Source organism: Bacillus sp. ISL-78, from assembly GCF_018613455.1.
GTDB classification, from domain to species: Bacteria; Bacillota; Bacilli; order Bacillales; family DSM-1321; genus Peribacillus; species Peribacillus frigoritolerans.
This window is the reverse complement of record NZ_JAGGQC010000016.1, coordinates 1-57,001: the sequence shown is the minus strand read 5'-3', so window position 1 is coordinate 57,001 and position 57,001 is coordinate 1. Positions and strand designations below refer to the sequence as shown.

The 57,001-nt window shown below is 41.4% G+C and carries 58 protein-coding genes, 2 tRNA genes and 1 pseudogene; 58 read left to right on the top strand and 3 right to left on the bottom strand.

Translation table 11 applies throughout. The annotated features are described in order from the left end of the window. Nucleotides 1–193: 193 nt before the first annotated feature. The 11 genes from J7I96_RS16850 (at nucleotide 194) to rsmI (ending at nucleotide 7,953) form a co-directional block, all read left to right on the top strand. On the top strand, nucleotides 194–412 hold the full coding sequence (locus J7I96_RS16850; protein ID WP_081088802.1) for a sigma factor G inhibitor Gin: 219 nt from the start codon (nucleotides 194–196) through the stop codon (nucleotides 410–412). A gap of 239 nt (nucleotides 413–651) precedes the next feature. After that, complete coding sequence (locus J7I96_RS16845) at nucleotides 652–2,106, top strand: aminotransferase class I/II-fold pyridoxal phosphate-dependent enzyme (protein WP_214774389.1); 1,455 nt, start codon at nucleotides 652–654, stop codon at nucleotides 2,104–2,106. Nucleotides 2,107–2,145: 39 nt separating this feature from the next. After that, complete coding sequence (gene tmk, locus J7I96_RS16840; RefSeq protein ID WP_214774387.1) at nucleotides 2,146–2,787, top strand: dTMP kinase; 642 nt, start codon at nucleotides 2,146–2,148, stop codon at nucleotides 2,785–2,787. A gap of 85 nt (nucleotides 2,788–2,872) precedes the next feature. Beyond that, entirely contained in the window at nucleotides 2,873–3,202 is a 330-nt protein-coding gene (locus J7I96_RS16835) for a cyclic-di-AMP receptor (RefSeq protein WP_034316369.1), read from the top strand. Nucleotides 3,203–3,226: 24 nt separating this feature from the next. Continuing rightward, nucleotides 3,227–3,667 carry a YaaR family protein gene (locus J7I96_RS16830; protein ID WP_214774385.1) on the top strand — a complete coding sequence of 147 codons (441 nt, stop codon included), beginning with the start codon at nucleotides 3,227–3,229 and terminating at the stop codon, nucleotides 3,665–3,667. 8 nt (nucleotides 3,668–3,675) lie between these two features. After that, nucleotides 3,676–4,680 carry a DNA polymerase III subunit delta' gene (holB, locus tag J7I96_RS16825; RefSeq protein WP_396020114.1) on the top strand — a complete coding sequence of 335 codons (1,005 nt, stop codon included), beginning with the start codon at nucleotides 3,676–3,678 and terminating at the stop codon, nucleotides 4,678–4,680. Between the two features lies 1 nt (nucleotide 4,681). Continuing rightward, nucleotides 4,682–5,512, top strand: coding sequence for a PSP1 domain-containing protein (locus J7I96_RS16820; RefSeq protein WP_034316366.1), 831 nt, complete (start codon nucleotides 4,682–4,684; stop codon nucleotides 5,510–5,512). 14 nt (nucleotides 5,513–5,526) lie between these two features. After that, a complete protein-coding gene (gene yabA / locus J7I96_RS16815; protein ID WP_214774383.1) occupies nucleotides 5,527–5,901 on the top strand; it encodes a DNA replication initiation control protein YabA in 375 nt (124 codons plus the stop codon). Between the two features lie 178 nt (nucleotides 5,902–6,079). Next, nucleotides 6,080–6,823: a tRNA1(Val) (adenine(37)-N6)-methyltransferase gene (locus J7I96_RS16810; RefSeq protein WP_034316362.1), complete on the top strand. Its 744-nt coding sequence runs from the start codon at nucleotides 6,080–6,082 to the stop codon at nucleotides 6,821–6,823. Then, nucleotides 6,810–7,070, top strand: coding sequence for a GIY-YIG nuclease family protein (locus J7I96_RS16805; RefSeq protein WP_214774379.1), 261 nt, complete (start codon nucleotides 6,810–6,812; stop codon nucleotides 7,068–7,070). Before J7I96_RS16810 ends, J7I96_RS16805 begins: the two co-directional genes overlap by 14 nt. 1 nt (nucleotide 7,071) lies before the next feature. Next, on the top strand, nucleotides 7,072–7,953 hold the full coding sequence (gene rsmI / locus J7I96_RS16800) for a 16S rRNA (cytidine(1402)-2'-O)-methyltransferase (protein ID WP_214774376.1): 882 nt from the start codon (nucleotides 7,072–7,074) through the stop codon (nucleotides 7,951–7,953). A 47-nt stretch (nucleotides 7,954–8,000) separates the two neighbouring features. Here rsmI and J7I96_RS16795 read toward each other — a convergent pair whose 3' ends face one another. After that, nucleotides 8,001–8,285, bottom strand: coding sequence for a transition state genes transcriptional regulator AbrB (locus J7I96_RS16795; protein ID WP_048689982.1), 285 nt, complete (start codon nucleotides 8,283–8,285; stop codon nucleotides 8,001–8,003). Nucleotides 8,286–8,903: 618 nt separating this feature from the next. Here J7I96_RS16795 and metG point away from each other — a divergent pair. From metG to J7I96_RS16640, 31 genes and pseudogenes are all read left to right on the top strand, one after another. Further along, nucleotides 8,904–10,865 (top strand): methionine--tRNA ligase, encoded by a 1,962-nt coding sequence (gene metG / locus J7I96_RS16790; protein WP_214774374.1) that lies wholly within the window; start codon nucleotides 8,904–8,906, stop codon nucleotides 10,863–10,865. Nucleotides 10,866–11,074: 209 nt separating this feature from the next. Further along, nucleotides 11,075–11,842 carry a TatD family hydrolase gene (locus tag J7I96_RS16785; protein WP_214926284.1) on the top strand — a complete coding sequence of 256 codons (768 nt, stop codon included), beginning with the start codon at nucleotides 11,075–11,077 and terminating at the stop codon, nucleotides 11,840–11,842. A 278-nt stretch (nucleotides 11,843–12,120) separates the two neighbouring features. Continuing rightward, nucleotides 12,121–13,275, top strand: a complete 1,155-nt coding sequence (locus J7I96_RS16780) for a G5 and 3D domain-containing protein (protein ID WP_251029187.1) — start codon at nucleotides 12,121–12,123, stop codon at nucleotides 13,273–13,275. A 253-nt stretch (nucleotides 13,276–13,528) separates the two neighbouring features. Further along, nucleotides 13,529–14,092, top strand: a complete 564-nt coding sequence (rnmV, locus tag J7I96_RS16775) for a ribonuclease M5 (protein ID WP_214774368.1) — start codon at nucleotides 13,529–13,531, stop codon at nucleotides 14,090–14,092. After that, complete coding sequence (rsmA, locus tag J7I96_RS16770) at nucleotides 14,085–14,963, top strand: 16S rRNA (adenine(1518)-N(6)/adenine(1519)-N(6))-dimethyltransferase RsmA (RefSeq protein WP_214926288.1); 879 nt, start codon at nucleotides 14,085–14,087, stop codon at nucleotides 14,961–14,963. Before rnmV ends, rsmA begins: the two co-directional genes overlap by 8 nt. Before the next feature lie 200 nt (nucleotides 14,964–15,163). Further along, nucleotides 15,164–16,042, top strand: coding sequence for a sporulation peptidase YabG (gene yabG, locus J7I96_RS16765; protein ID WP_214774366.1), 879 nt, complete (start codon nucleotides 15,164–15,166; stop codon nucleotides 16,040–16,042). 315 nt (nucleotides 16,043–16,357) lie between these two features. Next, a complete protein-coding gene (gene veg / locus J7I96_RS16760) occupies nucleotides 16,358–16,609 on the top strand; it encodes a biofilm formation stimulator Veg (RefSeq protein ID WP_034316343.1) in 252 nt (83 codons plus the stop codon). Nucleotides 16,610–16,760: 151 nt separating this feature from the next. Next, nucleotides 16,761–16,937 (top strand): small, acid-soluble spore protein, alpha/beta type, encoded by a 177-nt coding sequence (locus J7I96_RS16755; RefSeq protein WP_034316340.1) that lies wholly within the window; start codon nucleotides 16,761–16,763, stop codon nucleotides 16,935–16,937. Nucleotides 16,938–17,260: 323 nt separating this feature from the next. Next, the gene (gene ispE / locus J7I96_RS16750; protein WP_034316338.1) at nucleotides 17,261–18,130 is read left to right on the top strand and encodes a 4-(cytidine 5'-diphospho)-2-C-methyl-D-erythritol kinase; all 870 of its coding nucleotides are present in this window, start codon (nucleotides 17,261–17,263) and stop codon (nucleotides 18,128–18,130) included. 61 nt (nucleotides 18,131–18,191) lie between these two features. After that, the gene (gene purR / locus J7I96_RS16745; RefSeq protein WP_214774364.1) at nucleotides 18,192–19,016 is read left to right on the top strand and encodes a pur operon repressor; all 825 of its coding nucleotides are present in this window, start codon (nucleotides 18,192–18,194) and stop codon (nucleotides 19,014–19,016) included. A 13-nt stretch (nucleotides 19,017–19,029) separates the two neighbouring features. Next, on the top strand, nucleotides 19,030–19,404 hold the full coding sequence (locus J7I96_RS16740; protein ID WP_214774362.1) for a RidA family protein: 375 nt from the start codon (nucleotides 19,030–19,032) through the stop codon (nucleotides 19,402–19,404). A 190-nt stretch (nucleotides 19,405–19,594) separates the two neighbouring features. Further along, entirely contained in the window at nucleotides 19,595–19,891 is a 297-nt protein-coding gene (spoVG, locus tag J7I96_RS16735) for a septation regulator SpoVG (RefSeq protein WP_034316332.1), read from the top strand. A 228-nt stretch (nucleotides 19,892–20,119) separates the two neighbouring features. Then, the gene (locus J7I96_RS16730) at nucleotides 20,120–20,278 is read left to right on the top strand and encodes a hypothetical protein (protein WP_214926290.1); all 159 of its coding nucleotides are present in this window, start codon (nucleotides 20,120–20,122) and stop codon (nucleotides 20,276–20,278) included. Between the two features lie 168 nt (nucleotides 20,279–20,446). After that, nucleotides 20,447–21,820 (top strand): bifunctional UDP-N-acetylglucosamine diphosphorylase/glucosamine-1-phosphate N-acetyltransferase GlmU, encoded by a 1,374-nt coding sequence (glmU, locus tag J7I96_RS16725; RefSeq protein WP_214774358.1) that lies wholly within the window; start codon nucleotides 20,447–20,449, stop codon nucleotides 21,818–21,820. Between the two features lie 15 nt (nucleotides 21,821–21,835). Beyond that, nucleotides 21,836–22,789 carry a ribose-phosphate diphosphokinase gene (locus J7I96_RS16720; RefSeq protein WP_034316329.1) on the top strand — a complete coding sequence of 318 codons (954 nt, stop codon included), beginning with the start codon at nucleotides 21,836–21,838 and terminating at the stop codon, nucleotides 22,787–22,789. 311 nt (nucleotides 22,790–23,100) lie between these two features. After that, complete coding sequence (locus J7I96_RS16715) at nucleotides 23,101–24,081, top strand: sulfonate ABC transporter substrate-binding protein (RefSeq protein ID WP_214774356.1); 981 nt, start codon at nucleotides 23,101–23,103, stop codon at nucleotides 24,079–24,081. 12 nt (nucleotides 24,082–24,093) lie between these two features. Continuing rightward, complete coding sequence (ssuD, locus tag J7I96_RS16710) at nucleotides 24,094–25,260, top strand: FMNH2-dependent alkanesulfonate monooxygenase (RefSeq protein WP_214774354.1); 1,167 nt, start codon at nucleotides 24,094–24,096, stop codon at nucleotides 25,258–25,260. Continuing rightward, nucleotides 25,235–26,008: an aliphatic sulfonate ABC transporter permease SsuC gene (gene ssuC, locus J7I96_RS16705; protein WP_214774395.1), complete on the top strand. Its 774-nt coding sequence runs from the start codon at nucleotides 25,235–25,237 to the stop codon at nucleotides 26,006–26,008. The genes ssuD and ssuC overlap by 26 nt, the downstream gene beginning before the upstream one ends. A gap of 13 nt (nucleotides 26,009–26,021) precedes the next feature. Next, nucleotides 26,022–26,774 (top strand): ATP-binding cassette domain-containing protein, encoded by a 753-nt coding sequence (locus J7I96_RS16700; RefSeq protein WP_214774352.1) that lies wholly within the window; start codon nucleotides 26,022–26,024, stop codon nucleotides 26,772–26,774. 161 nt (nucleotides 26,775–26,935) lie between these two features. Continuing rightward, nucleotides 26,936–27,574: a 50S ribosomal protein L25/general stress protein Ctc gene (locus J7I96_RS16695; RefSeq protein ID WP_034316323.1), complete on the top strand. Its 639-nt coding sequence runs from the start codon at nucleotides 26,936–26,938 to the stop codon at nucleotides 27,572–27,574. 261 nt (nucleotides 27,575–27,835) lie between these two features. Further along, entirely contained in the window at nucleotides 27,836–28,396 is a 561-nt protein-coding gene (gene pth, locus J7I96_RS16690) for an aminoacyl-tRNA hydrolase (RefSeq protein WP_095394532.1), read from the top strand. Nucleotides 28,397–28,501: 105 nt separating this feature from the next. Then, complete coding sequence (fin, locus tag J7I96_RS16685) at nucleotides 28,502–28,732, top strand: anti-sigma-F factor Fin (RefSeq protein ID WP_034316319.1); 231 nt, start codon at nucleotides 28,502–28,504, stop codon at nucleotides 28,730–28,732. 155 nt (nucleotides 28,733–28,887) lie between these two features. Continuing rightward, on the top strand, nucleotides 28,888–32,424 hold the full coding sequence (gene mfd, locus J7I96_RS16680; protein WP_214774350.1) for a transcription-repair coupling factor: 3,537 nt from the start codon (nucleotides 28,888–28,890) through the stop codon (nucleotides 32,422–32,424). Nucleotides 32,425–32,611: 187 nt separating this feature from the next. Beyond that, on the top strand, nucleotides 32,612–33,148 hold the full coding sequence (gene spoVT / locus J7I96_RS16675; protein WP_034316314.1) for a stage V sporulation protein T: 537 nt from the start codon (nucleotides 32,612–32,614) through the stop codon (nucleotides 33,146–33,148). A 221-nt stretch (nucleotides 33,149–33,369) separates the two neighbouring features. After that, nucleotides 33,370–34,992 (top strand): putative polysaccharide biosynthesis protein, encoded by a 1,623-nt coding sequence (locus J7I96_RS16670; RefSeq protein ID WP_214926299.1) that lies wholly within the window; start codon nucleotides 33,370–33,372, stop codon nucleotides 34,990–34,992. Beyond that, nucleotides 34,985–36,458 (top strand): annotated as a pseudogene (yabN, locus tag J7I96_RS16665) (bifunctional methyltransferase/pyrophosphohydrolase YabN). Before J7I96_RS16670 ends, yabN begins: the two are co-directional and overlap by 8 nt. Before the next feature lie 23 nt (nucleotides 36,459–36,481). Beyond that, on the top strand, nucleotides 36,482–36,745 hold the full coding sequence (locus J7I96_RS16660; RefSeq protein WP_057915395.1) for an RNA-binding S4 domain-containing protein: 264 nt from the start codon (nucleotides 36,482–36,484) through the stop codon (nucleotides 36,743–36,745). A 76-nt stretch (nucleotides 36,746–36,821) separates the two neighbouring features. Continuing rightward, nucleotides 36,822–37,130 (top strand): sporulation protein YabP, encoded by a 309-nt coding sequence (gene yabP / locus J7I96_RS16655; protein WP_034316308.1) that lies wholly within the window; start codon nucleotides 36,822–36,824, stop codon nucleotides 37,128–37,130. Beyond that, nucleotides 37,127–37,759, top strand: coding sequence for a spore cortex biosynthesis protein YabQ (gene yabQ, locus J7I96_RS16650; RefSeq protein WP_214774346.1), 633 nt, complete (start codon nucleotides 37,127–37,129; stop codon nucleotides 37,757–37,759). Before yabP ends, yabQ begins: the two co-directional genes overlap by 4 nt. Before the next feature lie 13 nt (nucleotides 37,760–37,772). Next, the gene (locus J7I96_RS16645; protein WP_214774345.1) at nucleotides 37,773–38,159 is read left to right on the top strand and encodes an FtsB family cell division protein; all 387 of its coding nucleotides are present in this window, start codon (nucleotides 37,773–37,775) and stop codon (nucleotides 38,157–38,159) included. Nucleotides 38,160–38,240: 81 nt separating this feature from the next. Then, nucleotides 38,241–38,696, top strand: coding sequence for a S1 domain-containing RNA-binding protein (locus J7I96_RS16640; protein WP_034316303.1), 456 nt, complete (start codon nucleotides 38,241–38,243; stop codon nucleotides 38,694–38,696). 164 nt (nucleotides 38,697–38,860) lie between these two features. Here the strand turns inward: J7I96_RS16640 and J7I96_RS16635 are convergent. Both J7I96_RS16635 and J7I96_RS16630 read right to left on the bottom strand, forming a co-directional pair. Continuing rightward, a tRNA-Glu gene (locus J7I96_RS16635) sits at nucleotides 38,861–38,932 on the bottom strand. 20 nt (nucleotides 38,933–38,952) lie between these two features. Beyond that, nucleotides 38,953–39,026: transfer RNA gene (locus J7I96_RS16630), tRNA-Met, on the bottom strand. Nucleotides 39,027–39,353: 327 nt separating this feature from the next. Between J7I96_RS16630 and spoIIE the strand changes: the two genes are divergently transcribed. From spoIIE to lysS, 16 genes are all read left to right on the top strand, one after another. Further along, on the top strand, nucleotides 39,354–41,828 hold the full coding sequence (gene spoIIE, locus J7I96_RS16625; protein ID WP_034316302.1) for a stage II sporulation protein E: 2,475 nt from the start codon (nucleotides 39,354–39,356) through the stop codon (nucleotides 41,826–41,828). 191 nt (nucleotides 41,829–42,019) lie between these two features. Continuing rightward, entirely contained in the window at nucleotides 42,020–42,757 is a 738-nt protein-coding gene (locus tag J7I96_RS16620) for a VWA domain-containing protein (RefSeq protein ID WP_034316300.1), read from the top strand. After that, the gene (locus J7I96_RS16615) at nucleotides 42,726–43,721 is read left to right on the top strand and encodes a protein kinase domain-containing protein (RefSeq protein WP_214774393.1); all 996 of its coding nucleotides are present in this window, start codon (nucleotides 42,726–42,728) and stop codon (nucleotides 43,719–43,721) included. The genes J7I96_RS16620 and J7I96_RS16615 overlap by 32 nt, the downstream gene beginning before the upstream one ends. A 93-nt stretch (nucleotides 43,722–43,814) precedes the next feature. Further along, the gene (tilS, locus tag J7I96_RS16610; protein WP_214774344.1) at nucleotides 43,815–45,209 is read left to right on the top strand and encodes a tRNA lysidine(34) synthetase TilS; all 1,395 of its coding nucleotides are present in this window, start codon (nucleotides 43,815–43,817) and stop codon (nucleotides 45,207–45,209) included. Nucleotides 45,210–45,241: 32 nt separating this feature from the next. After that, a complete protein-coding gene (hpt, locus tag J7I96_RS16605; protein WP_214774391.1) occupies nucleotides 45,242–45,781 on the top strand; it encodes a hypoxanthine phosphoribosyltransferase in 540 nt (179 codons plus the stop codon). A gap of 117 nt (nucleotides 45,782–45,898) precedes the next feature. Further along, nucleotides 45,899–47,959 (top strand): ATP-dependent zinc metalloprotease FtsH, encoded by a 2,061-nt coding sequence (gene ftsH, locus J7I96_RS16600; protein WP_082854481.1) that lies wholly within the window; start codon nucleotides 45,899–45,901, stop codon nucleotides 47,957–47,959. Nucleotides 47,960–48,117: 158 nt separating this feature from the next. Beyond that, the gene (locus tag J7I96_RS16595) at nucleotides 48,118–48,897 is read left to right on the top strand and encodes a type III pantothenate kinase (RefSeq protein WP_214774343.1); all 780 of its coding nucleotides are present in this window, start codon (nucleotides 48,118–48,120) and stop codon (nucleotides 48,895–48,897) included. Nucleotides 48,898–48,923: 26 nt separating this feature from the next. After that, entirely contained in the window at nucleotides 48,924–49,805 is an 882-nt protein-coding gene (gene hslO, locus J7I96_RS16590) for an Hsp33 family molecular chaperone HslO (protein ID WP_214774341.1), read from the top strand. A gap of 18 nt (nucleotides 49,806–49,823) precedes the next feature. Continuing rightward, nucleotides 49,824–50,720 (top strand): peptidyl-prolyl cis-trans isomerase, encoded by an 897-nt coding sequence (locus J7I96_RS16585; RefSeq protein WP_214774340.1) that lies wholly within the window; start codon nucleotides 49,824–49,826, stop codon nucleotides 50,718–50,720. A gap of 130 nt (nucleotides 50,721–50,850) precedes the next feature. Then, nucleotides 50,851–51,777 carry a cysteine synthase A gene (gene cysK, locus J7I96_RS16580; RefSeq protein WP_034316291.1) on the top strand — a complete coding sequence of 309 codons (927 nt, stop codon included), beginning with the start codon at nucleotides 50,851–50,853 and terminating at the stop codon, nucleotides 51,775–51,777. 163 nt (nucleotides 51,778–51,940) lie between these two features. Beyond that, the gene (gene folP, locus J7I96_RS16575; protein ID WP_214774339.1) at nucleotides 51,941–52,777 is read left to right on the top strand and encodes a dihydropteroate synthase; all 837 of its coding nucleotides are present in this window, start codon (nucleotides 51,941–51,943) and stop codon (nucleotides 52,775–52,777) included. A 1-nt stretch (nucleotide 52,778) separates the two neighbouring features. Further along, nucleotides 52,779–53,138 (top strand): dihydroneopterin aldolase, encoded by a 360-nt coding sequence (gene folB, locus J7I96_RS16570; protein WP_034316287.1) that lies wholly within the window; start codon nucleotides 52,779–52,781, stop codon nucleotides 53,136–53,138. 2 nt (nucleotides 53,139–53,140) lie between these two features. Beyond that, entirely contained in the window at nucleotides 53,141–53,668 is a 528-nt protein-coding gene (gene folK / locus J7I96_RS16565; RefSeq protein WP_214774338.1) for a 2-amino-4-hydroxy-6-hydroxymethyldihydropteridine diphosphokinase, read from the top strand. After that, nucleotides 53,620–53,832 (top strand): helix-turn-helix domain-containing protein, encoded by a 213-nt coding sequence (locus J7I96_RS16560; RefSeq protein WP_095394493.1) that lies wholly within the window; start codon nucleotides 53,620–53,622, stop codon nucleotides 53,830–53,832. The genes folK and J7I96_RS16560 overlap by 49 nt, the downstream gene beginning before the upstream one ends. Nucleotides 53,833–53,856: 24 nt before the next feature. After that, complete coding sequence (dusB, locus tag J7I96_RS16555; RefSeq protein WP_214774337.1) at nucleotides 53,857–54,855, top strand: tRNA dihydrouridine synthase DusB; 999 nt, start codon at nucleotides 53,857–53,859, stop codon at nucleotides 54,853–54,855. Nucleotides 54,856–55,043: 188 nt separating this feature from the next. Beyond that, nucleotides 55,044–56,543: a lysine--tRNA ligase gene (gene lysS, locus J7I96_RS16550; protein WP_214774336.1), complete on the top strand. Its 1,500-nt coding sequence runs from the start codon at nucleotides 55,044–55,046 to the stop codon at nucleotides 56,541–56,543. The last annotated feature ends 458 nt before the right edge of the window (nucleotides 56,544–57,001 follow it).

Genomic DNA, 57,001 nt, shown 5'->3' with positions numbered 1-57,001 from the left:
CATCCGGCTGGTCTTTTTTTGCTTAATGCAAAGAAAAATCATTGGATATAAAGGGATTATCAATTATGGAAACTTTTATGAAGACATACACGTATTGAAATTCTTCATCATACATTGTTAAAAGCATCCCCGGGTTCTCTTAAACTATTTAAATCAATGTATGCGAACAATGGTTTTTGGGGAGAATGCAGGTATGGAGGTGGAGATGTTGGGGACAACAACAACCAAAACAACGGCAGGGGAAACGTGCGCGGTTTGTGAACAAGTTAAAGGAATGGGTATACATCTATATACGACTTTTATTTGTGAGGAATGCGAAAGGGATATGATCGGGACGGATACGAACGATCCCAAGTACCAATATTACTTAAAGAAATTAAGAAAAATCACTAATCCTGAAATATTATCATGAAAAAATAGTTTGTGGAAAGTTAAAGAATCAGAGATAAAAGAAATGTGTGTTTCTTTAGTCTCTGATTCTTTTTTTGGTACTTTAGAAGAATGCTTGGCAACATGCTCCTATGTTTCTGTAAGTTCCCTCCAAACAGACTGTTCAGAGATCCATAATTGCCTTTCTGTCGACGCAATATGAGATAAAATTGTACTTATTTGATAAAATGAAAAAATACTATGATATGAGGGAAGAGAAAAATGAATCAATCACAGACACCATTGTTCGATGCAATGAGTGCTTTTCATAAAAAAAGCTCCATATCCCTGCATGTCCCAGGGCATAAAAATGGATGGGTGTTTAATAAAAAGGGCCAAGCCTTATACAACCCCCTGCTTGGTATTGATGCCACGGAAATAAGCGGTTTAGATGACCTGCATGCTCCAGCGGGGGTCATTCTAAAGTCCGAGCAACTACTTGCTGATCTATATGGGGTAAAGCGAAGTTATTTTCTCGTTAATGGGTCAACAGTAGGCAACATTGCCATGATTCTTGCTGCCTGCCGGGAAGGTGATAAAGTCCTTGTCCAAAGAAACTGCCATAAATCAATTTTACATGGATTGATGTTAGCGAATGTACAACCGATTTTTTTGCAACCGGATTATTATGAGAAATGGGGCATTGCCGGCGGTGTGGGATCAAATTTAATTGAAGAAGCCTTGAGTTTACATCCAGATGCAAAAGCCATCATTGTTACCTATCCTAATTATTATGGAATTGGTGAAGACTTGACGGAAATGGTAAGACTCGCACATCAAAAAGGGATCCCTGTGCTGGTGGACGAGGCACATGGCGCTCATTTTAAGTTAGGAAGTCCGTTTCCAAAGTCGGCTATTTTGGCAGGGGCAGACGCCGTTGTCCATTCAGCGCATAAAACACTGCCGGCCATGACGATGGGGTCATTTCTTCATGTGAATTCATCCTTAGTTGATGTCGATCAAGTAGCATTCTATTTACAAATGCTTCAGTCGAGCAGTCCATCTTACCCAATTATGGGATCGCTTGACTTGGCCAGGGCCTTCTTAGCCGCTTTTACATCAGAAGATAAAAGTTACCTTATTGAAAAGATATTAGATTTCAGAGGCGAATTAGGTGCCCTGGAAACAGTAAGGGTGCTGGAGGCGCCACTAGGTACTGCGGCGGACCCGTTGAAAGTGGTCATTCAATCAACAAATGGTTTGAGCGGGTTTGAGTTACAGCAGCTATGTGAAGCTGAAGGCATTTTTACGGAGTTGGCTGATCCTGATAATTTATTGATGATTTTACCCTTATTAAAAAGGGGTACCGATTTTCCATTTCATGAAATCATACAAACTATAAAAAGTGCCACTCATAACAGAACTGGAAATAAGGAAGCAGATCTTCGGGTTCTCTGGCCTGATGGAAGGTCAATGACAGGGCTTGAAATGCCCTACTCCGTCATGAAGCATAGCAAAGCAAGACCTGTCGCATTACGGAAAGCAGTCGGAGAGGTATCCGCCGAGATGGTCATTCCTTATCCGCCGGGCATCCCTTTAATTATGTCCGGGGAAATGATTACTCCTGAACATATATCCAATTTGAGGAGACTGCTGGAAATGGGATCAAGGTTTCATGGTGGTTCCTCCCTTTCAAACGGAGAATTAATCGTTTATGAAAGCGGGCAGACTGGTTAAAATGATATACTACATACAAAGAACCTTGGAGGTACATCGATGAAACGTGGTATTTTTATAACAATGGAAGGGCCTGAGGGTGCCGGGAAAACAACCATTACCCAAATGCTTGGCAAGGCTCTGCAACAAGAAGGCTATCAAGTTCTATTAACCCGTGAGCCAGGGGGAGTTCCCATTTCGGAGCAAATTAGGGAAGTGATCCTTAATAAAGATAATACAGCCATGGACTCGAGGACAGAGGCTTTATTATACGCAGCAGCAAGACGTCAGCATTTAGTGGAAGTGGTCATGCCTGAGCTGGAACGAGGGGGAATTGTCCTCTGTGACCGGTTTATAGATAGCTCGTTAGCCTATCAGGGTCATGCAAGGGGTTTGGATATAGAAGAAGTTTACAATATCAATAAATTTGCAATTGGAGATATGATGCCAGATGCCACGCTTTTTTTTGATATCGATCCAGAAGAGGGATTGAAACGCATCCAGTCCAATGGGGAACGGGAAGTGAACCGGCTGGATCTTGAAGCCCTCGACTTTCATAAAAAAGTTTGTGAAGGTTATCAGTTCATTATAAATAGATGGAAAGAACGTTTCATTATCGTGGATGCAGGCCGGACAATAGAAGAAGTCTTTGAGGAAACGAAAGCCAGCTTATTGGATTTTTTAGCGAAAGCGGGAAACTGATTATATAGGTTTCCATATTATTCAACCAATACTATTTGATATAATGTAGTTAGTAAAAATTCAGAGTAACCGGAGGATGATGAGAATGAAAATGATCATTGCTGTCGTTCAAGACAAGGATAGTCATCGCCTGCTGAATCAATTAGTGGAAAATAATTTCGGAACGACCAAGTTAGCCAGCACTGGCGGGTTTTTAAAATCAGGTAATACGACTTTTATGATTGGAACAGAGGATGAACGTGTTGACCAAGCCATCCAGATCATCAAACAGAATTGTCAGTCACGATCCCAATTAGTTTCACCGGTTTCACCGATGGGCGGGAATGCCGAGTCATATGTACCTTACCCAGTGGAGATTCAAGTGGGCGGTGCAACCATTTTTGTTCTGCCGGTTGAAAACTTTTTACAATTTTAACGGTTAGTTTTAGGGAGGTTCATTATGAAAATCAACCATGATATCCCTATTAAGCTGGATAAATCGCGTCAGGATGCCAAACAATTTCAAACCAGAAATGGCAGATTTCAACAAATGGTCCAGACACAGGATCAAAAGATGCAAATCCAAACATTAAACCGTTTGATAGGCGATATCGAAGGGGCGGGTCAGCGTTTAGTAAGGTCACGTACTTTTAGGGAATTGGCAAAATATAAAGCATTGGTGAAACGATTTGTTAAAGAAGCGGTTGAATATGGACTGGAACTGAAGCAATCAACGAGCTGGAATGAATATGGACAGAGCCGGCCATTGAAAACCGTGGAAACGATAGATGCAAAATTAGTTGAGTTAAGCGAGGAAATTCTTAATAAAGAGAAAAGTTCGCTTGAAATATTGGAAATGATTGGCGAGATTAAAGGTCTTCTGATTAATTTATATACTTAAGTGAGTTGATGGTTTTGGATAAAACATGGCAGGACATGAGTGAAATTCAGCCGCAGGTAATGACGATGCTGCAAAATAGCATAACGAAGAACAGGGTGGCTCATGCGTATTTATTTGAAGGGGAAAAAGGGACAGGCAAGCAAGAGATAAGCTATGCCTTTTCCAAAAGCTTGCTATGTGAAGCCCCGACAGCAGGTTATGAGCCATGCGAACTTTGTCGGAATTGCAAACGGATTTCAAGTGGGAATCATCCAGATGTCCATTTGATAGAAAAAGACGGTCTCTCAATAAAGAAAGAGCAAATCAAGGGGCTTCAGGAAGAATTTTCGAAAAAGAGCGTAGAGGCAGATCGGAAGGTTTATATGATTGCCGATGCTGACAAAATGTCGGTGGGGGCAGCCAACAGTCTATTGAAATTTTTAGAAGAACCTTCGGCTGATACTGTAGCAATATTGATGACTGAACAGCTTCAGAGGATTCTGCCGACTATATTATCAAGGTGCCAAGTGATTTCGTTCAAGCCATTATCTCCGGAGAATGTGAAACGGAAGCTGATAGAACAGGAGTTAGAACCACAGCTGGCCTCGGTTATTGCCCACATCACACAGAATGTGGAAGCTGGAATCGAACTTAGCCATGATGAATGGTTTGTACAAGCTCAAAAAATAGTGGTAAAATTATATGAAGTGTTAAAACTTAATTCCTTGAAGGCAATGCTGTACCTTCAGACGGATTGGTTCACACACTTTAAAGAAAGAGAACAGGTTGACAGAGGTCTTGATTTGTTACTTCTTATATATAAGGATTTATTATACATTCAGTTGGACAAAAAGGACTTCGTTGTGTTCCAAAATAAACTGAAGGAATTTGAAACTCACGCTCTTCATCTTTCCCCAAGACGCCTTGCTGAACATATGGGTTGCATTTTGGAAGCAAAAAGGAAGCTGATGTCCAACACGAATCCACAGCTGTTGATGGAACAGCTTGTGCTGAATTTGCAGGAGGGATCATGATTTGTATGATGTTGTAGGTGTCCGTTTTAAAAAGGCGGGCAAAATATACTACTTCGATCCGGGTGAATTCGCAATTCCTAAGGACGATTTTGTAATAGTGGAGACTGTCCGCGGTGTTGAATTCGGTAAAGTCGTTACAGCCCGTAAACAAGTAGATGAAAACGATGTTGTCCTGCCATTGAAAAAAGTACTTCGGGTCGCTGATGCAAAAGATAAGCTGATTGTAGACGAGAATAAGGCGGCTGCAGAAGAGGCTTACACTATTTGTTGTCAAAAGGTTGTGGAACATAAGCTGGATATGAAGCTGGTTGATGTGTCATATACTTTCGACAGAAATAAAGTCGTGTTTTATTTTACAGCGGATGGTCGCGTGGATTTCCGTGATTTAGTCAAAGATTTAGCTGCCATATTCAGAACTCGCATAGAACTGCGCCAAATCGGGGTAAGGGATGAGGCAAAGATGCTTGGTGGCATCGGGCCTTGTGGCAGAATGCTTTGTTGCTCCACATTTCTTGGAGATTTTGAACCGGTTTCCATCAAAATGGCGAAGGATCAGAATTTATCATTAAACCCTACAAAAATCTCAGGTTTATGCGGTCGATTGATGTGCTGTCTGAAATATGAAAATGATGAGTATGAAAGTGCGAAGGAAATGCTTCCTGATTTAGGTGAAATGATTAATACGCCTGGTGGCAAAGGCAAGGTAGTGGGGCTTAATATTCTAGAACGCGTACTTCAGATTGAACTAATCGAGCAAGAAAGAGTATTAGAGTATACTCTAGATGAGATTCTAAAAGAGGGAGCCGTTTCTATTCAAGCCACAGATTATTAAGGTGGTGGGAGAGCGTGGATAAGAAAAATATTTTTGATTCGGTGACCAATATGGAAACCCAGATAGGCCAATTATATAAGCAGCTTGGAGAATTGAAGCAGAACTTAGCTGAAATCCTTGAGGAAAATCAGTCGGTCAAGCTGGAAAACGAGCATTTGCGCCATCGTTTGGGCCTTGTGGAAGTCGAAAGTGCGCCTGCTGCAGTTAAGGTCAAACAAAAAGTGAAAAACCGTACTCCAAGTGCGGAAAAGGTTTTGGATATCGGGGAAGGCTATGATAACTTAGCCCGTATCTATCAAGAAGGCTTTCATATTTGTAATCTGCATTTTGGCAGTTTACGAAAAGAAGGGGATTGCCTGTTCTGTTTATCTTTTTTAAACAAGAAGTGATAATGGATAATATAAAAGATGTTCCATCTCTTTTACGTGATAGATAGACCGGTTTACAATATATAGTGATTCGGGGTCTGACGCATACTATGAGTCAGGCCCCTTTTTGTACGACAGTAACTTAGAAGCATGGTCCCTAAACATGCTTTTTCCATACATGATTAGGAGGGTAACAGCAATGGTAGAACTTAATGGAGATGAGCGCCTGGATTATCTATTGGCTGAGAATTTAAGGATCATCCAGAGCCCATCGGTGTTCTCTTTTTCATTAGATGCCGTTTTATTATCAAGGTTCGTGAATGTACCGATTCAAAAAGGGAAAATCGTCGATCTTTGCTCAGGCAATGGGGTCATACCTTTGCTGCTGAGTACAAGAACAAAAGGGACAATTACCGGTGTTGAAATTCAAGAGCGGTTATATGACATGGCACAGAGGAGCATGGACTATAATGGCGTGACCTCCCAAATCGAGATGATTCATGGAGATATAAAAGAGATTCCAAAGCAGATAGGGTATAGCAAATATGATGTCGTTACTTGCAATCCACCCTATTTCCCGACGCCATCCATCGAGGAAATTAACAAAAATGAGCACTTTGCAATTGCCCGACATGAAATCATGTGTAATCTTGAGGATGTCATGCGTGTTTCAAGCCAATTGCTGCGTCAAGGTGGGAAAGCCGCATTCGTTCATAGACCGGGCCGTCTGATGGATATCCTGCATTTCATGAGGATGTACAGAATTGAACCGAAGCGACTGCAATTCGTTTATCCTAAGAGTTCAAAAGAAGCGAATACGATTCTTATAGAAGGGATAAAGGACGGCAACCCTGATTTGAAGATTCTTCCCCCGCTTGTTGTATATAATGATCAAAATGAGTATAATCCCGAAATTAGAAGGATTCTATATGGAGAGGAATAAGCATTATTTTTATGTTTTAAAGTGCAGGGACGGCAGTTTTTATGCTGGGTATACCAATGATTTGCACCGCAGGATTGAGGTTCATAATCAAGGCAGGGGCGCTAAGTATACACGTGGCCGGACACCGGTTGAACTGATTTATCATGAAATATTCGAAACACGGACATTGGCCATGCAAGCTGAATATAAATTTAAGCAATTAACAAGAAAACAAAAGGAAAAGTGGATGGCAAAGGAGGATACATGATATGTGGCAGCAAAAGAGTTTTGAAAAAGAAGGATTGGAGCCGGCTCTATATCTGGTTCCTACACCGATAGGAAACCTTGAGGATATGAGTTTCCGGGCTTTAAGAATCTTAAAGGAAGCGGATGTCATTGCTGCTGAGGACACGCGAAATACGAAGAAATTATGCAACTACTTTGAAATTTCGACACCTATCGTCAGCTATCATGAACATAATAAGGAATATAGCGGGAAGCAAATGCTTGAGAGGCTTCGATCTGGAGAGGTCATCGCATTGGTAAGTGATGCTGGCTTGCCGACGATATCCGACCCGGGATATGAACTGGTCAAAGATGCCATTGCCGAACAGTTTAAAGTCATTCCGTTGCCGGGGGCAAATGCTGCATTAACTGCATTGATCGCATCTGGACTGGTTCCCCAGCCTTTTTACTTCTATGGTTTTCTACAAAGGGGAACAAAAGAAAAAAAGCAGGAACTGGAAAAGTTAAAAAAAATGGAATCAACTTGGATCGTTTATGAATCGCCACATCGATTGAAAGAAACATTGAAACATATGCATGAAATTTTAGGTGACCGTCGTATAGTATTATGCCGGGAGTTAACGAAGAAATTTGAAGAGTTCATTCGAGGGACTGTGAGTGAGGCCTTGACATGGGCGATGGAATCCGAAATTCGCGGTGAGTTCTGTTTAATAATAGAAGGCGGGCAATGGTCGGAGGATGAATCGGAAGAGGCTTGGTGGATGGCCCTTGATATCGTCGGTCATGTTAATCATTATATAGAAACCAAGGAGTTCACTTCAAAGGACGCAATCAAGCAGGTCGCAAAAGATCGCAATCTACAAAAACGAGATGTATATCAAGCGTATCACATTGATATAAAATAATAATGAGCATAAAAAAACTTCCGAAGAACGGAAGTTTTTTTTATCATTTATTTAGAAGCAGTGAAGTTTTGTTGAATTTCTTGAATAAGTAATTCTGCACCTTCACGACTAAGAATCAATTTACCATTAGCAAGTGTAAGGTTGTTATCGGAAACTTCACCTGTAACTTGGCAAGTCATGTTTGGTTTGTATTTTTTCAAGATGATGCGCTCATCATCCACATAGATTTCAAGAGCGTCCTTCTCAGCGATACCCAATGTACGACGAAGTTCGATTGGAATAACCACCCGGCCTAACTCATCAACTTTACGAACAATACCTGTAGATTTCATTTAAAAAATTCTCCTCTCAGTTACAATCTAGTACCCTATTTCTATTTTTTTCGCCATTATTCGACAAATTTTTTTATAAATTTATAATACCAGCCATTCCCAAATTCGTCAATGATTTATTTTCATTTTTTTGTAAGAAATAGCAAGGCCCATTTCGTGTAACAAAATGGCTTTTAAAGAGAAAAAATCGGTTATGCCTTTAAAAGTAAAGAAATGCAGGATACAAAGAACTGCTCCCTTCACCACATTTCGACAAAGTATGCATATGAAAACATACTTCCCTATTATATGATTAAATATATTTTAGTTTCAAAACAAAAGTTCTGAATTAAGGATAATTTTCTGAAAAAGTTTGCGAATATGTGAGTTGTTGCACAAAAAAAGAAATTTAGGTATATTTTGTTGAGGTAAGAGGTAATGCTGACAGAAGGGAAGTACCCTTATTTTTACGTTGGGTCTACTTATTATTTTTTTATTCTATTAACATGAAGATTAGATTAGTGATTATAGTCGCACAGAATTGTATATAGCGTTAAAATAGAGATAATAGCTTAAATATATTCTTATGGCTTGGGCCAGTCCCATAGCCGGTTTTTCAAATGATGAGGAGGGAACGAAGTGCAAGATAAATTAAAAACATTCTATATCACGACACCCATATATTATCCGAGTGGCAATTTACATATAGGGCATGCGTATACGACAGTGGCAGGGGATGCCATGGCTCGTTATAAAAGGATGCGTGGCTTCGATGTCATGTATTTAACGGGTACTGATGAACATGGTCAAAAAATCCAGCGTAAAGCGGCTGAGGAAGGAATCACTCCACAGCAATATGTAGATAATATCGTATCAGGGATTAAAGAACTCTGGGAAAAGCTTGATATTTCATATGATGATTTCATCAGGACGACGGAAGATCGCCATAAAGAGGTCGTAGCCAAGATTTTCAAAAGGTTATTGGACCAGGGAGATATATATTTAGACCAATATGAAGGGTTATATTGTACACCTTGCGAATCTTTCTTCACGGAACGTCAAGTCGAAGAGAGCAATGGAAACTGTCCTGATTGCGGCAGGCCTGTTGAAAAGGTGAAAGAGGAATCTTATTTCTTTAAGATGAGTAAATATGCGGATCGATTACTTAAGTTTTATGAGGAAAACCCGGATTTCATTCAGCCGGAATCCCGCAAAAACGAAATGATCAATAACTTCATCAAGCCTGGATTGGAAGATCTGGCCGTTTCGCGTACTACTTTCGATTGGGGCATCAAGGTGCCGGGAGATCCAAAGCATGTCATTTATGTATGGATTGATGCTTTGACCAATTATATAACGGCATTAGGGTATGGAACGGACAATGATTCTAAATACTTGAATTATTGGCCGGCAGATGTACATCTGGTCGGAAAGGAAATCGTTCGTTTCCATACAATTTATTGGCCGATCATGTTAATGGCTCTTGACGTGCCGCTTCCAAAGAAAGTCTTCGCCCACGGATGGCTTCTCATGAAAGATGGTAAAATGTCCAAATCAAAAGGAAATGTAGTGGATCCCGTTACATTGATCGATCGTTACGGTTTGGATTCTTTACGCTACTATTTATTGCGTGAAGTACCATTTGGTTCCGATGGGGTATTTACACCGGAAGGATTTGTGGAACGGATCAATTTTGACCTGGCCAATGATTTAGGGAATTTATTAAATCGAACAGTTGCAATGGTCAATAAATATTTTGATGGTGTGATTCCAAATTACGAAGGATCCAATGGCGAATTCGAAAAAGCTTTGCTTGAAATGAACCAAGAAACGGTTGGCAAGTATGAGGAAGCAATGGAAAACATGGAATTTTCAGTTGCACTGACATCCATTTGGCAACTAGTGAGCAGAACTAATAAATTCATTGATGAGACCCAGCCATGGACTCTTGCTAAAGATGAATCAAAGAAACAAGACCTTGCCAGTGTCATGGTTCATTTGGCGGAATCATTACGCAGGACGGCAATCCTTTTGAAACCGTTCTTGACGCAAACACCTGAAAAGATCTTTGCTCAGCTTAGCATCAAAGACGATGTGTTGAAATCCTGGGACAGTTTAGCGGAGTTCGGTCAAATTCCTGCTGAAACACAAGTCTTGAAGGGAGAACCAATTTTCCCTCGTTTGGATATGGAAGAGGAAGTTTTATATATTAAAGAACAAATGCAGGGGGATGCGCCTAAGGCCGAGGAAAAAGTGGAAGAGACAATTCCCGAGGTTGATGAAATCACCATTGATGACTTTACGAAAGTGGAGCTTCGTGTTGCTCAGGTAATGGCAGTTGAGCCTGTAAAGAAGGCGGATAAGCTTCTTAAACTTCAGCTTGATTTGGGCTATGAGAAACGGCAAGTCGTATCAGGCATTGCCCAGCACTATAAACCAGAAGATTTAGTAGGCAAAAAAGTGATATGCGTAACGAATTTGAAACCTGTTAAACTTCGTGGCGAGCTCTCTCAAGGAATGATTTTGGCGGGAAGCCAGGATGATGTGCTCTCAGTCGCTACAATAGATTCATCGATTCCAAATGGTTCAAAGGTGAAATAAACGGATGAAAACATAAAGGTGTTTCATATGAAACATTTTTATGTTTTTTTCTTTATGCTTTTGGAAAAAGTAACATAATATAGGTTTAGTTTTTGGTTCTACATTTATTAGCTGGGCATACAGCCTCCTTTGTAATCTGTTTGTTACCTAAATGTGAAACATAAAACTTTCATTTTTTTATAAAATAGTGCTAGAAAGGAAGAAAAATAATGTTATTTGATACACATGTACATGTTAATGCGGAACAATTCAACGAGGATCTTGAAGACGTAATAGGAAGAGCTAAGGAAGCAGGGGTCGATAATATGGTAGTCGTTGGTTTTGACCGGCCTACCATTATAAGGGCAATGGAATTAATAGAAACTTATGATTTCATGTATGCCGCAGTCGGATGGCATCCTGTGGATGCTATAGATATGACAGAAGACGACTTACAATGGATCGAGGAATTATCCAATCATCCAAAGGTTGTGGCCATTGGGGAGATGGGTCTGGATTATCATTGGGATAAATCTCCGAAAGATGTGCAAATGGAGGTGTTCAGGAAGCAGATCCGATTGGCCAAAAAGGTGGGGCTGCCCATTATCATCCATAATCGTGAAGCGACCGCGGATATCGTGAACATACTGAAGGAAGAAGAGGCATCAAGGGTTGGCGGCATCATGCATTGCTTTAGCGGAAGTGCAGAAACGGCTTTAGAGTGCATCAATATGAATTTTTATATTTCATTGGGAGGCCCTGTGACCTTCAAGAATGCAAAAAAACCTAAGGAAGTGGCAGCAGCCGTACCTTTAGACCGTTTACTGATTGAGACCGATTGTCCATACTTGGCTCCACATCCTTATAGAGGGAAGCGTAATGAACCCTCATATGTGAAACTTGTCGCTGAACAAATTGCAGAAATCAAACAACTTACAATAGAGGAAGTTTCAAAGGCAACAACGGAAAATGCCAAGAAATTATTCGGCATTAACTGACATTTTTTTTTACAATATCCCCCGGAGTTTGCTAGCTAAAATCGCATTTTTTAAGGTTTCTACAAATTTCACTCCAACTATAGGCTTATTATGTCGAGAAGTCGCCCTTTCCTTTTCAATATGGAGTATGCATAATAGGAAGTAATTTCCTGAATGAGAAGTGAATGGGTTGACAGCTTGATAACTAAGTCTATATAATCACCGGGAGGAAGGAGGAGTTTTTCATTCTATTAAAAACTATGAAAAACCTTATTCCCAAACCTTTTGGGAAGAAGAGAATGGCAATGGCCATTTGCAGTGCTATTCTTGTTTCTGCAGCATTGGGAATACTTATATATCAAGGAACAAAGGATACAGTAACAATCATGCTAGATGGAAAAAAAGAGGTAGTGCGTACACACGCGGCTACTGTAAATGATATGTTGGAAGACTTAGAGATTAACGTTCAAGCCGCGGATTATGTCCACCCATCAAGAGCCACAAAGGTTGATGATGATTTGGAGGTGGTTTGGAAGCCTGCACAAAAAATCGTCATGGTACAGGATGGTAAGAAGAAGGAAGTCTGGTCCACCGCAGATACGGTAGATGAACTTTTAAAGGACCAAAATCTAAGTGTGAAGGAACAGGATAAGATCACCCCTTCAAAAAGTACGAAGCTGAAAGCGAATATGGAAGTTGCCATAGACAAAGCCTTTTCACTTAAATTAGTGGTAGGTGGAGACGAAAAGCAGGTATGGTCAACTTCGACTACTGTCGCTGACTTTTTAAAGCAACAAGGAGTAAAACTCAATGATTTGGATCGAGTTGAGCCAGAATTAACCGAAAAAGTTAAAGCTGAGAATACGGTAAACGTAGTTCGAATTGAAAAAGTCACCGATGTAGTGGAAGAACCAGTTGACTTTGCTGTCATAACTAAAAAAGATGACTCTTTATCAAAAGGGAAAGAGAAAATTGTCAAAGAGGGAAAAGATGGACTCATTTCCAAGGAATATGAAGTTGTTAAAGAAAATGGCAAAGAGGTCAAAAGAGAATTACTTTCAGAAAAAGTAGTTAATAAAAAGCAGGATAAAGTTGTAACGGTCGGAACTCGAACGACGGTTGCGCAGGCATCACGGGGAGTAACTAACGTTAGTTCTTCAAGCGGGAAAGAAATATACGTATCTTCAACAGCTTATACTGCCAGTTGTAAGGGCTGTTCCGGAGTCACGTCCACAGGAGTAGATCTAAAGAGTAATCCGGGTGCGAAAATCATTGCTGTCGATCCAAGCGTAATTCCCATGGGGTCGAAAGTATATGTAGAGGGATATGGCTATGCTGTAGCAGCTGATAAAGGCGGGGCAATAAAGGGAAATAGGATTGACGTCTTCTTTTCTTCAAAAAATGATGCCTATCGCTGGGGTGTAAAGAGAGTAAAGATTCGAGTATTGGACTAATAAGGTTTCTCTCGCAGGAGATGAATTCGTCTCCTGTTTTTTGCGTTTTATTTTCCATTTGTTGAAAAACCCCATGTAAAACTGTTTTAATAAGATAGACGTCTCACCATTCCATAAGATTTCAATATATGCTGTAAACTTTCATAAATGAATCTAGACTGGATTCTCTGCCCAAAAAGGTTTTTTACGGGGACCGGTTACGATTATCCAAGAGCTAATCAAAGCGCCTGCGCTTTTCTGTATGGAGGAAACCATGAAAAAGATTAAAGAAATTATTGTTGTAGAAGGAAAAGACGATACGGTGGCGATAAAAAGGGCTGTTAATGCTGATACAATAGAAACCAACGGATCAGCGGTGAATGAGTCCTGTATCGAACAGGTGAGGCTTGCACAAAAGACACGTGGAGCCATCATTTTCACTGACCCTGATTTTCCTGGTCAAAAAATCAGGAATATCATTTCGGAACAAGTAAAAGGGTGTAAACACGCCTTTTTAACGAAGAAGGAAGCCCTTCCTAAGTCAGGTAGAGGAATTGGTGTGGAACATGCTTCTCCCGAGGCAATTCGTAATGCGTTAAAGGATGCCCAAATAATGGATGAAGAGGCTTCAGAAGAGATTTCACAGCAGGATTTAATAGATGCAGGTTTAATCGGGGGATCCGGTGCCAAGGAACGAAGGGAAAAACTTGGATCTATGTTAAAAATCGGGTATACCAATGGTAAACAGTTATATAAGAGACTAAAAATGTTCCAAATATCAACTGAGGCTTTTGAGAAAGCGATGGTACAGATAATTCAGGAGGAAAAAAATGAATAAGGATATTGCAACCCCTGTCAGAACGAAAGAAATATTAAAGAAGTACGGATTCTCCTTTAAAAAGAGCTTAGGCCAAAACTTTTTAATCGATACGAATATCTTGAAACGCATTGTCGAACATGCCAATTTGACAGAGGAAAGCGGCGCCATCGAAATTGGGCCGGGAATCGGGGCATTGACGGAACAACTGGCGAAAAGCAGCAAAAAGGTTGCGGCCTTTGAGATTGATCAGCGTCTACTGCCCATCTTATCGGATACACTGTCTCCCTATAACAATGTAAACATCATTCACGGGGATGTTCTTAAGGCTGATGTCAAGAAGGTCATCGAGGATGAATTTGCTGGATTCTCGGATTTGATGGTTGTTGCAAACCTGCCATACTATGTCACGACGCCGATCATTTTAAAGCTATTGTCCGAGGACTTGCCCATTAGAGGCATCGTGTGCATGCTGCAAAAAGAAGTGGCTGACCGAATTGCCGCAAAACCTGGGACAAAGGAATATGGTTCTTTATCCATTGCCATTCAATATTATACAGAAGCCGAAACAGTGATGATCGTACCAAAAACGGTTTTCATGCCTCAGCCTAATGTTGATTCAGCTGTAATCCGCCTTACTAGGCGCGTGAAGCCAATCGTCGAGGTCCTGGATGAGGATTTCTTATTCACTGTGACCCGGGCGTGCTTTGCACAGCGTCGGAAAACGATTTTAAATAACTTAATCAGTCAGATGCCAGATGGTAAATCAAAAAAGGAACACATACTTGCCGCTCTCGAAGCCGCGGAAGTGGATCCTTCCAGACGGGGCGAAACATTGAGCATCAAAGAATTTGGCCGCTTAAGTGATGCGTTATTGCCGAATTTCAAATAAAGAAAAAGTGAAAGATTCAAGTCGGAATGGGGTCACTCCCAGCTTCCGGCTTTTTTTATTTTGAAATTGGCCCATCATGATCGAAACACCCGAAAATGTAATCATTCTTCACCTTTCACCATTCAAGATTGGTTCGCATAACTTAAGAATGAAAATAAACTAGGGCGGGCTGAAAATAAGTCTTCTCATGGGGTGGGGCCATGAATATTCAAATAAACGATATTGTTGGTCGGGTTTCTTATAAATGCGACGTGTTGTTCCGGGTAATTGATATCCGTGATATTGACGGAAGGCGTGAAGCTATTCTTTATGGGGAAGATATACGACTGATTGCAGATGCACCTTTTCAAGATTTAATGATTATTAATGATAATGAAAGAAATGATCGACAAAGGTCGAATGAGGTACTACAAGAACAATCTGACCGCTTATTAACGCAAGATCTAGAGCTGCAACAACAAAAAAACGGCTATCAATCCAGTAATGGCTATCGGTATAGCGGTGAATATTTTCAAATACCAGGGAGGGTGCTCCATGTTGATGGGGATGCATCTTACTTAAGGAAATGCATGGATCTATATCAGAAATTCCGTATTCCGGTCAATGGCATCTTTTGCAATGAAAAGGAAATGCCTCAAAGGATCGGGGGGTTGCTGGATCATTATCGGCCGGACATTCTTGTTGTCACCGGTCATGATGCCTATTCAAAATCAAAAGGACCGATGTCCGATATTAATGCCTACCGTCACTCAAAGGATTTTGTACAGACAGTTAGAGAAGCGAGAAGGAAGGTTTCTCATTTAGACCAACTGATTATTTTTGCCGGGGCTTGTCAGTCGCATTTTGAATCGCTGATCCAAGCGGGGGCAAATTTCGCAAGTTCTCCTTCCCGTGTCAATATACATGCTCTTGATCCGGTATATATCGTCGGAAAGATAAGCTTTACGCCTTTTTCCGATCATATTCATGTATGGGATGTCCTTCGGAATACATTAACGGGAGAGAAGGGGCTGGGGGGAATTGAGACAAAAGGGGTGTTACGGACCGGGTTGCCTTTCAAGCCATTTCAGGAAGAATGAACGAGCTGCATTTTGAAAGAATGCAGCTTGCTTTTGGTAGGGGGGAGAATTCGGATATCCTCACAAAAAAATGGGTTATTTGTGGAGCAATGTTCGTAGGCAATGATTTATTTACGAAAATTCGGCTTAATAAATAATGGAATAGTTCGTTTACATAATTTTTCATTTCCCAGGATATAATAAAATTGTTCGCGATTTTGCCGAATTTCAGATAAAAATATATTGACTACATTTTTAAGTGCTGATATAATTTATTATTTTGTTTGCGTATATTTGTAAATTGTGATATACTTAACTTAGTGAGGTGGACCGAAAATGCCAAAAACTCTAGCTGATATTAAAACTGCACTTGATTCAAACCTGGGTAAAAGATTGCTCTTAAAAGCAAACGGTGGAAGAAGAAAGACTGTAGAACGATTTGGAACTTTGGCGGAAACTTATCCGGCTGTTTTTGTAATTGAGCTCGACCAAGATGAAAATGCGTTTGAAAGAGTATCTTACAGCTATGCGGATGTTTTAACGGAAACCGTAGAACTAACATTTTTAAACAAACAACAAGAGATGTAACTTAGACGAGGCAGCTAACAATTTTGTTTGCTGCTTTTTGTTTTGTATATAATATCCTGTGAGCCCCAATAAAGGCTTAAAAAGGATGTAATGAAATAGCGTATGTTGCAAACACTAGGCATGTGACGGCATGTGAAAGGGGTTGCTTCGCTTGAGCAGGAAAAAAGGGATTATGTCAAATGATCTTAAAGAGGAATTGGCTAAGGAACTTGGATTTTACGATGTTGTCCAGAAAGAAGGCTGGGGAGGAATCCGGGCCAGGGACGCAGGAAACATGGTAAAACTTGCCATCGAAAAAGCACAACGTCAATTGGTGAACAAAGAGTAAAATAAAACACTTAATTGTATCATGCCGTCATGTTGATGGAAGCCGGACTCTTTATACAATGTATAGCTCTATTCATTTTTGCTTACATTGTAGTTAAGGAGTCTGGTTTTTTTATGTATCGGTGAATGCTATATGGATATGTAGCAAGTCTTTTGGGATGCAGGAAGTGGCTGCCCCCCAATGTGCCTACATGTGTCTATTCTCCTCTAAGGGCCAATCTTAGCTTCATTACATTGAAATTACGATGAAAAAACCTTTAGAATATAAACAAATATGATAGAATAGGACAAGAACTTTTAAGAACGTTAAAGTAGGTGGACATATTGAAGCTTATGGAAAAAGCCCCGGCTAAAATCAATTTGGCTTTGGATGTGCTTTTCAAACGGCCTGATGGGTATCATGAGGTGGAAATGATCATGACGACAGTCGACCTTGCCGATAGAATTGAACTAAAGGAAATAACGGGAAATCATATTCAAATTCTATCCCATAATCGATTTGTTCCGGATGATCACCGGAATTTGGCTTATCAAGCTGCATTTATTCTAAAGGAACGTTTTGGAATCAATAAAGGTGTTTCCATAACTATAGAGAAAAATATACCTGTAGCCGCAGGACTTGCTGGTGGCAGCAGTGATGCCGCAGCAACCTTAAGAGGCTTAAATAGACTGTGGAAGCTTGGTCTTTCCATGGATGAACTTGCGGAAATCGGAGCTGAAATTGGCTCTGATGTTTCATTTTGTGTATATGGAGGTACGGCATTGGCAAGAGGGCGCGGGGAAAAGATCACGCATCTTCCTGCACCGCCAAAGTGCTGGGTCATCTTGGCCAAACCGACGATCGGCGTTTCGACTGCCGATATATACAAAAGGCTCCAAACTTCAAAAATGGAGCATCCGGATGTACCTGGAATGATTTCGGCTATTATGGAAAACAATTATCACGATGTATGTGAAGGGTTGGGGAATGTTCTTGAACAAGTGACATTGCAGTTATACCCGGAGGTTGCGAACATTAAAGATCAAATGAAGACATTTGGAGCAGATTCGGTCTTGATGAGCGGAAGCGGTCCGACCGTTTTTGGTTTGGTGGAACATGATTCGCGCATGCAGAGGATTTACAATGGCCTTCGCGGATTCTGTGATCAGGTCTATGCGGTCCGTTTGTTGGGTGATCGAAACAATCTTGAATAGAAACGTACATTAGTGGTATAGTTGCAATATAATATTCGGAATTCACAAAGGGGGTGTCTCAATGAAATTTCGTCGCAGCGAGAGGCTAGTCGATATGACCAATTATTTATTAGAACATCCAGGTGAACTAGTTTCGCTGACTTATTTTGCTGAAAGATATAGTTCGGCAAAGTCCTCGATCAGTGAAGATTTGACCATCATCAAAGATACCTTTGAACAACGCGGAATAGGTTCTTTAACAACCGTTCCAGGTGCGGCTGGCGGAGTGAAATATATTGTTTCCATCAAGGAAGAAGAAGTCAATGCCTTCATTGACGGATTATGCGATACGATCGCTAGTCCCGAAAGGCTACTTCCTGGCGGTTATCTATATATGACAGACATATTAGGGCATCCGCAAACCGTGAATAAGGTTGGAAGGATAATCGCTTCAATGTATGCCAAGAAAAATGTCTCAGTCATCATGACGATGGCAACCAAAGGGATATCATTAGCATACGCCGTGGCAAATTATTTGAATGTTCCAGTTGTCATTGTAAGTAGGAATAATAAAGTAACGGAAGGTTCTACAGTGAGCATCAATTATGTTTCAGGATCTTCAAAGAGGATCCAGACTATGGTACTCTCTAAGAGAAGCTTGGTTGAGGGTTCGAATGTATTGATTGTAGACGATTTCATGAAGGCTGGGGGTACCATTAACGGTATGGTCAGTCTATTGGATGAATTCAAGGCAACAGTTGCCGGAATTGCAGTGCTGGTTGAATCCGAGCATACGGAGGAGTGCCTTGTCGAGGACTATGTTTCATTAATCAAGTTGACGCAGGTGGTCGAAAGAGACAAGAAAATCAATGTAAGCCGTGGGAATTATTTTACGAAAAAGGAATAGGGGGAATGATTTCATGAAAACGATACATACTGATGAAGCACCGGCAGCGATTGGACCATATTCACAAGGCGTGATTGTGGATACGTTATTTTTCAGTTCTGGACAGATCCCGCTTACTGCTTCTGGTGAGATGGTGACTGGGGATGTCAAGGAACAAACACTTCAGGTCTTTAAGAATCTCCAAGCTGTATTGAAAGAAGCTGGGGCTTCATTGGAAACTGTCATTAAGGCTACAGTATTCATTAAAAGTATGGACGATTTCGGTTCGATTAATGAAGTATACGGAGAATATTTTTCTGCTCACAAACCAGCCCGCTCATGTGTAGAGGTTGCTCGCCTTCCTAAAGATGCACTAGTGGAAATAGAAGTGGTAGCGCTCGTTAAATAAACGGGCGTTTTTTTATTTTTCAGGGCATTCGTAATGGGGAATTTTCCTGTATTATATGGGTGATTTTTAATATTTTTAAAAACTAGGCTGAATTTTCTAAAAAAATTACAGATAATAGAAGGAGTTCACGTTTTTTTGTTGAATATGTACTTTAAGTTTTAACAACAACAAAAAGGGATGGTGAGCTTAAATGGAAGTAACTGACGTAAGATTACGCCGTGTGAATACGGATGGTCGTATGAGAGCTATCGCATCAATTACACTGGATAATGAATTTGTGGTTCATGATATTCGTGTGATCGACGGAAACAATGGTTTATTTGTAGCAATGCCAAGTAAACGTACTCCAGATGGAGAATTCCGGGATATCGCTCATCCAATCAATTCCTCGACACGCGGGAAAATTCAAGAAGCTGTCTTGACAGAATATCATCGATTGGGAGAACTTGAAACTGAATTAGAGGAAGCTGGAGCAGGTGCTTCTTAAAATAATCTTACTTTTAAACTTTAAATTTATAATTCGTGCATCTAGAGCCTACTTCATAAGTAGTGCTCTTTTTTATTTATTCAAAAACAGATAAGTTTAGAACTTATCCGCTCATCAATTGTAAAACTTACGGTGTTATCTAAAGTTTAAGTACCCATCCTTTTTATTTTTAAAACCTTTTTGTTCAACCGGAAATTGAAATTCCTGTAAGAGAATCTCTCTAATGAAATGAATGGTAACCTAATCCCGGAATGGGGGTTAACAACGAGTGCAGTGCTGCCAGAAGGCTTGTATATAGGGCATGGCGCGGTCGTGGAAGTGTTTTGGGATAAAGGGGAGGAAACATGTTTCTGTACATTGACCGGGCATATATCATTCATTTCATGATCCCAAATAATGCTCCAGTCCAATGCTGGCATTTGTAAGCTGTAGGATAACGGGAATTTTTCACCCGATTGGTTGACAATTATATGTACTTTTAATTGTTACCTTGAAAAGAATCACTATTTGAGATAATATTTTTAGTGGATAAAAAGGTGAAAATGGAGGCCTGTTATGAGTAATCGCTATGCAATAATATTGGCCGCTGGGCAAGGTACTAGGATGAAATCTAAGCTTTATAAGGTTTTGCACCCTGTTTGCGGGAAACCAATGGTACAACATGTTATCGATCAAGTCAATCAACTTCAAATAGAAGATATTGTAACAGTCATCGGCCATGGTGCTGAAAAGGTTCAAGATCAACTTGGTGATTCATGCAAGTATGCCTTACAAGAACAGCAATTAGGTACGGCACATGCTGTAATGCAAGCGGAAAGCGTTTTATCCGCAAAAAGTGGCACGACCCTTGTTATTTGCGGTGATACGCCTCTGATTAAAGCGGAAACAATGAAAGAGCTTATAGCTTTGCATGAGCAAAGTCAGGCGAAAGCAACAATCTTAACAGCATATGCAGATAACCCTGCTGGCTATGGAAGGGTCCTTCGCGGTGAAGGCGGGCTTGTAGAAAAAATCGTCGAGCATAAGGATGCTTCGGAAGAAGAAAGATATGTTAAGGAAATAAATACCGGTACATATTGCTTCGACAACCAAGCATTATTCAGCGCGCTGAAAAAGGTTTCGAATGAAAATGTCCAGGGAGAATATTACTTACCGGATGTTATTGAAATCTTAAAAGAAGAAGGCGAAGTGGTGACGGCTTTCCAATCCAGTGAATTCGAGGAGACATTGGGTGTGAATGACCGTGTGGCTTTATCGCAGGCTGAGCAAATTTTACGGAAACGCATCAATGAAAAGCATATGAGGAACGGTGTAACGATCATCGACCCGCTTACAACTTTCATTGAAGCGGATGTGCAAATCGGACAGGATACAGTCATTAACCCTGGGTCATTCATTAAAGGAAAAAGTATCATCGGGCAGGACTGCTTAATTGGCCCGAATACGGAAATCAGTAATTGTGAAATTGGTGATGGAACGGAAGTCCTCCAATCGGTTGTGCACGAAAGCAGTATTGGAAGTTTTGTTAAAATCGGTCCATTCGCACATGTTAGACCTCAATCAGATATTAAGGATTCCGTTAAGATCGGTAATTTTGTCGAAATTAAAAAGACCGTTTTTGGCAAAGGAAGCAAGGCCTCACACTTGAGTTATATTGGTGATGCAGAGGTTGGGGAGAATGTTAATATAGGCTGTGGATCTATTACCGTGAATTACGACGGGAAAAATAAATATTTGACGAAGATTGAAGACAATGTCTTCATAGGCTGCAATTCCAATCTGGTTGCACCTGTGACAGTAGGAGAAGGGGCATATGTAGCTGCTGGTTCAACCATCACGCAAGATGTACCGCAGCAAGCCCTATCCGTTGCCCGGGCTCGTCAAGTTAACAAAGAAGATTATGTCAAGAATTTGAAATTTAATAAATAACCGACGGAGGTCATCATGTCAAATCAGTATTTAGATCCTAATTTAAAAGTATTCTCTTTAAATTCAAACTTCGATTTAGCTCAGGAAATCGCTGCAGCAATCGGTGTTGAACTTGGAAAATGTAGTGTAACAAGTTTCAGTGACGGTGAAGTTCAAATTAATATTGAAGAAAGTATCCGTGGCTGTGATGTATTCGTAATCCAATCAACAAGCCAACCAGTCAATGAAAATTTAATGGAACTTTTAATTATGATCGATGCTCTTAAACGTGCTTCAGCTAAAACGATCAATATTGTAATGCCATATTACGGTTATGCCCGCCAAGATCGTAAAGCGCGTGCGCGTGAACCAATTACAGCTAAACTTGTCGCAAATCTTTTAGAAACGGCTGGTGCCCACCGTGTAATCACATTAGATCTTCACGCACCTCAAATTCAAGGTTTCTTCGATATTCTGATCGATCACCTTGTTGCCGTTCCGATTTTAGCTGATTTCTTCAAGGAAAAAGATTTAAGTGATATCGTCATCGTTTCCCCAGATCATGGTGGTGTAACACGTGCCCGTAAAATGGCCGATCGCCTAAAAGCACCGATCGCCATTATCGATAAGCGCCGCCCAAGACCGAACGTGGCTGAAGTCATGAACATCATTGGTAATATTGAAGGGAAGACAGCAATACTGATTGATGACATCATCGATACTGCAGGAACTATTACATTAGCGGCCAATGCCCTCGTGGAGAATGGTGCTAAAGCAGTGTACGCTTGTTGTACACACCCTGTCCTTTCAGGTCCTGCCATCGAAAGGATTCAAAATTCAACGATCAAGGAATTGGTCGTGACTAACTCGATTGCCCTATCGGAAGATAAGAAAATTGATAAAATCGTTGGTCTTTCTGTAGCACCTTTGATTGCAGAGGCAATCATTCGTGTGCATGAGGAACAATCAGTCAGTACATTATTCGATTGATAACCAAATAAAATGGAACACGGCGGGCCTTTTGGGCTCGCCGTGTTTTCGTTTAAAAGTTTCAGAAAATATTTAATTCTTAGTTGACAGATGAGAATAGTAATAATAAAATAACCATACAAAATACAATTCATCTTCATGGAATGAAAAACTGTACTATGCAAGTGCATACTGGTTAATGCCGATCGGACTACCGAAGGCTCCTTTTCACTTACCATTGAACATTAGGCCACATTTGCCCTATTGTCCAATTGGTGAAGGAAAGGAGCCTTTTATTTTTAGATAAAAAGTTTAAGAAGGGTGTGCAGAATATGAAGAAAAAACGAAAGATATGGCTGTTGTCCATTTTCAGCATCTTCATGCTGATAGTGAGTGCATGCGGGCAGGAAAAGAACAGCTCCACAAGTGCTGACGCAAAAGAATCAGAGAAAACCATCCAAATCGGTTATCAAAAATTCGGGACATTAAATATTTTAAAATCAAAAGGGAATCTGGAAACACGTTTAAAAGAAGTGGGATATACCGTCGATTGGACTGAATTCCCTGCAGGACCTCAGCTGCTTGAAGCCTTGAATGTCGGCAGCATTGATTTTGGGCATACAGGGGAGGCGCCGCCGGTATTTGCACAAGCAGCCAAGGCACCACTTGTCTATATTGCCAATCAACCGGCAAACCCATCAGGAGAGGCTATAGTCGTACAAAAGGATTCACCCATTAAAAATGTGAAAGAGTTAAAGGGAAAGAAGGTTGGCTTGAATAAAGGTTCAAATGTTCATTACCTATTGGTCAAAGCATTAGAGGAAGCAGGTCTTACTCTTGATGACATTCAGCCCGTCTACTTGCCACCAGCTGATGCGAGAGCTGCTTTTGAAGGAAACCAAATCGATGCCTGGGTAATATGGGATCCATTTTTATCAGCGGCGGAATTGGAGCTTGAAACGAAAACGATCCGGGATGGAGAAGGACTGGTTGCTAATCGAGAATTCTTCTTGGCCAATGATTCATTTGCCGGGAATGAAGAGGCGTTGAAGATCATCAAAGAAGAACTGATAAAAGTTGATAAATGGATTGAAGAAAACCCAAGGGATGTCGCTGAGTTTTTATCTCCGGAAATTGGAATGAGTGTGGAGGCATTGGAAAAAACATTAAAAAGAAAAGAATACGGACTTGAGGAGATTTCCAGTACGGTTTTGGATGATCAACAAAATATTGCCGATACATTTTACAATCTTAAATTAATTCCAAGCAAAATTAATGTTCTAGATGCATCTGCAGATGTTAATAAAAATTAAGGGGGAAATAAAATGAAAGTATTTTGGTTTTTGCCATCACATGGGGAAAGTCGCTATTTAGGATCGACAAAGGGAGGGAGAGCGATTACACTTCCTTATTTAAAACAAATTGCACAGGCGGTTGATCATTTGGGATTTGAAGGGGCTTTGCTTCCAACGGGACGATCCTGTGAGGATGCTTGGATCGTGGGTTCTTCATTGATTTCTGCAACGGAAAGAATGAAATTTTTAGTTGCGATTCGTCCGGGTTTAATGTCGCCAACCTTGGCAGCCAGGATGGCCTCGAGCTTCGACCGGCTTTCGAATGGACGTCTCTTGATCAATGTAGTGACTGGAGGGGATCCCGTCGAATTGGCGGGTGATGGCGTATTTCTGAATCATAAGGAACGGTATGGGCAAACAGATGAATTCCTTGATATCTGGAGGAAGGAAATGTCCGGGGGTAAAGTGGACTTCGAAGGGGAGCACCTAAAGGTCGAAGGCGGGGACATCCTGTTGCCACCAGTACAAAAACCATACCCGCCACTCTATTTCGGCGGTTCCTCCGACCCGGCCATCGATATATCAGGAAAGCATATAGATGTGTACTTGACTTGGGGAGAGCCCGTGGTGCAAGTGGCTGAGAAAATTGAAAAGGTGCGTAAAAAGGCGGCAGAATATGGACGTGAGGTCAGATTTGGCATACGGATGCATGTCATTGTAAGAGAAACGGAAGAAGAAGCTTGGCAGGCAGCGGACGAACTCATTAAATATGTGGATGATGAAATGATTGAAAATTCGCAAAAGATTTTTGAACGATTTGATTCAGTGGGTCAGAAGAGGATGTCGCAACTTCATAAAGGAAGCAGGGATTCGCTTGAAATCAGCCCTAACCTATGGGCCGGTGTGGGTCTTGTGCGCGGGGGCGCGGGTACGGCACTAGTCGGGAGTGCAGAAAATGTTGCTGCCAGAATGAAGGAATATGAAGAAATCGGAATAGAATCCTTTGTTTTATCCGGATACCCTCATCTTGAAGAAGCGTACAGAGTTGCGGAATTATTATTCCCTTTACTCCCTGTTGAAAGGCTGCAAGGAACCGTTTCAAAAGCTACGAGCCCATTCGGGGAAATACTGGCTAATGACCACTACCCTACAAAAGGAAGTGAAAATGAAGATGAAGTTAAACAAAAAGTTCAATAAGTTCCACCTCATATCATGGATTGTGCCCATTCTTCTCTTGGTAACTTGGCAGCTGCTGTCCTTGTGGGGGATTCTGTCGGATCGGATATTGCCTGCCCCGACTGATGTGTTTCAAGCGGGTGTTGCTTTACTGGGGACTGGTGAACTTATTGATTATATCGGCATAAGTGCTCAGCGTGCCTTCATCGGCTTTTTAATAGGCGGGATCATTGGTTTTGTACTAGGTTTACTAAATGGATTATCATCCATTGCTGAAACCTTATTCGATACCTCGCTTCAGATGTTGCGTAATATTCCGCATTTAGCTTTAATACCGCTGGTGATTCTATGGTTTGGTATAGAAGAAGAAGCGAAAATCTTCCTTGTCGCTTTAGGGGTTCTATTTCCTATCTATTTAAATACATTTCATGGTGTTAAATCGGTGGATAAGGGATTAATCGAAGCGGCGAGGGTTTATGGGTTGAATGGTTTTTCTTTATTCTGGAATGTGATTCTCCCTGCAGCCTTTCCATCCATTTTGGTGGGTATCCGCTTCTCACTTGGAATCATGTGGGTCACATTAATTGTCGCAGAAACAATATCCGCTAATTCCGGAATTGGATATATGGCTATGAATGCCCGTGAATTCATGAGGATGGATATTGTTGTTCTTAGTATTCTCTTATATGCCTTATTAGGAAAAATATCGGACGTTGCGGCCAAAGTAATTGAAAAAAGATGCTTAAAGTGGCATCCGTCATACCAATGAGGAGGTCATTAACATGAAAAATGGAAATTCGTTGGAGTTGCAGGGTGTAAGAAAGGATTTTGGGGAGTTTAAAGTATTAAAGGGGCTGGACCTGACATTTAAAAAAGGAGAATTCATAGCCATTGTCGGTAAGAGTGGATGTGGAAAGAGCACCTTGCTTCGCCTTGTGGCAGGACTGGAAAAGCCGACGGGCGGGCAGATACTGGTGAATGGAAAACCATTGAATGGATTAAATAAATCATCACGTACGATGTTTCAGGATGGCAGGCTTTTTCCTTGGAAAAAAATCCTTCAAAATATTGGCGTAGGCTTGAAAGGGGATTGGAAGTCAAACGCTATGGAGTTACTGGAGCAAGTGGGCCTTGCAGATCGAGCAAATGATTGGCCGTCCGTTTTATCTGGGGGGCAAAAACAAAGGGTTGCATTAGCGAGGGCATTGGTGAACCAACCTGACATTCTCCTCTTGGATGAGCCGCTAGGGGCATTGGATGCTTTAACGAGGATTGGCATGCAAAGGCTGATTGAAGAACTATGGAGAAAAAGGGATTTTACTGCCTTACTCGTTACACATGATGTTGAAGAAGCCGTAATGCTTGCCGACCGTGTCATATTAATCGAAGAAGGCAAAGTTGTCTTGAATAAGGAAATCAATCTGCCAAGACCACGGAAAAAGGATAGTATGCAATACTCATCACTAGCAGCCCAAATCCTTGACCGAGTGATGCAAGTTGAGGGGAAAATGGAAAAAAAAGCGATTCACGCTTGAATTAGAGAAAAAAGATTTCACAGGGAATTCCTAAGTTTACCATATGTTTATCGCCTTCTTGCTCCCATCGGATTTTACCTTTCATGTTTAATGATTCACCATTTAGGGGAATGTTAAATATAGAAAAACTTGTAATTCATATTTAGGAAGGCGGAGGATGTATGAGTAATATATTAGCTGCAAAAGAACGTACGGATTCAAAACACTCTAATTTAAGGAATTTGAGGGAAAGCGGCGAAATCCCTGCGATAGTATATGGCAATAAAAATGACAGTACGGCCATTTCCGTCAATAATATCGAGCTTCAAAAGACAATCAAGGAAATAGGCCGTAATGGAATCATTTCTTTGGACTTGGAAGGTAAGAGTTACAAAGTCATGCTCTCTGACTATCAAAAGGATCCACTAAAAAACTCCATTTATCATGCAGACTTTTTAATTGTGGATATGTCCGCTCAATTACAGGCACAAGTTCGCATTAACCTTGTCGGTGTTTGTAAAGGTGTGAAAGACGGTGGGGTCCTTCAGCAGTCTCTTCATGAAGTGACGGTCACGGCTAAACCTAATGACATTCCTGACTCCATCGATGTTGACGTTACCGAACTTCAGGTAGGGGATACAATCTACATATCCGATATCCAAACGAATAAGCAAGTTACAATCGGCCACGATGGTGAAGAAGTTGTTGCATCTGTTTTGGCTCCTCGCCAGGAAGAGGAAATAAGTACAGGTGAACAGCAGGACGGCGGTATCCCTGAAAATGAAGAAGGCAGGGAAACCAAGGCATCACCAGAGTCATGATGCCGGGATTAAACAAGTGAATCATGATATAATAGGCGTAGCTCTTAACGAGTTACGTCTTTTCAATCTCTGGGTGCATCCATTTAAATCGGACAGATTTTTTCGTAATGGAATCCTTTAATTTGGATTTTACCTAATTAGTTCTCCGGTCGCTTGCAGTCCAGCTTGAAATTAGGGTACTATTTTTCTAAGGTCAATGATCTTGGAAAAACTTCGTCCCAGTGTAACTCCCTAAATAACCGTAATGACGGAGTGTGAATCATGAAAATTATTGTAGGGTTAGGGAACCCCGGTAAACAATATGAAAAAACCCGGCATAACGTCGGATTTGAAGTAATAGATGAGTTATCCAAGAGATGGTCGATCTCTCTTGATCAAGCAAAACATAAGGGGATATATGGTTCAGGAATGGTAAAGGGAGAAAAAGTTTTATTGCTGAAACCTTTAACCTATATGAATTTGTCAGGAGAATCCATTTCGGCTGTCATGCATTTCTTTAAGGTGGACATCGCGGATGTGGTCATAATATATGATGACCTTGATTTGCCTCCAGGAAAGCTTCGCCTTCGTCAAAAAGGAAGTGCAGGCGGTCATAACGGGATAAAATCTTCAATTGCCCATTTGGGTACACAGGAATTCAATCGAATCAGAATAGGCATTGGCCGCCCGATTGGCCGCATTCCGGTATCTGACTATGTATTAGGGCGTTTTTCGCCTGAAGAATGGGATCATGTCGGGGCAACGATCGAAAAAAGCGCAGCTTCATGTGAAGCCTGGTTGGAAAAACCATTTATACAGGTCATGAACGAATATAACCAATAAGCAGAGAGTAGATATAAGTAAAGAATAATATCTTCCTGTTTCGCTGAATAAAAACCCTCTACTTTTGTACATACTAACACTATTACAAAAATAGGGGGTTACCAAATGGCTCTCCATTATCGATGCCGACATTGCGGAACTAAGCTGGGCTCAATCGAGGCACACTCACTGAGTACGGAGCAGTTAGGTTTTAATCAACTTACCGATGAAGAGCGACAAGAGATGATCGTTTATGATTCTGAAGGGGATATGCATGTAAGGGCGATATGTGAAGATTGCCATGAATCACTGCAAAGAAACCCTGATTTATATGAAAACGATTATATTATTCATTAGCGGGAGAGGGCTTTGGACAAAATCCAAAGCATTTTTCCGTTTGTCTGGAATACCAGGGCACATAAAAGTTTCCGTTAATAAAGAGGATCTTGGTGATGGCCAAGTTCAAATACAGCAAATGGTTTTTCGCACGTTAAAGAGAGGGGGGAAAGAAAATGAATGGATTGCAGAACTTGTTCTCCAAACAAGATGATGTTCATTCGTTAATAGCCGGCATCGATGAAGGGCTTAAGGAGCAAATCGTCTCAGGTCTCACAGGTTCCTCGAGATCGCTATTGCTGGCTTCCGTATATGAAAAAACGAATAGGCCTATTTTATTGGTTACCCATAATTTATTGCAAGCACAAAAATTCCATGAGGACTTATCAAGTTTCATTCCCGAGGAAGAATTATATATATATCCAGCCAATGAATTGATTGCGGCTGATTTGAGTGTTGCCAGCCCGGAATTAAGGGCCCAACGTGTCGAGGCATTGAACTTCTGGGCAGAGGGAAAGAAAGGGATTGTCATTGCCCCGATTCCCGGGGTGCGTCGTGTGCTTCCTCCAAAGGATATTTGGAAGAGGCATCAGCTAGCGTTTAATCTAGGGGAAGACATCGAGCTTGAACCAACGCTTAATAAATTCATTGCCATGGGTTATAACCGGTCTGAAATGGTTGCTTCTCCAGGTGAATTCAGTATCAGGGGCGGTATCATCGATATTTACCCGATCACCGAACCTAATCCAATACGAATTGAATTATTCGATACCGAAATAGATTCAATAAGGACTTTTTCAAGTGAAGATCAGCGATCCATCGAGAAACTCAAGAAAGTGACGATCGGTCCCGTCAGTGAGGCTTTGCTAGAGACGGAGCATATCGAAAGAATCATAACTAGGCTCGAGAGCGGATTAAGTAAAAGCTTGAAGAAACTTAAGGACGAGAAAACCAAGGAACAGCTGGTCCAAACGATCAGTTATGAACTTGAACAGCTGAAAATGGGGAATATACCCGACAAAATCTTTAAATACTTAAGTTTAGCGTATGAAGATCCAGCTAGTTTAATAGATTATTTACCGGTAAACGGTTTGGTTTTCTTAGATGAAATCAGTAGAATCCAGGAAATCAATGATTCTTTGGAAAAAGAAGAGGCTGGTTGGTACACGGACCTTTTAAGTCAGGGACAAATCATCCATGACATTAAATTGGCTCATCCCATGCAGGAATTAATAATGAAATCCAGCAGGCCGTTTGTATACCTTTCATTGTTTTTACGGCATGTACCGCATACGAATCCTCAGAATATCCTGAATTTTGCCAGTAAACAAATGCAAAATTTCCATGGACAGATGAATGTGTTCAAGGCTGAACTGGAACGTTGGAAAAAAGGGAAATATACAGTCGTCATACTTGGACAGGATGAAGAACGGGTAAAAAAGCTGCATTCGGTTTTAGCCGACTATGATATAGAGGCCGCAGAACTGTTTAATGCTGACAGCATCCTTCCAGGTAAAGTACAGATTTTACGCGGCAGTCTGAATAGCGGCTTTGAATTGCCTATGCAAAAATTCAGTATCATTACGGAAACGGAATTGTTCAATAAGAAGTCAAAGAAATCGGTACGGAGACAGAAACTATCGAATGCAGAGCGAATCAAGAGTTATTCCGAACTGAAGATCGGTGACTATGTCGTTCATGTTAACCACGGTATCGGTAAATACTTGGGTATTGAAACCCTTACAATAAATGGGGTCCATAAAGATTACCTGAATATTCGTTATCAAGCGGATGACAAATTGTATGTTCCTGTCGACCAAATTGATCTTGTCCAAAAATATGTCGGTTCTGAAGGAAAAGAGCCGAAGCTTTATAAGCTGGGCGGAACGGAATGGAAACGTGTCAAAAGCAAGGTTCAATCATCCGTTGAGAACATTGCCGATGATTTAATCAAGTTATACGCAGAAAGAGAAGCGGCAAAGGGGTATGCCTTTTCACCTGATGGTGATATGCAGAGGGAATTCGAAACATCATTCGCTTATAACGAAACGGAAGATCAATTACGTTCCATAGTCGAAATCAAAAAGGATATGGAACGGGAACGGCCGATGGATCGTTTATTATGCGGCGATGTTGGTTATGGGAAGACAGAGGTGGCGATCCGGGCCGCTTTTAAAGCCATAATGGATGGGAAGCAGGTTGCGTTTCTAGTTCCGACCACAATCCTCGCCCAGCAGCATTATGAAACATTAAGGGAGCGTTTTCAGGATTATCCGATTTCGATTGGCCATATGAGCCGCTTCCGGACTAAAAAGCAGCAAACGGAGACGATAAAAGGATTGAAGGCCGGCACGGTGGATATTGTGGTGGGCACGCATAGGATTTTATCCAAAGATATCGTGTACCGCGATTTGGGATTGCTCATCATTGATGAAGAACAGCGCTTTGGCGTTACACATAAGGAAAAGATCAAACGGTTAAAAACTAATGTGGATGTACTGACTTTGACTGCGACACCGATTCCGAGGACCCTTCATATGTCGATGTTGGGCGTGAGGGATCTGTCCGTCATCGAAACTCCGCCTGAAAACCGGTTTCCGATCCAAACTTATGTCATGGAGTATAATGGCTCATTGGTAACGGAAGCGATAGAACGGGAATTGGCCAGGGGCGGTCAGGTTTATTTCCTTTACAATCGGGTAGAGGATATAGCAAGAAAAGCAGAAGAAATTTCCATGCTTGTGCCCGATGCCCGTGTTACCTATGCTCATGGGCAAATGACAGAGCAAGAACTGGAAGCCGTCATGTTCGGCTTTTTGGAAGGCGAATATGATGTTTTGGTAAGTACAACCATTATAGAGACGGGTGTTGATATCCCGAATGTCAATACGCTTATCGTGAATGAAGCGGATAGAATGGGACTTTCACAGCTCTATCAGCTGCGTGGCCGTGTAGGTCGATCCAATCGGGTGGCATATGCATTCTTCACTTATAGGAAAGATAAAGTGTTGACGGAAGTGGCAGAAAAGCGTCTTCAATCCATTAAGGAATTTACAGAATTGGGTTCAGGTTTCAAAATTGCGATGCGTGATTTATCCATCAGGGGAGCTGGAAACATTTTAGGGGCTCAACAACATGGCTTCATCGATTCGGTCGGTTTTGATCTGTATTCACAAATGCTGAAAGAAGCGGTGGATGCGAAACGCAATGACCAACCAGCCGAAGAGAAGAACACACTGGAAATTGACGTCGAAGTGGACGCTTATATCCCTGATGCCTACATAATGGATGGACATCAGAAGATAGAAATGTATAAAAGGTTCAGAGGTATCGCTTCACTTGAAGAAGTGGAAGAATTACAGGATGAAATGATCGATCGTTTCGGAGAGTATCCAGAAGAGGTTTCCTATTTATTCATGATTGCCGAAATGAAGGTATATGCTGAAAAGGCCGGAATTGAAAGCATTAAACAATTAAAGCAGGAAATCAGCATTCTCCTTAGGGAAAAGGTCAGCAGCGATGTGGATGGACAAAAAGTGTTCGAGCTGGGATCGAAGTATGGCCGTATGGTGGGCTTCGGCATGGACGGCAATCGAATGAAGCTGGTCCTGCACATAAAAGGCGTGGAACAAAGCAAATGGCTCAATATCTTATTTGAGATGGCCAAGGGTTTACCGTATGTAAAAAAAGAGACGCAAGCCACTAAAAACTAAAATTGATGATAATCCTCTTGAAGAAATTTTTTTAGGTACCATGGTAAAAAGATGCAACAAAAAGAAAAATTTTTTCAAAGTGCATAGAACTTACCATTAGAAAAATACTAAGTACAATAGCTGGTGATGATTTTGCTACAAAATGAGGATTTATCAAATCAATTAGATGAAAGTGAGGCAACATTAGATGAAAGCAACTGGTATCGTTCGCCGAATTGATGATTTAGGAAGAGTCGTCATCCCGAAGGAAATTCGCAGGACACTCCGTATTCGTGAAGGAGATCCACTGGAAATATTTGTGGATAGAGATGGTGAAGTCATCCTAAAGAAATACTCTCCAATTAGTGAATTAGGCGATTTTGCAAGGGAATATGCAGAAGCACTATATGATAGCCTTGGAAACCCAGTTATGATTTGTGACAGGGATACTTACATTGCGGTGGCAGGCGGCTCCAAAAAAGAATACTTAAACAAAAGTGTTAGTGACCTAGTGGAAAAGATAATGGAAGAAAGAAATCCTGTTTTGGAGTCCCCGAACGGACAAGTCTCATTCGTTGATTCCAATGATGAAGAGGTCCAATCTTATACGGCAGCTCCAATCATTGCGAGTGGCGACCCCATTGGTGCCGTCTTGATTTTCTCTAAAGACAGCACCATTGGTGAAGTGGAACAGAAATCGGTTGAAACAGCAGCAAGCTTCCTAGCTAGACAAATGGAACAGTAACCTTGGACATGCATTTATATCTTAAAAGATGGAAAGGGCAGCATTCGCGCTGTCCTTTTTGCTCTTTCTAAAAGGTTAACCGGATGGGGCGGACATAAAGAGGGGGAAGATATTTTTCAAGGTGAATATGGAAAATGATTTACAGTATTGCTGGAATTGAAAAATACCCATTAGAATTATGCTATAATAACTACCACATATGAGTGAAAAGAGGAAAAAATATGGCTGAAAAGCCTTATAAAACATCAAATGAACTTTTTCGAGGTGCGCTGATTTTGAGCGCTGCAGCGATTATCGTGAAAGTTTTGAGCGCGGCCTATCGCATACCATATCAGAACATTGCGGGTGACATCGGGTTTTATATCTATCAACAGGTTTATCCCTTCTACGGTGTTGCTTTTACATTATCGACAATCGGCTTTCCGGTAGTCATATCCAAACTTATTGCAGAACGGGAGTCTTCCAAAAATAACTTTGCGGTCAGGGACATATTGGTGACATCATTCATCGTCTTAAGTTCGATAAGTGTCATGATGTTTGCTGCACTATTCTTTGGCGCCGATTGGATTGCAGGATGGATGAAGGATCCGCATTTAGCCGGTCTGCTGAGAATCGTTGCCTATTCCTATTTATTAATGCCGATTTCTTCTGTATTAAGAGGCTATTTTCAAGGAATAAACGACATGTTACCGACGGCAAGTTCGCAGGTTGCTGAACAATGCATCCGTGTATTGACGATACTGGTCCTTTCCACCATATTCGTGCATCTTGGCTACTCTCCTTATGTTGTCGGCAAAGGGGCGGTCCTCGGTTCGGTAACCGGCGGCATAATTGGCCTGGTACTGCTTATTGCCTTCGTTATTTTAAGAGAAGAATGGAAGCTTTTTTTACGAATGAGAATCAAACCGGTGAATTTCATCAAAATTTCCAAAGTCCTGGTTCTCCAAGGGTTGGCCTTTTGCATTACTGGTTTGATCCTTATCTTGTTTCAGTTTGTCGATTCACTGCACTTGTATTCGCTGTTAAGGGAAACGGGGATGGGGGAAAGGGAAGCCAAAGAATGGAAAGGGGTATATGATCGAGGACAGCCGTTGCTTCAGCTAGGTACAGTCGTCGCTAATTCTTTTGCATTGGCGCTAGTACCTGTCATATCCGGATTCGTTCAGAGTAAAAGTCAACTTGAATTATTGAATAAGATCAAATTGTCGCTTCGTGTAAGTGCGACGATCGGGGCCGCTGTTGCGATCGGGCTGGTGGTGACGATGAAGCCTGTCAATCATATGCTGTTCACTGATGTTAAAGGGACGATTACTTTAGCAATTTTCTCTTTATCGATTTTATTCACATCCCTCATAATGGCGGAAGCGGCAGTGATTCAAAGTTTAGGTCATTCATTCGTGCCGGTGATCATCACGATTGTGGGGGTGGGCAGCAAGTGGGCTTTGAACCTTGTTCTGGTGCCACATTACAAAATCGCGGGAGCAGCCTCGGCAACAGTACTTGCATATTTGATCATGACGGTATTATTTTATGTGGTATTGAGAGTACATATCAAAAAAACATTAATAGAAAAGCGGCATGTGCTAATAATCCTGAAGAGTACGGTTTACATGGGTGCGGCGGTTGTTTTATTCAATTGTTTATTCGAATGGATGTCCTCAGGCGATAGCCGGTTGTTAGCTACAGTCCAAGCTTTGATCGGAGTAGGGATCGGTGCAGCCGTGTTTGTGATGACCGCCATTCGTGCAGGCTTATTTGGTGAAGAGGAACTTTCACTTATACCTGCAGGTTCAAAGCTTAAACGATTTATAATAACGAATAGGAGTATACGAAATCATGAATGAGATTACGATAATAGGCCTTGGTGCTGGGGATTTAGAGCAGCTTCCACTAGGGATTTATAAAAAATTGGTACAAATGGAACAATGCTACGTCAGAACGGCTGATCATCCGGTAATCGGGGATTTGAAAAGGGAAGGAATGAATTTCACGGCTTTTGACGGGATATATGAAAAGCACGACCAATTTGAAGCTGTATATGAAGGAAATTGCCGAAACATTATTACACGAGGCTTCAAACCGTTCCGTTTTATACGCAGTTCCGGGGCATCCCATGGTTGCGGAAAAAACGGTACAGCTTTTGCTTGAAAAGGGTCCGGCTCTTGGAATAGCCATTAAGCTCGAGGGCGGGCAAAGTTTCCTTGACCCATTATTTCAGGCTGTTAGGATCGATCCAATTGAAGGATTTCAGCTATTGGATGGAACGGATCTTTCACCGGATGATTTACACATTACCCAGCATATGATAATCGGACAGGTGTATGACGCATTCAGTGCATCCGATGTGAAGCTGACTTTGATGGAAAAGCTACCGGATGACTACGAGGTATATATCGTAACTGCGGCAGGCAGCAGTCAGGAAAAAGTGACAAAGTGCGCCCTATTCGAACTCGACCGTCAGATGGAGTTAAGTAACTTGACGAGTGTTTATGTTCCGCCCGTTAAAGATGAAGCTTTACGATATAGGGAGTTTTCTAAGCTGCGGCGGGTCATCGCAGAACTTAGAGGTCCTGACGGATGTCCGTGGGATAAGAAACAAACTCATGAAAGCTTGAAGAAATATCTAATAGAAGAAGCATATGAGCTGATTGATTCCATCGATGAGGGTGACGATGAGGGTATGGTTGGTGAACTTGGGGATGTCCTGCTTCAGGTGATGCTTCATTCACAGATCGGTGAAGATGAGGGCATGTTCACGATAGATGATGTGATTGAGGGCATTACGGCAAAAATGATTCGGCGCCACCCACACGTATTCGGAGATGTTGAAGTGAACGGTGAAGAAGATGTATTGGTGAACTGGCAGAAAATCAAAGAAGATGAAAAGGGGGGCGAAACAAAAGCTCTGAATTCCATACTGGATGGTATTGAGAAATCGCTGCCTAACTTACTTCGGGCCGAAGAGTATCAAAAAAGGGCTGCGAAGGTTGGATTTGATTGGGATGAGGTTTCCGAAGCCTGGAAGAAAGTCAGGGAAGAAGTGCAGGAATTGGAAGAGGAAATAGTAAGTCCGAACAGGGATGTTGAAAGAATAAAATCAGAGCTGGGCGACCTCTTTTTTGCGCTTGTCAACATTTCACGTTATTATGACATACAAGCGGAAGAAGCCGTCTACAAAGCAAACCAGAAATTCCAACAGCGTTTTACATATATAGAAGAGTGTATTCAAAGGGCAGACAAAAAGTTTGAAGATTATACATTGGAAGAATTGGATTCATATTGGGATGAAGCAAAAGCTAAAGGACTTTAATTAAGGGAGAGATTTGAATGTCGATGAGATTGGATAAATTCCTAAAGGTTTCAAGGTTGATCAAGCGCCGCACACTTGCGAAAGAGGTTGCGGATAAAGGGAGAATCACGATTAACGGACAACAGGCCAAAGCAAGTTCGAATGTAAAAGATGGCGATGAGCTGACAGTCAGATTCGGTCAAAAGCTTGTTACGGTACGTGTCGATAAAATTCAAGAAACGACTAAAAAAGAAGCGGCTGCAGAAATGTATACCATCGTAAAGGAAGAAAAGCTAGCGGAGGAGTAAGGACAGGCTTGGTTCTAATTCCACTCTTACAGACATACACTTGTACAAAATCAGTGGTACTGTGAGGGATGATAAAATGAGCCAATATATTGATCCGAATGCTGGTTACACAAAGGGAACGACCCAAGAGCATGATGTAACGATGAAAGGCCGCCGTTTACTTGATATTACCGGTGTCAAACAAGTCGAAAGTTTTGATAATGAAGAGTTTCTGCTCGAAACGTCAATGGGATTCTTATCTATCCGGGGCCAAAACTTGCAAATGAAGAATTTGGATGTTGATAAAGGCATCGTTTCCATTAAGGGAAAGATTTTCGACCTTGTTTATTTAGATGAGCAATCAGGGGAGAAAGCTAAAGGATTCTTTGGCAAGTTGTTCAAATGACCTTAACGATCCAATTTTATACGTTGCTTGCGATGATAGGCATGGGCAGTGGCTTTGGAGCTGCCCTGGATACGTATAGCCGGTTCCTGAATCGTTCAGAAAGGAAAAGGTGGATTGTATTCATCCATGACTTCCTTTTCTGGATCATTCAGGGTCTCCTTATTTTTTATGTTTTGTTTTTAGTGAATGAGGGAGAGTTTCGCCTCTATTTATTTTTGGCCTTATTATGCGGTTTTTCAGCTTATCAAGCACTTTTCAAAGGATTATATCAACGTTTTTTGGAGTTTTTGATAATACTTGTGATAAAGTTGGCGAGATTTATAGCGAATTCGGTTCACATGATGATATTTCTACCGATAAAATGGGTAATAGTATCCATATTAGCCATCATCATCGGGATAGGTAAGTTCGTTTTGACCTTATTAAAATGGGCGGGGAAAATACTTCTCTTTATTTTGAATATATTCTGGAGACCATTAAAATGGATTCTGACTTATATATGGAATTTATTGCCGGTTTTTGTTACGAAAAACGTCGGGAAGTTTTATAATAAAGGAAAAGGGATTTTATTGAAAATAAAGAATTCTATATTTAGAACGATAAATGGATGGAAAAATAAAAAGAAATGAGGAGCGATAAAAAATGAGTAGCCTGCGTAAAAGGAAAGTGGCAAAAATGGAAAATCCCTACGTCGCTCAACAAGAGAAAAAAGTACAAACCGTAGAAAAAAAGAAGCGTGGTCTAATGCGTAGATTAACTCTTTACTCAGTTTTCGCCGCTGTCTTTTTGATTTTTGCCGTTTCCACCCTCATAACGCAAAATGTTGCACTGGATGAGAAAGTTCAGCAAAAGCAAGAATTGAAGGGAAAGTTAGCTGAATTGAAAAAAGACGAGACCCTTCTTAAAGAAGAAATCGTAAAGCTTAATGACGACGATTATATAGCAAAAATAGCAAGACGGGATTATTTCTTGTCTGAAAAAGGTGAAATCATTTTTACACTTCCAAAAGGGAAGGAAGATAGTGACTAATATTGACACTGTTTTTTTACTTTCGTTATAATATAGGGTGAAGAGATTTTTTTAACATTTCTAAGGAGGAACATTTTTTTTATGTCAATCGAAGTAGGCAGCAAGTTACAAGGTAAAGTAACAGGCATAACTAATTTTGGTGCATTTGTAGAGCTACCTCAAGGTTCAACCGGTCTTGTCCATATCAGTGAAGTGGCTGATAACTATGTCAAGGATATCAATGATCATTTAAAAGTGGGCGATACAGTTGAGGTGAAAGTCATCAACGTTAAAGATGGCAAGATTGGCTTGTCCATAAAAAAAGCGATAGACCGTCCTGAAGTTGAACAAAAACCTGCATACACACCACGTCCGCGCCAAGGTAGAGGGAATGACAGCCGTTCCAAAGACTTTCGCTCGAAAGGCAATGGTTTCCAACCGAAAGAAAACTTTGAGCAAAAAATGGCTAAATTCTTAAAAGATAGCGAAGACCGCTTAACGACCCTAAAACGTAGCACCGAAACGAAACGGGGAGGTCGAGGAGGAAGACGCGGATAAAACTGCTGCTGAAAAATAATAGTTTAGCAACTTTTCCTGTGAAATTATTCATAGTGTAGATAAAGGCAAGCTTGCCGGCTTGTCTTCTTTTATTATAGTACGACAAAGAAAGCGCCTCTGTTCACTTACTGATAAAAGTGTGCAGAGGCGCTTTTGATATTTGATGACCCGTACGGGATTCGAACCCGTGTTACCGCCGTGAAAGGGCGGTGTCTTAACCGCTTGACCAACGGGCCGTAAGTTTCATGTTGAAAGATAGCGGCAGAGGGGATCGAACCCCCGACCTCACGGGTATGAACCGTACGCTCTAGCCAGCTGAGCTACGCCGCCATAATGGTAAGTGCTACTGAAGCACAAGTTATATCTTACATTCGTAAAGAAAAAATGTCAACAAAAATATTAAAGTTTGTCGGTTTCCATTTCCTGATTATTTATTCGGGTTATTTTCCGCAAAAATAACCTAAAAACTTTGCTTTTCTTCAAAAAAAAAAGAACACCCGTTTCTGTATTGAAAAAAAAGGCACAAAAACCTGTATACAAATGATTATTCAAGAAGAATTTCGTCGAACGTTTTTCTTATCCGCTTATAAAATTCTGACAAAAAAATAGACAAGCCCTCTTTATAATAAAAATCACTAATACGAATGGGGTGTTGAAATGGAAAAAGTGGAAAGACCTATGATGGAACCTCTTGGAGATGTTCAGTTAAAAGAAGCGAAGGCAGGGGCCATCAATTGGATCCAACAACTGCAAATGAAGAGTGAAGACATATTCATAAAAAAAGGTATCTCTTTAGCAATCATCGGTTTTTTATTAGGAAGGGCTTTAATTCTTTCGCAGTTGGCACCATTTGGACTTCCGTTTTTCGCAGCCGTTTTTCTCATGAGACGTGATAGGGCTCCACTGGCGTTATTCGGATTGATTGCAGGTGGGCTGACCGTTCACTATTCGAATAGTTTAGTCATCTTTGCATCGGCGTTCCTGCTCCTGTTATTTCATAAGATCAAGAAGCCCGCCGTGGAAGGACAATTCAAGACGATGTCGATGTACGTATTCGCTTCACTATTCCTGGTCAACCTGGCCGAGCAATATCTGGTATTCCGAACGATTCAGCTGTACGACTTGATGATGATAGGAGTAGAGGCGGGACTCGCGATGATTTTAACTTTAATCTTCATACAGTCCATCCCGATGCTGACCGTTAGGACAAAGTCCCAATCATTAAAGACGGAGGAAATTGTCAGCATCATCATCTTACTGGCTTCGGTGATGACCGGAACCATCGGCTGGATGATATACGATTTATCACTCGACCATATATTCTCGCGATACTTGGTCCTCCTCTTCGGGCTGGCGGGAGGGGCCGCCATAGGCTCCACTGTAGGTGTAGTTACTGGATTGATATTCAGCTTGGCAAGTATTGCCAGTCTATATCAAATGAGCCTTCTCGCATTTTCAGGGCTTCTGGGCGGACTGTTGAAGGAGGGAAGGAAGATAGGGGTCGCTAGCGGCCTCTTGATTGCTACATTACTGATAGGTTTATATGGTGAGGGCACCAATAATATTATGGTGACCCTTTATGAATCACTTATAGCTGTGGCCCTATTTATATTGACACCGTCATCCATCATCAACAAAATAGCGAAACATATACCGGGAACAGTCGAGAATTCTGATGAACAGCAGCAGTATGCCCGAAAAGTGAGGGATGTCACCGCTCAAAGGGTGGAGCAATTCTCACATGTATTTGAGGCGCTCTCTAATAGCTTTTCCCAAGTGGATGAAAGGGGAAGATTGGAGGAAGATGAGAAAGAATTCGACTACTTCTTAAGTAATGTAACGGAAAAAACGTGCCAGCTTTGTTTTAAAAAGGAACAATGCTGGTCCAAGAACTTTAATACAACCTATGACGGCATGCAGGAAATTATGCTTCAATTAAGTGAAAATAATGGTCAGCTCCCCCAAAAAACTTCGAAAGAATGGGGGAAATATTGCAGTCGCGGGCCTCAGGTGATTGGGGCGATATCACAGGAGCTTACTTATTTTGAAGCTAACCAAAAACTAAAAAGGCAGGTGAAGGAAAGCCGGAAGCTAGTGGCGGATCAACTGCGGGGCGTTTCGGCAGTGATGGATGATTTTGCAAAAGAAATTCAAAGGGAAAGGAAGAATCATCATGTACATGAAGAATCCATTTTGGAAGCCATCCAGGATTTTGGCCTGCACATAGGCCATGTGGAAATATACAGTCTAGAACAAGGAAATGTTGATATAGAGATGAGTGTCCCATACTGCCAGGGCAGAGGGGAATGTGAAAAGTTGATTGCACCTATGCTTTCTGACATTTTAGGGGAAACGATAGTCGTTCATTCAGAAGAGTGTGCAACGTATCCAAGCGGGCAATGTGAGGTGATATTTAGGTCAGCAAAAAAATTCACGGTCGAAACGGGTGTGGCTCATGCTGCCAAGGGGGGAGGGCTTGTTTCAGGAGATAGTTTTACGACCATGGAAATTGGCTGCGGCAAATTCGCAATAGCCATTAGTGATGGAATGGGAAATGGGGAAAGGGCCCATTTTGAAAGTACAGAAACATTGAAGCTGCTACAAAAATTTTTACAATCGGGAATAGAAGAAAAAATAGCCATTAAATCCGTAAACTCCGTATTATCTCTACGCACTACCGATGAAATATTTTCGACTCTTGATTTGGCAATGATTGATCTTCAGGACGCAAGGGCTAAGTTTTTAAAGATCTGTTCGATACCGAGTTTCATTAAAAGGGGGGATAGGATAATAAAAATTGAATCAAGTAACCTCCCTATGGGGATCATCCAGGATTTTGATGTTGATGTAGTATCAGAAGAGCTGAAGGCAGGGGATATATTAATCATGATGAGCGATGGAGTGTTCGATGGCCCCTCACATGTCGAAAATATCGAGTTCTGGCTAAAACGAAAAATCAAGGAAATGGAAACTGACGATCCGCAGGAAATCTCTGATTTAATATTGGAAGAGGTCATCCGAACAAAAGGCATCATAGATGATGACATGACAGTGGTGACATCGAAAATTAAGCATAACACACCGAAATGGGCATCCATTCCCGTTTCCCCAAAACGCAAAAAGGCCCAGTAGGGGCCGTTTATATATAAAATAAATAAAACCCAAAATGAGGTGGTGTAAATGGAAGAAGGATAAAAGGTAAAGTGATGAACTCTTTTCAATCATTCCGCTCCATGATATGACTTGGTGTAATGTCTGTTGCGTATAATTTCCCCTTTTTTAGTCAATTATGGTAACAAGTTGATAGGAAGGGAGAGCAAAACATGAAAGCAGGAACATTAAGACAGATTTTGCTTATAACCGACGGATGTTCAAATCATGGTGAGGAGCCGTCTGCCATGGCTGAATTAGCAAGGGAACAAGGCATAACCATCAATGTCATAGGTGTAATGGAAAATGATGTGATAGATGAAAAGGGACTTAAGGAAATCGAGAAGATTGCTGGTTCAGGAGGTGGCGTAAGTCAAGTAGTCTATTCGCAGCAGTTGTCCCAAACCGTCCAGATGGTGACACAAAAGGCGATGACTCAAACGATACAGGGAGTTATCAATCGCGAGCTTCAACAAATACTCGGAGATTCAAAAACGATGGAGGATCTTCCGCCGGATAAACGGGGAGAAGTGATGGAGGTGGTCGATGAGCTTGGGGAAACAAGCAAGCTCGAAGTACTGATTCTTGTTGATACCAGTGCAAGCATGAAACATAAACTGCCTACAGTGAAAGATTCCTTATTAGATCTTTCCCTTAGTATGAATGCAAGGATGGGTGACAGCCGTTTTTCCGTATTCGTATTTCCTGGGAAAAGAAATGACGTTGAAAAGTTGCTGGATTGGACCCCGAACCTCGAAGCCTTGACGGCAACCTTTCCTAAGCTTAGTACAGGGGGACTCACTCCGACAGGTCCTGCCATTCGTGAAGCTTTAACTCATTTCAATAAAAAACGTTCATTGAGGGGATTGTTATCACATGATGATGAACAATACTTTGAGGAATCAATGTAAACTTCTTCCTGGCAGTATAGTCACTGGAAAATGGAATAAAAACCAGTACAAAATAATTAAGGAATTGGGGTGTGGAGCGAACGGGATCGTTTATTTGGTTGAAAGAGGAAATCGTCATTATGCTTTAAAGCTCAGTGATAATGGGACGTCCATTATTTCGGAGATGAATATCCTAAAATCCTTTTCAAAGGTCCAGGGGTCTACCCTTGGACCTTCATTTTTGGAAGCGGATGATTTCATGAAAACAGGAAAGCAGCTCCCTTTTTATGTCATGGAATATATCCATGGACAAGATTTTTTGCGTTTCATTGATAAGAAAGGGTCGTCATGGATTGGAGTCTTGATGCTTCAGCTTTTAACAAGCTTGTCTGCCTTGCATTCCAATGGCTGGGTGTTCGGTGATTTGAAACCAGAGAATTTGATCGTGACATCACCAGCCTATAAGGTACGGTGTGTGGATGTTGGCGGAACCACCTTGATCGGGCGGTCTGTTAAAGAATTTACTGAGTTCTTTGACAGGGGGTACTGGGGACTTGGATCAAGAAAGGCCGATCCGCAATATGACTTGTTCGCTGTGGCAATGATTGTAATCAATTCTGCCTATCCCGGACGTTTCCAGAAGAAAGGGGAGGGGTATAAACAGCTTAACGACTTAATTAAGCAGAAAAAGGAATTGCATCCATACAGGAAGATGTTGGATAAGGCGCTCCTCGGGCAGTATGATTCAGCCGTCCAAATGCGGGAGGATCTGGTAAAGGTGCTAAGTAAGCAAAATCATTCGAAGAAAAAGGGCCCGAACCAGACAGCGACGGGTCAGCAGCAAACCGCGCAACCTTCAACAAGACAAGCAAGAAGGTTCCAAAACCAATCAAAAAAGAAAAGCGGCGGTTTTTTTGAAACGTTTTTGCTGGTTGCCATCATATCGATGCTCTATGTTCTTTACATATATGAACAGTTGTTATGATATAGTTATTAGGTGAATGCCATGAAATGGTTGAAACCATTTCATGATTGAATCGTATAAAACTAATGCCTGTCCATAAAGAAGGAAGATTGTATGTTAAAGGAAAAAGTTCTGAGCACCATTTATAGAAACGAATTGATTAAGGAAAACTCGAAGTTGCTAATAGGCGTTTCCGGAGGACCGGACTCGCTGGTGCTTCTCCATATCCTTAAGGAAATTCAACCTCTTTTTCATTACGAGATGATCGTAGCAAGTGTTGACCATATGTTTCGTGGTGAAGAGTCCTATGGGGATTATAAATATGTCGAACACATTTGTGAACGGTGGGGCATTACATTTGAGGGAAAAAGGATCGATGTTCCTGCCCGGATGGAGCAGACGGGGGAAAGTTCACAAATAACGTCAAGAAAGCTGCGTTTTGCTTTCTATGAGGAAGTGATGGATAAGCATCAAGCCTCCACGCTTGTCCTGGGGCATCATGGAGATGATCAAATAGAAACGATGCTCATGCGTTTAACAAGAGGGGCGACAGGCAAGGCAAGAGCGGGTATTCCTATAAAGAGACGTTTTCATACAGGGAATCTGATCAGGCCTTTTCTTGAAATCACGAAAAGCCAAATAATCGAATATGCGGGCCTTCATGATATTGAACCAAGGTTTGATCCGAGCAATGAAACCGGCGTCTATGCAAGAAATCGTTTTAGGCATGAAGTTCTTCCTTTTCTAAAGAAAGAAAATAGAAAGGTTCATGAGCATTTTCAACGATTCAGTGAAGAGCTATATGAAGATGAAGAGTTTTTTTTGAACCTGGTTTCAAGCAAAATGTCCGAGGTTTGGATCCAGCAGGATAAAGATCAAGCGGTTATTCAGATTGATAAGGTTCTCGCGATGCCTAAACCTTTACAAAGAAGGGCGATTCAACTAATATTAAACTATCTTTATTTGGAGAGACCTTCATCGCTTTCGGCATTACATATTGACCAACTTTTAGTTTTGTTTTTGAATCCTCAACCATCTGCAGAATTGCATCTTCCGGAGGGCCTTATTGCGGAAAAATCATATCAAACTTGCATGTTTAGATTTTTTCGGCAAAAAAGCCGTGAATATTCCCTAAAATTACAAATTCCCGGTGAGACTATTCTTCCGAATGGATATAAGATTAAAGCGCACTATATAAAAGAAGAAATTCCGGTACTTAGGGGAAATCATTCTTTTATTCTTCCCGAATCAGCTGTTCAGTTTCCGCTTACAGCCCGAACCAGGAATGAAGGCGAACGGATGGCCGTCAAGGGATTAGGTGGAACTAAAAAGTTAAAGGATATTTTTATTAATGAAAAGATCCCGATGCTAGAAAGAAATGTGTGGCCGGTCATCATCGATCAAACGGGAACGGCGATTTGGCTGCCCGGTTTAAAGAAGTCGAATGTCGAGCCGGATATAATTTCTGATGAAAAATCTTTAATTTACTTAGAATATAAAAAAGCTTAATTCTTCATGGGGGGCAATTAATTACAATGACCATGCAAAACGACATTGAAAAAGTTTTAATATCAGAGGAAGAACTTCAATTGAAAATAAGGGAATTGGGTGCGCAGCTAGAAGCTGATTACCAAGGTAAGTTCCCGTTGGCCATCGGAGTGCTGAAAGGCGCCATGCCATTTATGTCAGATTTACTGAAACGCGTTGATACACATCTTGAAATGGACTTTATGGATGTTTCGAGCTATGGTAACTCCACTGTATCTTCCGGTGAAGTGAAAATCATCAAGGATCTTGATACATCGGTTGAAGGCCGGGATATTTTAATTATCGAAGATATTATCGACAGCGGTTTGACTCTTAGCTATCTTGCGGAACTTTTCCGTTATCGAAAAGCAAAATCAATTAAAATCGTTACCTTATTGGATAAACCAACAGGCAGGAAAGCGGATATCACTCCGGACTATGCCGGGTTCATCGTTCCAGATGCATTTGTTGTCGGATATGGTCTTGATTTTGCGGAAAAGTATCGCAATCTCCCGTATATTGGCATATTGAAGCCTGAAATTTACTCGAATTAATCGTACCTGTTTGAAAGAGAAGACCAGATAAAAACAGCGGTGTTAAATTATTGTAATTCATTAATTTTATATGATAGTATTTACTATAGTTTGTTTACCCGTGGGAGGAGGTAAGGGATGAATCGGATCTTCCGTAATACCATATTTTATTTACTGATCTTTTTGGTCATCATTGGGATTGTAAGCATTTTTAATAATAACAATGAACCAACGGAGAAAATGACCCAAGATGAATTCTATAAGCATTTGGAGAATGGGGACGTTACTGCACTGACGATGCAGCCCGAAAGCAGTGTATTTGAAATCACAGGAAAGCTCAAAGGTTATGAGGAAAACAAATTCTTTGTGACGTACGTGCCTTTCAGTGAATATTCGCAAAGTCGGATAAATGATGCCGTAACCAAGTTGGGTAAGGACATCATCACTGTGGAACCTCCAGAAAAGACAAGTGGCTGGGTGACATTTTTCACTTCCATCATTCCATTTGTAATCATTTTTATCCTCTTCTTCTTTTTACTTAACCAAGCTCAGGGCGGCGGTGGTGGCCGCGTCATGAACTTCGGGAAAAGTAAGGCGAAATTGTATAATGATGATAAGAAAAAAGTTCGCTTCAATGATGTTGCCGGAGCGGACGAAGAAAAGCAGGAACTTGTCGAGGTCGTTGAATTCTTGAAAGATCCTCGCAAATATGCCGAGCTTGGAGCCCGCATCCCTAAAGGGGTACTTTTAGTTGGGCCTCCTGGTACAGGTAAAACTTTACTTGCACGAGCAGTAGCTGGTGAAGCCGGAACTCCTTTCTTCTCAATCAGTGGTTCTGATTTTGTTGAAATGTTTGTGGGTGTCGGTGCATCCCGCGTTCGTGATTTGTTTGAAAATGCTAAGAAGAATGCACCATGTATCATCTTCATCGATGAAATTGATGCAGTCGGTCGTCAACGTGGCGCAGGTCTTGGTGGCGGTCACGATGAACGCGAACAGACATTGAACCAATTACTGGTGGAAATGGATGGTTTCGGTGGTAATGAAGGAATCATAATCATCGCTGCGACTAACCGTGCTGATGTATTGGATCCGGCATTATTGCGTCCGGGACGTTTTGACCGTCAAATAACGGTAGGCCGCCCTGATGTTAAGGGCCGTGAAGAAGTGCTGAAAGTGCATGCACGCAATAAACCATTGGCAGAAACAGTCGATTTGAAAGCGATCGCTCAGCGTACTCCAGGATTTTCTGGTGCAGATCTTGAAAACTTACTTAATGAAGCGGCGCTTGTTGCTGCCCGTCAAGATAAGAAGAAGATCGACATGTCCGATTTGGATGAAGCTTCGGATCGCGTTATCGCCGGACCTGCCAAGAAAAACCGTGTCATTTCCAAAAAGGAAAGAAATATCGTAGCGTGGCATGAAGCAGGACATACCATTATTGGGCTGGTTCTGGATGATGCCGAAATCGTTCATAAAGTTACGATTGTCCCTCGTGGTCAAGCTGGCGGTTATGCAGTTATGCTGCCGAAAGAAGATCGTTTCTTCATGACGGAACCTGAGCTAAAAGATAAAATCGTAGGACTATTGGGTGGCCGTGTAGCCGAAGAAGTTACATTCGGAGAAGTGAGTACCGGTGCGCATAACGACTTCCAGCGTGCAACGGGCATAGCTCGTAGCATGGTTATGGAATATGGAATGAGTAAGCTCGGACCGCTTCAATTCGGTAATTCTCAAGGTCAGGTCTTCCTAGGCCGCGATTTCAACAATGATCAAAACTATTCAGATGCAATAGCATATGAAATCGATCTTGAAATTCAACGTATCATCAAGGAAGCTTACGAAAGATGTAAGAAAATCCTTACTGAAAATCGTGAAAAACTTGATTTGGTTGCAAAAACCCTGCTTGAAGTGGAAACACTTGATGCGGAACAAATCAAAGGATTGTTCCATAATGGTAAATTGCCAGATCGGGATTATACGGCTCTGAATGGGAATTTAACCACTGATGAGAATGTCAAGGTGAACATCAATAAGAAGAAGGAAGAAAAAGAGGCCCTATTAGATCCATTGGATAAAAGAGGACCTGAGGACCTTGAAATAACGGAGGAAGGACTGAATACCCCTCCAATCAAAGAAGGTGCACCTCAAGATCAGCCGCTTTCCTTCCCGAACGAAGATGACAATAAAAAGTCTTAAGTTGACTAAATTCAAAAGGGTATTTCCGCCTCGGAAATACCCTTTTCTTAACTCTTGTGATAAAGTTTTTGGGGTACCTTTCGAAAAGTGCGACTAATAGCGTGTGATATAGCAGTGTGTTATGATGTTGGAGAATAATTTACCGGAGTGATGAAACGATGATTTTTGTATTGGATGTTGGGAATACGAATACCGTATTAGGCGTATACGATGAAGATATTTTAAAATATCATTGGCGAATAGAGACTAACCGTCACAAGACAGAAGATGAGTATGGAATGGTCATAAAGTCTTTGCTGCAACATGAAGGTCTTTCGTTTGATCAATTTGATGGAATCATTATTTCTTCGGTAGTTCCGCCAATTATGTTTGCGCTTGAACGCATGTGCAAAAAATACTTTGGAATTAAACCGCTAATAGTTGGACCTGGAATAAAAACTGGATTGAATATTAAATACGAAAATCCCCGTGAGGTGGGAGCCGACCGAATCGTTAATGCGGTTGCAGGCATTCAGGAATATGGAAGCCCTCTCATCATCGTGGATTTTGGCACGGCAACGACATATTGCTACATAAATGAGGATAAACAATACATGGGCGGAGCCATTGCTCCTGGTATAAATATTTCTACTGAAGCACTTTATTCAAAAGCAGCCAAACTTCCAAGAATAGAAATCAGCCGGCCGGAAGGGATTATTGGGAAAAATACGGTCTCCGCCATGCAGTCTGGCATTTTGTATGGATATGTTGGTCAGGTAGAAGGAATCGTCAATCGAATTAAGGCGCAAAGTAATCTAGAACCAACGGTAATAGCGACAGGCGGACTGGCTACCTTAATTGCTAATGAGTCCACTGTGATTGACGTTGTGGAGCCATTTTTGACCTTGAAGGGGCTGCAGCTGATTTATAAACGTAATCGTGAGCAAGTAAAGAAGTAATACAAAGCTTGAAAGGAGCAAAATAAATGAAGGATTATCTAATAAAAGCGTTAGGCTATGAAGGCCAGGTGCGGGCATATGCTGTTTCAACAACAGACACCGTAGGAGAAGCGCAGCGACGCCATTATACATGGCCTACTGCATCTGCTGCCCTTGGACGCGCTATGACGGCAGGCGTTATGATGGGCGGAATGTTAAAAGGTGAAGAAAAGCTGACGATTAAAATCGAGGGTGGTGGACCGATTGGTTCCATCCTGGTCGACAGCAATGCAAAGGGAGAAGTCCGCGGATATGTCACTCACCCGCAAACCCACTTTGATTTGAATGAGCAGGGAAAGCTGGATGTAAGGAGAGCGGTGGGTACCGATGGGTTGCTGACTGTTGTCAAAGACATTGGTCTTCGTGATTACTTTTCGGGGCAAGTACCGCTTGTATCGGGAGAGTTAGGTGAAGATTTCACTTATTACTTTGTTACTTCCGAACAGGTGCCATCATCTGTTGGGGTTGGGGTTCTCGTGAATCCGGATAATTCAATCCTTGCAGCGGGTGGATTTATCATTCAGTTGATGCCGGGTACATCCGAAGATACGATTTCCAAAATTGAAAATCGACTAAGCACGATAACTCCTGTTTCCAAGATGATTCAAAGTGGAATGACTCCTGAAGAAATCCTAACCGAAATTTTAGGTGAGGGCAATGTGAATATACTAGAAAAAATGGATGTCCAATTCTCCTGTCAATGTTCCAGGGAGAGAATTGCCACTGCATTGATTAGCCTTGGGCAGGCCGAGATCCGGGATATCATTGAGACAGACGGACAAGCGGAGGCGCATTGTCATTTTTGTAATCAGACCTACCAATTCTCGAAGGAAGAACTCGAGGAACTGGAAGCGGAAACCAAAAAATAATTTACGGGGGATAAGGGTTTGCCAAAACAAAAGCTTCGGGCGATTATTGCTGGCCTTGCCTTGTTGAACCTATTGACTATCATTATCTTTGTCATAAAACCACTAATCATTTCAAAATCCGTCATTGGGGAAGAAACGGCCGCAAAGGTTGGATCCAAGGATATTTCCCGGGAAGCATGGATTAATGAGCTCGAAAAAAGATATGGGGAAGATGTACTTGAGGATATGGTCGATAAAGAGGTAGTGAAACAGGCAGCTGAAAAATACAAAGTGAAGACTTCGGATGAAGAGCTTGATCGGGAACTTAAAATGATGAAAACGATGTATGGGACTACCGGTCAGAACCTTAATAAAAGTAACGATCAGCTGAGGCAGGAAATTCAGTCGAGTCTCCTTCTCGAGAAGCTCCTCACCAAGGACGTTTCGGTTTCCGAAACGGCAATGCGGAGTCATTATGATAATAATAAGGATATCTACAGAATCCCTACTGCTTTCCATATTTCCCATATCACCACTTCTACAAAAAAGCAGGCAGACCAAGTCATACGTGAACTGGAGAAAGGTGTCTCCTTTGATGTCTTGGCAATGGAAAAGTCGCTTGATGAATTCACTGCCAATCAAGGGGGCGACATGGGTTATATATCACAGGATAACGAGCAAGTATCCAAGGAATACATTACCGCTGCCGAGAAATTGAAGGTGAAAAAGTGGAGTGATGCAATCCAAACGGAGGATGGCTGGGCCGTTCTCTACCTGCATGAAAGAATAGAGGGTAAGCAATATGAATATGAAGAAGTTAAAGACAAGATTCACCGCCAAATAGCTCTTGAACAGATTCAGGCACCGGTCTCAGGGAAAATTTTCTGGGACGAATTTGATGTAGAATGGTTTTATGGATTGAAGGAAGAAAAGTAGGTCAATGGTTGTGTGAGAAAATTTAGAATATAGTATATAATTATTGACAATGAACTATTAAAACTGGTAACTTTAAAATTATAAAACCAATAAACATACTCGGTATTGAAATGATAAGGGAGTGGAGAAAATGGCACGTATAGCTAATTCTGTAATCGATTTAATTGGACAAACACCTATTGTTAAGTTAAACAAGCTTCAAAATGAAAACAGTGCAGATATTTATTTGAAACTTGAGTATTTTAACCCAGGCAGCAGTGTAAAGGACCGTATCGCCCTTGCGATGATCGAAGCGGCAGAAAAAAATGGTACCCTTAAGCCAGGTGATACGATCATTGAACCTACAAGCGGAAATACTGGAATAGGCCTGGCGATGGTAGCTGCGGCAAAGGGCTATAAATCAATTCTGGTTATGCCGGAGACGATGAGCTTGGAACGCCGTAACTTGCTTCGCGCTTATGGAGCAGAGTTAGTTCTTACTCCTGGGCCTGAAGGAATGAAGGGTGCAATCGCAAAGGCGACTGAGCTTTCTAAAGAAAAAGGTTACTTCATTCCACAGCAATTCGAAAACGAAGCCAACCCTGAAGTACATCGGAACACAACAGGTCCTGAAATCGTTGAAGCCTTTGGAGATGAAGGCCTGGATGCATTCGTTGCCGGAATCGGTACTGGCGGAACCATTACAGGTGCCGGTGAAGTCCTGCGTGAGAAATTCCCTGACATTAAAATTTACGCTGTTGAACCTGCGGATTCCCCAGTATTATCGGGAGGGACTCCAGGACCTCATAAAATCCAAGGAATCGGGGCAGGCTTCATTCCAACTATATTGAATACAGATCTCTATGACGAAATCATTCAAGTCAATACAGAGGAATCTTTTGATTATGCACGCCGCGCAGCAAAAGAAGAAGGAATCCTTGGCGGAATTTCTTCTGGAGGTGCAATCGCAGCTGCCATTAAAGTGGCTGACAAACTGGGAAAAGGCAAAAAGGTACTTGCCATCATACCAAGTAATGGTGAACGCTACTTAAGTACGCCATTATATAATTTTGAGTAAGACAAGACGCTAAAAATGAGAAGCGAAGTTCCTTAGGGGCTTTGCTTTTCTTTTTGCAGTAATGTCAGCAGAAGTGTTCCGAATCTTCCTGGAGCTTGCACTATGCCTGTGTAAATGGGTAAACTCGTATATATAGATTTCTTTAAGTGAAGGAGAACGTTGGATGTCATTAGCTGGAGCGTCAAAAATAAAATGCGGTTCATTTGATTTGGATTACAGCAATAAAACCTTAATTATGGGGATTTTGAATGTTACGCCGGACTCCTTTTCGGATGGCGGGAAATATAATCGGATAGATGCTGCTTTGAAGCATGCCGAACGGATGGTCAACGATGGAGCGGATATATTGGATGTAGGCGGAGAGTCCACCCGACCTAATTATGAGAGGATATCGGAGGAAGAGGAAATAGAGAGAGTCGCCCCGATTATAGAGGCCATAACCCGTAATATTGAGGTTCCAATATCGGTCGATACGTATAAATCAAGAGTGGCGGAAGCGGCGGTAAAAGCAGGAGCCCATATATTAAATGACATATGGGGAGGTAAAGCCGATTCCTTGATGTCGAAGGTAGCTGCGGAATATAATGTGCCGATCATCTTGATGCATAACAGGGGTAATATGGAATATGGACATTTTGTTCGGGATGTACTTCAAGATTTATTCGAAAGCATCATGTTGGTGAAGGATGCAGGTGTCAAGGATGAAAACATCATACTCGATCCAGGAATTGGCTTTGCGAAAGATTTAAAGTTGAATTTAGAAATGATGAGGAATCTTGATAAGCTGGTATCGTTAGGTTATCCAGTTCTGTTAGCCACATCAAGAAAGTCCATGATTGGACATGTTCTGGACCTGCCGCCTGGTGAGCGAATGGAAGGAACGGCCGCCACAATCTGTCATGGCATTCAACAAGGCTGTCAAATGGTTCGCGTACATGATGTGAAGGAAATGGCACGGACTGCAAAGATGATGGATGCTCTATTAGGAAAAGGTGAATGATATGGATAAGATATATGTGAATAAAATGGAGTTTTACGGTTATCATGGAGTTTTTCCGGAAGAAACGAAGCTTGGTCAGCGATTTAAAGTGGATTTAATCGTCCAGACTGATTTAGCCAAGGCGGGAAAGAGTGACAACCTTGAAGACTCAATCAACTATGGCGAGTTATATGAAGTGTGTAAAAATGTTGTTGAGGGAGAGCCTTTTAAGTTAGTGGAAGCTGTCGCTGAAAAAATCGCCTCTGAACTGCTTAATAAATATTCTTCCATCGAGACATGCACCGTCAAGGTTTATAAACCAGATCCTCCAATAGCAGGTCACTATGATTCGGTTGCTATAGAGATTGTAAGGGGACGCTGATTGTGAGAAATATTGCTTACCTTTCAATAGGGTCGAACTTAGGTGATCGCCTTGAAACATTCCGAAAGGCTTTCCAATTATTGTCTGAAAGCCCGCATATCAAATTGGTGTCATGCTCCTCTTTATATGAAACGGACCCGATAGGATATGAAGACCAGGACTGTTTTTTAAACGCTGTCCTTAAAGTGAGAACCGATTTAGAACCCGAACAATTACTTCAGGCTTGTATGAAAATTGAACAGGATTTAGGGAGAAAAAGGGAAATCAGGTGGGGTCCTCGTACTTTAGACCTTGACATTTTGTTATATAATCATGAAAATATTGAGACAGAGACTCTTTCAGTCCCGCACCCTCGTATGCACGAGAGGGCTTTTGTTATCGTGCCTTTAATGGAAGTGGACCCAGATATATCACTTCCGCAAATGCATGCACCTTTGAGCGACCTGCTTGAACAGATTTCGGATAAAGAAGGAGTTCGATTATGGAAGGTGAAAAATGGGGAAGGCGTATTCGCGCTTTTCGAAAGTTAAAGGGTTATACCCAGGAAGGATTTGCGAGGGAAATAGGTGTATCCGTTTCCTTGCTGGGAGAAGTTGAACGAGGGAACCGTAACCCTTCAGAAGCATTTTTACTGGAAGTGGCGGAAATTCTTCATATTTCCATTGAGGAGCTTCAGCCACCTGAGGAAAAATGAAAGAATGTTATAGGGGGCCACAAAGTGTTAAGAATAGGCGATATAGAAATGAAGAACCAGGTAGTGCTGGCACCGATGGCGGGAGTCTGTAACTCGGCATTCCGCTTGACCGTCAAGGAATTTGGTGCTGGTCTTGTTTGTGCGGAGATGGTCAGTGACAAGGGAATCGTTCTTAAAAATGCTAGAACGATGAATATGCTTTATATAGATGAAAGAGAAAAGCCGTTAAGTTTGCAAATCTTTGGCGGTGAAAAGAAGAATTTGGTCGAAGCTGCGCAATTTGTAGATAAAAATACAACTGCTGACATCATCGATATCAACATGGGCTGCCCTGTCCCTAAAATCACTAAATGTGATGCGGGTGCGAAGTGGCTTCTCGATCCGAACAAAATTTATGAGATGGTTTCAGCGGTGGTTGATGCTGTTGAAAAGCCGGTAACTGTAAAAATGCGCATAGGATGGGATGATGAACACGTTTTTGCGATTCAAAATGCTCAGGCTGTTGAACGCGCAGGTGGTAAAGCTGTTTCCATGCATGGCAGAACACGTGTTCAAATGTATGAAGGAAAAGCTAACTGGGACATTATCCGTGAAGTGAAGAAATCGATTAATATTCCCCTAATCGGTAATGGTGATGTGGAAACTCCACAGGATGCGGAAAGAATGCTGAAGGAAACGGGTGTTGATGGAGTCATGATCGGCCGTGCAGCTCTAGGTAACCCGTGGATGATTTACCGGACTGTAAAATATCTTGAAACCGGTCAACTGATGGATGAGCCTTCAGTTCGTGAAAAGATGGATGTTTGCGTGCTTCATATGGATCGTCTGATTGCGTTGAAAAATGAAAATGTCGCCGTTCGCGAAATGCGTAAGCATGCTTCTTGGTATTTAAAGGGTGTTAAAGGGAACGCTAAGGCTCGCAAAGGAATTAATGATTGTGAAACAAGAGAAGATGTTGTTACGCTTCTTTATGGACTTGTTGATGAAGTTGAAGCAAAGGAACAAAACCTCCAAATGGTCTGATGTTTGACATCACCTTCCTATTTTCCTATAATACGCTTATCTTAAACTGCCAGTAATCCTGGCAGTTTTTATATGTACATAAACAATGTTTTATGATAAAAAGCTGTTGAAATCCTTAACTTTATGTAAGAATAAATATGTATGCAAAAGAATTTCTGATTAATTATATAAAGCATTTATTAATAAAGATGGAGATGATTTTCGTGAGTCATGAAGAATTGAATGACCAACTGCAGGTAAGGCGCGATAAAATGCAGGCCATGATGGATAATGGACAAGACCCTTTTGGGAGCAGATTCGAGCGCACGCATAACACTCAAGAAATAATCAGTGCTTATGGTGAAGTAGAAAAGGAAGAACTTGAAGAAAAAGAAATTGAAGTTACGATCGCTGGCCGTGTCATGACGAAGCGTGGAAAAGGGAAAGCGGGATTTGCCCATATCCAGGATATTAGCGGTCAAATCCAAATCTACGTCCGTTTGGATAACATCGGTGAAGATTCTTACCAAATTTTCAATCAAACGGATCTTGGCGACATCGTAGGAGTAACAGGCGTTATTTTCAAAACCAAAGTCGGGGAACTTTCCATTAAAGCTAAAGAATATGTTTTCCTTGCTAAAGCGCTTCGCCCGTTGCCTGATAAATTTCATGGCCTAAAGGATGTTGAAGAGCGTTACCGGAAACGATATGTCGATTTAATTACAAATGAAGAAAGCAAAAATACGTTGATCATGCGCAGTCGCATTGTACAAGCCATGAGAAGGTATTTGGATGATCATGGATACCTTGAAGTGGAGACGCCGCTATTGCACTCTGTTGCTGGTGGAGCAGCTGCACGGCCTTTCCTTACTCACCATAATGCTTTGGATATGCCTTTGAATTTAAGGATTGCCATTGAACTTCATCTAAAACGCTTGATCGTTGGCGGATTGGAGAAAGTTTATGAAATTGGCCGGGTTTTCAGAAATGAAGGGGTATCCACAAGGCACAACCCTGAATTCACATTGATTGAATTATACGAAGCTTATGCGGATTACCAAGATATCATGAGTTTAACGGAAAATCTGATTGCCCATATTGCTCAGGAAGTTCTGGGCACGACTACCATCCAGTATGGGGAGTATGAGATAGAGTTAAAACCGGAATGGAAACGACTTCACATGGTTGACGCTGTAAAAGAATATACCGGTGTGGACTTCTGGACTGAAATGAGTAAAGAAGAAGCCCAGCAGCTTGCTAAAGAAAATGGGATTGAAATTAAGGAATCCATGGAGTTTGGCCATATCGTAAATGAATTCTTTGAACAAAAGGTGGAAGATAAGTTAATTCAACCTACATTCATCTATGGACATCCAGTGGAAATCTCTCCTTTAGCAAAGAGAAATCCGGAAGATTCCCGTTTCACAGATCGTTTTGAGTTATTCATTGTAGGTAGGGAGCATGCAAATGCGTTCACTGAACTTAATGACCCGATTGATCAACGTCAACGCTTTGAAGCTCAATTGAAAGAACGAGAGCAAGGTAATGATGAAGCTCATGAAATGGATGAAGATTTCTTGGAGGCGTTAGAGTACGGAATGCCGCCTACTGGAGGACTGGGAATTGGTGTTGACCGTTTGGTTATGCTATTGACTAATTCTCCTTCCATACGTGACGTCCTGTTATTCCCTTTAATGAGACATCGCTAATATAATAAAATGAGTTTTGATTGCATGGCCGAATTCGGATGGCTGGGATCATTGGGGCAACTCCTGATCCTAGTAAGTCCGATTCGGTTTTTGTTTTTTTATTATAATTTCATATCTTTGATTTAGTTTGAATTCTAGGGTTTGAAAGAAAAACAACATTATCGCAAAAAAACTTTATAAAAGGTATTGCACAGTTAACGTAATGGTGTTATATTTATATCTGTCGTTACGAACGAGTTGCAAACAGATTACAAACTTTAAAAAGTTTTTAAAAAAGTTGTTGACTCCGAGTAATGAAAATGTTATTATAAATAAGCTGTTCCGAAAGACATTGCTCTTTGAAAACTGAACAAAACAAAGCGCCAACGTTAAATTTTAAGTGAGCACACACTATCAAAAAAGCAAATGAGCAAGTCAAACATTTCTTCGGAGAGTTTGATCCTGGCTCAGGACGAACG

Coding starts and splice junctions, on each gene's coding strand:
- J7I96_RS16850 (WP_081088802.1), top strand. CDS start 194: ATGGAGGTGGAGATGTTGGGGACAACAACAACCAAAACAACGGCAGGG.
- J7I96_RS16845 (WP_214774389.1), top strand. CDS start 652: ATGAATCAATCACAGACACCATTGTTCGATGCAATGAGTGCTTTTCAT.
- tmk (WP_214774387.1), top strand. CDS start 2,146: ATGAAACGTGGTATTTTTATAACAATGGAAGGGCCTGAGGGTGCCGGG.
- J7I96_RS16835 (WP_034316369.1), top strand. CDS start 2,873: ATGAAAATGATCATTGCTGTCGTTCAAGACAAGGATAGTCATCGCCTG.
- J7I96_RS16830 (WP_214774385.1), top strand. CDS start 3,227: ATGAAAATCAACCATGATATCCCTATTAAGCTGGATAAATCGCGTCAG.
- holB (WP_396020114.1), top strand. CDS start 3,676: ATGGTTTTGGATAAAACATGGCAGGACATGAGTGAAATTCAGCCGCAG.
- J7I96_RS16810 (WP_034316362.1), top strand. CDS start 6,080: ATGGTAGAACTTAATGGAGATGAGCGCCTGGATTATCTATTGGCTGAG.
- J7I96_RS16805 (WP_214774379.1), top strand. CDS start 6,810: ATGGAGAGGAATAAGCATTATTTTTATGTTTTAAAGTGCAGGGACGGC.
- rsmI (WP_214774376.1), top strand. CDS start 7,072: ATGTGGCAGCAAAAGAGTTTTGAAAAAGAAGGATTGGAGCCGGCTCTA.
- J7I96_RS16795 (WP_048689982.1), bottom strand. CDS start 8,285: ATGAAATCTACAGGTATTGTTCGTAAAGTTGATGAGTTAGGCCGGGTG.
- J7I96_RS16785 (WP_214926284.1), top strand. CDS start 11,075: ATGTTATTTGATACACATGTACATGTTAATGCGGAACAATTCAACGAG.
- J7I96_RS16780 (WP_251029187.1), top strand. CDS start 12,121: ATGGCAATGGCCATTTGCAGTGCTATTCTTGTTTCTGCAGCATTGGGA.
- rnmV (WP_214774368.1), top strand. CDS start 13,529: ATGAAAAAGATTAAAGAAATTATTGTTGTAGAAGGAAAAGACGATACG.
- rsmA (WP_214926288.1), top strand. CDS start 14,085: ATGAATAAGGATATTGCAACCCCTGTCAGAACGAAAGAAATATTAAAG.
- yabG (WP_214774366.1), top strand. CDS start 15,164: ATGAATATTCAAATAAACGATATTGTTGGTCGGGTTTCTTATAAATGC.
- veg (WP_034316343.1), top strand. CDS start 16,358: ATGCCAAAAACTCTAGCTGATATTAAAACTGCACTTGATTCAAACCTG.
- purR (WP_214774364.1), top strand. CDS start 18,192: ATGAAATTTCGTCGCAGCGAGAGGCTAGTCGATATGACCAATTATTTA.
- J7I96_RS16740 (WP_214774362.1), top strand. CDS start 19,030: ATGAAAACGATACATACTGATGAAGCACCGGCAGCGATTGGACCATAT.
- spoVG (WP_034316332.1), top strand. CDS start 19,595: ATGGAAGTAACTGACGTAAGATTACGCCGTGTGAATACGGATGGTCGT.
- J7I96_RS16730 (WP_214926290.1), top strand. CDS start 20,120: ATGAATGGTAACCTAATCCCGGAATGGGGGTTAACAACGAGTGCAGTG.
- glmU (WP_214774358.1), top strand. CDS start 20,447: ATGAGTAATCGCTATGCAATAATATTGGCCGCTGGGCAAGGTACTAGG.
- J7I96_RS16720 (WP_034316329.1), top strand. CDS start 21,836: ATGTCAAATCAGTATTTAGATCCTAATTTAAAAGTATTCTCTTTAAAT.
- J7I96_RS16715 (WP_214774356.1), top strand. CDS start 23,101: ATGAAGAAAAAACGAAAGATATGGCTGTTGTCCATTTTCAGCATCTTC.
- ssuD (WP_214774354.1), top strand. CDS start 24,094: ATGAAAGTATTTTGGTTTTTGCCATCACATGGGGAAAGTCGCTATTTA.
- ssuC (WP_214774395.1), top strand. CDS start 25,235: ATGAAGTTAAACAAAAAGTTCAATAAGTTCCACCTCATATCATGGATT.
- J7I96_RS16700 (WP_214774352.1), top strand. CDS start 26,022: ATGAAAAATGGAAATTCGTTGGAGTTGCAGGGTGTAAGAAAGGATTTT.
- J7I96_RS16695 (WP_034316323.1), top strand. CDS start 26,936: ATGAGTAATATATTAGCTGCAAAAGAACGTACGGATTCAAAACACTCT.
- pth (WP_095394532.1), top strand. CDS start 27,836: ATGAAAATTATTGTAGGGTTAGGGAACCCCGGTAAACAATATGAAAAA.
- fin (WP_034316319.1), top strand. CDS start 28,502: ATGGCTCTCCATTATCGATGCCGACATTGCGGAACTAAGCTGGGCTCA.
- mfd (WP_214774350.1), top strand. CDS start 28,888: ATGAATGGATTGCAGAACTTGTTCTCCAAACAAGATGATGTTCATTCG.
- spoVT (WP_034316314.1), top strand. CDS start 32,612: ATGAAAGCAACTGGTATCGTTCGCCGAATTGATGATTTAGGAAGAGTC.
- J7I96_RS16670 (WP_214926299.1), top strand. CDS start 33,370: ATGGCTGAAAAGCCTTATAAAACATCAAATGAACTTTTTCGAGGTGCG.
- J7I96_RS16660 (WP_057915395.1), top strand. CDS start 36,482: ATGAGATTGGATAAATTCCTAAAGGTTTCAAGGTTGATCAAGCGCCGC.
- yabP (WP_034316308.1), top strand. CDS start 36,822: ATGAGCCAATATATTGATCCGAATGCTGGTTACACAAAGGGAACGACC.
- yabQ (WP_214774346.1), top strand. CDS start 37,127: ATGACCTTAACGATCCAATTTTATACGTTGCTTGCGATGATAGGCATG.
- J7I96_RS16645 (WP_214774345.1), top strand. CDS start 37,773: ATGAGTAGCCTGCGTAAAAGGAAAGTGGCAAAAATGGAAAATCCCTAC.
- J7I96_RS16640 (WP_034316303.1), top strand. CDS start 38,241: ATGTCAATCGAAGTAGGCAGCAAGTTACAAGGTAAAGTAACAGGCATA.
- spoIIE (WP_034316302.1), top strand. CDS start 39,354: ATGGAAAAAGTGGAAAGACCTATGATGGAACCTCTTGGAGATGTTCAG.
- J7I96_RS16620 (WP_034316300.1), top strand. CDS start 42,020: ATGAAAGCAGGAACATTAAGACAGATTTTGCTTATAACCGACGGATGT.
- J7I96_RS16615 (WP_214774393.1), top strand. CDS start 42,726: ATGATGAACAATACTTTGAGGAATCAATGTAAACTTCTTCCTGGCAGT.
- tilS (WP_214774344.1), top strand. CDS start 43,815: ATGTTAAAGGAAAAAGTTCTGAGCACCATTTATAGAAACGAATTGATT.
- hpt (WP_214774391.1), top strand. CDS start 45,242: ATGCAAAACGACATTGAAAAAGTTTTAATATCAGAGGAAGAACTTCAA.
- ftsH (WP_082854481.1), top strand. CDS start 45,899: ATGAATCGGATCTTCCGTAATACCATATTTTATTTACTGATCTTTTTG.
- J7I96_RS16595 (WP_214774343.1), top strand. CDS start 48,118: ATGATTTTTGTATTGGATGTTGGGAATACGAATACCGTATTAGGCGTA.
- hslO (WP_214774341.1), top strand. CDS start 48,924: ATGAAGGATTATCTAATAAAAGCGTTAGGCTATGAAGGCCAGGTGCGG.
- cysK (WP_034316291.1), top strand. CDS start 50,851: ATGGCACGTATAGCTAATTCTGTAATCGATTTAATTGGACAAACACCT.
- folP (WP_214774339.1), top strand. CDS start 51,941: ATGTCATTAGCTGGAGCGTCAAAAATAAAATGCGGTTCATTTGATTTG.
- folB (WP_034316287.1), top strand. CDS start 52,779: ATGGATAAGATATATGTGAATAAAATGGAGTTTTACGGTTATCATGGA.
- J7I96_RS16560 (WP_095394493.1), top strand. CDS start 53,620: ATGGAAGGTGAAAAATGGGGAAGGCGTATTCGCGCTTTTCGAAAGTTA.
- lysS (WP_214774336.1), top strand. CDS start 55,044: ATGGAGATGATTTTCGTGAGTCATGAAGAATTGAATGACCAACTGCAG.